The 56,243-nt window shown below is 46.1% G+C and carries 75 protein-coding genes (2 of these 75 running past the window's edge); 69 read left to right on the top strand and 6 right to left on the bottom strand.

Features of this window, described 5'->3' with window-relative positions:
• A protein-coding gene (locus tag ACOJUR_RS12385) for a sigma factor-like helix-turn-helix DNA-binding protein (RefSeq protein ID WP_420950171.1) crosses the window boundary here: on the top strand, positions 1–233 show its 3' portion. It extends 136 nt beyond the left edge of the window; the window shows 233 of its 369 coding nt (coding positions 137–369); its start codon lies beyond the left edge, outside the window; its stop codon occupies positions 231–233.
• On the opposite strand, the gene ACOJUR_RS12380 is transcribed toward ACOJUR_RS12385, so the two are convergent.
• On the bottom strand, positions 230–412 hold the full coding sequence (locus ACOJUR_RS12380; RefSeq protein ID WP_420950170.1) for a ribbon-helix-helix protein, CopG family: 183 nt from the start codon (positions 410–412) through the stop codon (positions 230–232). The two genes, ACOJUR_RS12385 and ACOJUR_RS12380, sit on opposite strands and share 4 nt — an antisense overlap.
• 158 nt (positions 413–570) lie before the next feature.
• On the opposite strand from ACOJUR_RS12380, the gene ACOJUR_RS12375 reads away from it, so the two are divergent.
• From ACOJUR_RS12375 to ACOJUR_RS12290, 18 genes are all read left to right on the top strand, one after another.
• A complete protein-coding gene (locus tag ACOJUR_RS12375) occupies positions 571–813 on the top strand; it encodes an AbrB/MazE/SpoVT family DNA-binding domain-containing protein (protein WP_420950169.1) in 243 nt (80 codons plus the stop codon).
• 2 nt (positions 814–815) lie between these two features.
• Positions 816–1,343, top strand: a complete 528-nt coding sequence (locus ACOJUR_RS12370; protein ID WP_420950551.1) for a sigma-70 family RNA polymerase sigma factor — start codon at positions 816–818, stop codon at positions 1,341–1,343.
• 171 nt (positions 1,344–1,514) lie between these two features.
• Positions 1,515–1,697, top strand: coding sequence for a hypothetical protein (locus ACOJUR_RS12365; RefSeq protein WP_420950168.1), 183 nt, complete (start codon positions 1,515–1,517; stop codon positions 1,695–1,697).
• Complete coding sequence (locus ACOJUR_RS12360; protein ID WP_420950167.1) at positions 1,675–2,328, top strand: hypothetical protein; 654 nt, start codon at positions 1,675–1,677, stop codon at positions 2,326–2,328. The genes ACOJUR_RS12365 and ACOJUR_RS12360 overlap by 23 nt, the downstream gene beginning before the upstream one ends.
• 380 nt (positions 2,329–2,708) lie before the next feature.
• A complete protein-coding gene (locus ACOJUR_RS12355; protein ID WP_420950166.1) occupies positions 2,709–3,053 on the top strand; it encodes a DUF4406 domain-containing protein in 345 nt (114 codons plus the stop codon).
• Positions 3,013–3,636 carry a hypothetical protein gene (locus ACOJUR_RS12350; RefSeq protein ID WP_420950165.1) on the top strand — a complete coding sequence of 208 codons (624 nt, stop codon included), beginning with the start codon at positions 3,013–3,015 and terminating at the stop codon, positions 3,634–3,636. Before ACOJUR_RS12355 ends, ACOJUR_RS12350 begins: the two co-directional genes overlap by 41 nt.
• A 28-nt stretch (positions 3,637–3,664) precedes the next feature.
• On the top strand, positions 3,665–3,859 hold the full coding sequence (locus ACOJUR_RS12345; RefSeq protein ID WP_420950164.1) for a hypothetical protein: 195 nt from the start codon (positions 3,665–3,667) through the stop codon (positions 3,857–3,859).
• Positions 3,859–4,668, top strand: a complete 810-nt coding sequence (locus tag ACOJUR_RS12340) for a hypothetical protein (protein ID WP_420950163.1) — start codon at positions 3,859–3,861, stop codon at positions 4,666–4,668. The genes ACOJUR_RS12345 and ACOJUR_RS12340 overlap by 1 nt, the downstream gene beginning before the upstream one ends.
• 92 nt (positions 4,669–4,760) lie before the next feature.
• Complete coding sequence (locus tag ACOJUR_RS12335) at positions 4,761–5,153, top strand: DUF1653 domain-containing protein (RefSeq protein WP_420950162.1); 393 nt, start codon at positions 4,761–4,763, stop codon at positions 5,151–5,153.
• Positions 5,129–5,569 (top strand): DUF2493 domain-containing protein, encoded by a 441-nt coding sequence (locus ACOJUR_RS12330; protein WP_420950161.1) that lies wholly within the window; start codon positions 5,129–5,131, stop codon positions 5,567–5,569. Before ACOJUR_RS12335 ends, ACOJUR_RS12330 begins: the two co-directional genes overlap by 25 nt.
• A 106-nt stretch (positions 5,570–5,675) precedes the next feature.
• Positions 5,676–6,317: a nucleoside triphosphate pyrophosphohydrolase family protein gene (locus ACOJUR_RS12325; protein WP_420950160.1), complete on the top strand. Its 642-nt coding sequence runs from the start codon at positions 5,676–5,678 to the stop codon at positions 6,315–6,317.
• A 185-nt stretch (positions 6,318–6,502) separates the two neighbouring features.
• Complete coding sequence (locus ACOJUR_RS12320; RefSeq protein WP_420950550.1) at positions 6,503–7,426, top strand: DNA-methyltransferase; 924 nt, start codon at positions 6,503–6,505, stop codon at positions 7,424–7,426.
• Positions 7,427–7,441: 15 nt separating this feature from the next.
• Entirely contained in the window at positions 7,442–7,576 is a 135-nt protein-coding gene (locus tag ACOJUR_RS12315) for a DUF5651 domain-containing protein (protein ID WP_420950159.1), read from the top strand.
• Positions 7,577–7,603: 27 nt separating this feature from the next.
• Entirely contained in the window at positions 7,604–8,230 is a 627-nt protein-coding gene (locus ACOJUR_RS12310; RefSeq protein ID WP_420950158.1) for a Holliday junction resolvase RecU, read from the top strand.
• Between the two features lie 135 nt (positions 8,231–8,365).
• Positions 8,366–9,175 carry a hypothetical protein gene (locus tag ACOJUR_RS12305; RefSeq protein ID WP_420950157.1) on the top strand — a complete coding sequence of 270 codons (810 nt, stop codon included), beginning with the start codon at positions 8,366–8,368 and terminating at the stop codon, positions 9,173–9,175.
• 186 nt (positions 9,176–9,361) lie between these two features.
• Complete coding sequence (locus ACOJUR_RS12300; protein ID WP_420950156.1) at positions 9,362–9,721, top strand: hypothetical protein; 360 nt, start codon at positions 9,362–9,364, stop codon at positions 9,719–9,721.
• Between the two features lie 183 nt (positions 9,722–9,904).
• Positions 9,905–10,144, top strand: coding sequence for a hypothetical protein (locus ACOJUR_RS12295; RefSeq protein WP_420950155.1), 240 nt, complete (start codon positions 9,905–9,907; stop codon positions 10,142–10,144).
• Between the two features lie 187 nt (positions 10,145–10,331).
• Entirely contained in the window at positions 10,332–11,471 is a 1,140-nt protein-coding gene (locus ACOJUR_RS12290) for an RNA-guided endonuclease InsQ/TnpB family protein (protein WP_420950154.1), read from the top strand.
• A 124-nt stretch (positions 11,472–11,595) separates the two neighbouring features.
• Here ACOJUR_RS12290 and ACOJUR_RS12285 read toward each other — a convergent pair whose 3' ends face one another.
• From ACOJUR_RS12285 to ACOJUR_RS12275, 3 genes are all read right to left on the bottom strand, one after another.
• Positions 11,596–11,973, bottom strand: a complete 378-nt coding sequence (locus ACOJUR_RS12285) for a hypothetical protein (protein WP_420950153.1) — start codon at positions 11,971–11,973, stop codon at positions 11,596–11,598.
• 52 nt (positions 11,974–12,025) lie between these two features.
• On the bottom strand, positions 12,026–12,460 hold the full coding sequence (locus ACOJUR_RS12280; protein WP_420950152.1) for a hypothetical protein: 435 nt from the start codon (positions 12,458–12,460) through the stop codon (positions 12,026–12,028).
• 116 nt (positions 12,461–12,576) lie between these two features.
• Positions 12,577–13,131 (bottom strand): hypothetical protein, encoded by a 555-nt coding sequence (locus tag ACOJUR_RS12275; RefSeq protein WP_420950151.1) that lies wholly within the window; start codon positions 13,129–13,131, stop codon positions 12,577–12,579.
• A gap of 261 nt (positions 13,132–13,392) precedes the next feature.
• Here ACOJUR_RS12275 and ACOJUR_RS12270 point away from each other — a divergent pair, with 261 nt between their 5' ends.
• The 38 genes from ACOJUR_RS12270 (at position 13,393) to ACOJUR_RS12085 (ending at position 43,393) form a co-directional block, all read left to right on the top strand.
• Positions 13,393–14,736, top strand: a complete 1,344-nt coding sequence (locus ACOJUR_RS12270; protein WP_420950150.1) for a site-specific DNA-methyltransferase — start codon at positions 13,393–13,395, stop codon at positions 14,734–14,736.
• A gap of 26 nt (positions 14,737–14,762) precedes the next feature.
• Positions 14,763–15,137: an IS630 transposase-related protein gene (locus tag ACOJUR_RS12265; RefSeq protein ID WP_420950149.1), complete on the top strand. Its 375-nt coding sequence runs from the start codon at positions 14,763–14,765 to the stop codon at positions 15,135–15,137.
• Positions 15,100–16,632 (top strand): PBSX family phage terminase large subunit, encoded by a 1,533-nt coding sequence (locus ACOJUR_RS12260; RefSeq protein WP_420950148.1) that lies wholly within the window; start codon positions 15,100–15,102, stop codon positions 16,630–16,632. The genes ACOJUR_RS12265 and ACOJUR_RS12260 overlap by 38 nt, the downstream gene beginning before the upstream one ends.
• Before the next feature lie 258 nt (positions 16,633–16,890).
• Positions 16,891–17,508: a hypothetical protein gene (locus tag ACOJUR_RS12255; protein WP_420950147.1), complete on the top strand. Its 618-nt coding sequence runs from the start codon at positions 16,891–16,893 to the stop codon at positions 17,506–17,508.
• 6 nt (positions 17,509–17,514) lie between these two features.
• Positions 17,515–18,150, top strand: a complete 636-nt coding sequence (locus ACOJUR_RS12250; RefSeq protein WP_420950146.1) for a hypothetical protein — start codon at positions 17,515–17,517, stop codon at positions 18,148–18,150.
• Between the two features lie 43 nt (positions 18,151–18,193).
• On the top strand, positions 18,194–18,934 hold the full coding sequence (locus tag ACOJUR_RS12245; protein ID WP_420950145.1) for a hypothetical protein: 741 nt from the start codon (positions 18,194–18,196) through the stop codon (positions 18,932–18,934).
• Positions 18,928–19,407: a hypothetical protein gene (locus ACOJUR_RS12240; protein WP_420950144.1), complete on the top strand. Its 480-nt coding sequence runs from the start codon at positions 18,928–18,930 to the stop codon at positions 19,405–19,407. The genes ACOJUR_RS12245 and ACOJUR_RS12240 overlap by 7 nt, the downstream gene beginning before the upstream one ends.
• Positions 19,407–19,610, top strand: a complete 204-nt coding sequence (locus ACOJUR_RS12235; RefSeq protein WP_420950143.1) for a hypothetical protein — start codon at positions 19,407–19,409, stop codon at positions 19,608–19,610. Before ACOJUR_RS12240 ends, ACOJUR_RS12235 begins: the two co-directional genes overlap by 1 nt.
• Positions 19,611–19,678: 68 nt before the next feature.
• On the top strand, positions 19,679–20,230 hold the full coding sequence (locus ACOJUR_RS12230; protein ID WP_420950142.1) for a hypothetical protein: 552 nt from the start codon (positions 19,679–19,681) through the stop codon (positions 20,228–20,230).
• A gap of 97 nt (positions 20,231–20,327) precedes the next feature.
• Positions 20,328–20,561, top strand: coding sequence for a hypothetical protein (locus ACOJUR_RS12225; protein ID WP_420950141.1), 234 nt, complete (start codon positions 20,328–20,330; stop codon positions 20,559–20,561).
• 3 nt (positions 20,562–20,564) lie between these two features.
• On the top strand, positions 20,565–20,846 hold the full coding sequence (locus ACOJUR_RS12220) for a stage V sporulation protein S (protein WP_420950140.1): 282 nt from the start codon (positions 20,565–20,567) through the stop codon (positions 20,844–20,846).
• Positions 20,839–21,075 carry a hypothetical protein gene (locus ACOJUR_RS12215; protein ID WP_420950139.1) on the top strand — a complete coding sequence of 79 codons (237 nt, stop codon included), beginning with the start codon at positions 20,839–20,841 and terminating at the stop codon, positions 21,073–21,075. Before ACOJUR_RS12220 ends, ACOJUR_RS12215 begins: the two co-directional genes overlap by 8 nt.
• 38 nt (positions 21,076–21,113) lie before the next feature.
• Positions 21,114–22,589: a phage portal protein gene (locus tag ACOJUR_RS12210; protein WP_420950138.1), complete on the top strand. Its 1,476-nt coding sequence runs from the start codon at positions 21,114–21,116 to the stop codon at positions 22,587–22,589.
• The gene (locus tag ACOJUR_RS12205; RefSeq protein ID WP_420950137.1) at positions 22,582–23,484 is read left to right on the top strand and encodes a hypothetical protein; all 903 of its coding nucleotides are present in this window, start codon (positions 22,582–22,584) and stop codon (positions 23,482–23,484) included. Before ACOJUR_RS12210 ends, ACOJUR_RS12205 begins: the two co-directional genes overlap by 8 nt.
• A 3-nt stretch (positions 23,485–23,487) precedes the next feature.
• Positions 23,488–24,036: a class I SAM-dependent methyltransferase gene (locus ACOJUR_RS12200; RefSeq protein WP_420950136.1), complete on the top strand. Its 549-nt coding sequence runs from the start codon at positions 23,488–23,490 to the stop codon at positions 24,034–24,036.
• A gap of 1 nt (position 24,037) precedes the next feature.
• Positions 24,038–25,231, top strand: a complete 1,194-nt coding sequence (locus ACOJUR_RS12195; RefSeq protein ID WP_420950135.1) for a glycosyltransferase — start codon at positions 24,038–24,040, stop codon at positions 25,229–25,231.
• Positions 25,191–25,790 carry a hypothetical protein gene (locus tag ACOJUR_RS12190; RefSeq protein ID WP_420950134.1) on the top strand — a complete coding sequence of 200 codons (600 nt, stop codon included), beginning with the start codon at positions 25,191–25,193 and terminating at the stop codon, positions 25,788–25,790. The genes ACOJUR_RS12195 and ACOJUR_RS12190 overlap by 41 nt, the downstream gene beginning before the upstream one ends.
• Positions 25,791–25,801: 11 nt before the next feature.
• A complete protein-coding gene (locus ACOJUR_RS12185) occupies positions 25,802–26,026 on the top strand; it encodes a hypothetical protein (protein ID WP_420950133.1) in 225 nt (74 codons plus the stop codon).
• 288 nt (positions 26,027–26,314) lie between these two features.
• Entirely contained in the window at positions 26,315–28,585 is a 2,271-nt protein-coding gene (locus tag ACOJUR_RS12180; RefSeq protein ID WP_420950132.1) for an SNF2-related protein, read from the top strand.
• Between the two features lie 12 nt (positions 28,586–28,597).
• Positions 28,598–28,861, top strand: coding sequence for a hypothetical protein (locus tag ACOJUR_RS12175; RefSeq protein ID WP_420950131.1), 264 nt, complete (start codon positions 28,598–28,600; stop codon positions 28,859–28,861).
• A 95-nt stretch (positions 28,862–28,956) separates the two neighbouring features.
• Positions 28,957–29,898, top strand: coding sequence for a hypothetical protein (locus tag ACOJUR_RS12170; RefSeq protein WP_420950130.1), 942 nt, complete (start codon positions 28,957–28,959; stop codon positions 29,896–29,898).
• Between the two features lie 12 nt (positions 29,899–29,910).
• Positions 29,911–31,113 (top strand): hypothetical protein, encoded by a 1,203-nt coding sequence (locus tag ACOJUR_RS12165; RefSeq protein ID WP_420950129.1) that lies wholly within the window; start codon positions 29,911–29,913, stop codon positions 31,111–31,113.
• A gap of 84 nt (positions 31,114–31,197) precedes the next feature.
• Positions 31,198–32,727, top strand: coding sequence for a fibronectin type III domain-containing protein (locus ACOJUR_RS12160; protein WP_420950128.1), 1,530 nt, complete (start codon positions 31,198–31,200; stop codon positions 32,725–32,727).
• Between the two features lie 14 nt (positions 32,728–32,741).
• Entirely contained in the window at positions 32,742–33,251 is a 510-nt protein-coding gene (locus ACOJUR_RS12155; RefSeq protein ID WP_420950127.1) for a hypothetical protein, read from the top strand.
• A 13-nt stretch (positions 33,252–33,264) separates the two neighbouring features.
• Positions 33,265–33,561 carry a hypothetical protein gene (locus tag ACOJUR_RS12150; RefSeq protein ID WP_420950126.1) on the top strand — a complete coding sequence of 99 codons (297 nt, stop codon included), beginning with the start codon at positions 33,265–33,267 and terminating at the stop codon, positions 33,559–33,561.
• Between the two features lie 2 nt (positions 33,562–33,563).
• Positions 33,564–33,905 (top strand): hypothetical protein, encoded by a 342-nt coding sequence (locus ACOJUR_RS12145; protein ID WP_420950125.1) that lies wholly within the window; start codon positions 33,564–33,566, stop codon positions 33,903–33,905.
• Between the two features lie 4 nt (positions 33,906–33,909).
• The gene (locus tag ACOJUR_RS12140) at positions 33,910–34,401 is read left to right on the top strand and encodes a hypothetical protein (protein WP_420950124.1); all 492 of its coding nucleotides are present in this window, start codon (positions 33,910–33,912) and stop codon (positions 34,399–34,401) included.
• A gap of 12 nt (positions 34,402–34,413) precedes the next feature.
• A complete protein-coding gene (locus tag ACOJUR_RS12135; protein WP_420950123.1) occupies positions 34,414–34,782 on the top strand; it encodes a hypothetical protein in 369 nt (122 codons plus the stop codon).
• A 17-nt stretch (positions 34,783–34,799) separates the two neighbouring features.
• Positions 34,800–35,726 carry a hypothetical protein gene (locus ACOJUR_RS12130; protein WP_420950122.1) on the top strand — a complete coding sequence of 309 codons (927 nt, stop codon included), beginning with the start codon at positions 34,800–34,802 and terminating at the stop codon, positions 35,724–35,726.
• Positions 35,727–35,730: 4 nt separating this feature from the next.
• Positions 35,731–36,432 carry a hypothetical protein gene (locus ACOJUR_RS12125; RefSeq protein ID WP_420950121.1) on the top strand — a complete coding sequence of 234 codons (702 nt, stop codon included), beginning with the start codon at positions 35,731–35,733 and terminating at the stop codon, positions 36,430–36,432.
• Between the two features lie 6 nt (positions 36,433–36,438).
• Positions 36,439–37,194, top strand: coding sequence for a hypothetical protein (locus ACOJUR_RS12120; protein ID WP_420950120.1), 756 nt, complete (start codon positions 36,439–36,441; stop codon positions 37,192–37,194).
• Positions 37,191–37,799 (top strand): hypothetical protein, encoded by a 609-nt coding sequence (locus ACOJUR_RS12115; protein ID WP_420950119.1) that lies wholly within the window; start codon positions 37,191–37,193, stop codon positions 37,797–37,799. The genes ACOJUR_RS12120 and ACOJUR_RS12115 overlap by 4 nt, the downstream gene beginning before the upstream one ends.
• A gap of 11 nt (positions 37,800–37,810) precedes the next feature.
• Positions 37,811–38,032, top strand: a complete 222-nt coding sequence (locus tag ACOJUR_RS12110) for a hypothetical protein (RefSeq protein ID WP_420950118.1) — start codon at positions 37,811–37,813, stop codon at positions 38,030–38,032.
• A 21-nt stretch (positions 38,033–38,053) separates the two neighbouring features.
• Positions 38,054–39,763: a hypothetical protein gene (locus ACOJUR_RS12105; protein WP_420950117.1), complete on the top strand. Its 1,710-nt coding sequence runs from the start codon at positions 38,054–38,056 to the stop codon at positions 39,761–39,763.
• Positions 39,764–39,778: 15 nt separating this feature from the next.
• On the top strand, positions 39,779–40,216 hold the full coding sequence (locus tag ACOJUR_RS12100; RefSeq protein WP_420950116.1) for a hypothetical protein: 438 nt from the start codon (positions 39,779–39,781) through the stop codon (positions 40,214–40,216).
• A gap of 40 nt (positions 40,217–40,256) precedes the next feature.
• The gene (locus ACOJUR_RS12095) at positions 40,257–40,583 is read left to right on the top strand and encodes a hypothetical protein (protein ID WP_420950115.1); all 327 of its coding nucleotides are present in this window, start codon (positions 40,257–40,259) and stop codon (positions 40,581–40,583) included.
• Positions 40,584–40,644: 61 nt separating this feature from the next.
• Complete coding sequence (locus ACOJUR_RS12090; protein ID WP_420950114.1) at positions 40,645–40,842, top strand: hypothetical protein; 198 nt, start codon at positions 40,645–40,647, stop codon at positions 40,840–40,842.
• Complete coding sequence (locus tag ACOJUR_RS12085; RefSeq protein ID WP_420950113.1) at positions 40,829–43,393, top strand: phage tail tip lysozyme; 2,565 nt, start codon at positions 40,829–40,831, stop codon at positions 43,391–43,393. Before ACOJUR_RS12090 ends, ACOJUR_RS12085 begins: the two co-directional genes overlap by 14 nt.
• 5 nt (positions 43,394–43,398) lie before the next feature.
• Here ACOJUR_RS12085 and ACOJUR_RS12080 read toward each other — a convergent pair whose 3' ends face one another.
• Positions 43,399–44,193 carry a hypothetical protein gene (locus ACOJUR_RS12080; RefSeq protein WP_420950112.1) on the bottom strand — a complete coding sequence of 265 codons (795 nt, stop codon included), beginning with the start codon at positions 44,191–44,193 and terminating at the stop codon, positions 43,399–43,401.
• A gap of 123 nt (positions 44,194–44,316) precedes the next feature.
• Positions 44,317–45,000 (bottom strand): hypothetical protein, encoded by a 684-nt coding sequence (locus tag ACOJUR_RS12075; RefSeq protein WP_420950111.1) that lies wholly within the window; start codon positions 44,998–45,000, stop codon positions 44,317–44,319.
• A 67-nt stretch (positions 45,001–45,067) separates the two neighbouring features.
• Between ACOJUR_RS12075 and ACOJUR_RS12070 the strand changes: the two genes are divergently transcribed.
• The 12 genes from ACOJUR_RS12070 to ACOJUR_RS12015 form a co-directional block, all read left to right on the top strand.
• Entirely contained in the window at positions 45,068–46,393 is a 1,326-nt protein-coding gene (locus ACOJUR_RS12070) for a hypothetical protein (protein WP_420950110.1), read from the top strand.
• Entirely contained in the window at positions 46,390–47,136 is a 747-nt protein-coding gene (locus ACOJUR_RS12065; protein ID WP_420950109.1) for a hypothetical protein, read from the top strand. The genes ACOJUR_RS12070 and ACOJUR_RS12065 overlap by 4 nt, the downstream gene beginning before the upstream one ends.
• Positions 47,137–47,148: 12 nt before the next feature.
• On the top strand, positions 47,149–47,931 hold the full coding sequence (locus ACOJUR_RS12060) for a LysM peptidoglycan-binding domain-containing protein (RefSeq protein ID WP_420950108.1): 783 nt from the start codon (positions 47,149–47,151) through the stop codon (positions 47,929–47,931).
• Positions 47,932–47,946: 15 nt separating this feature from the next.
• The gene (locus tag ACOJUR_RS12055; RefSeq protein WP_420950107.1) at positions 47,947–48,402 is read left to right on the top strand and encodes a hypothetical protein; all 456 of its coding nucleotides are present in this window, start codon (positions 47,947–47,949) and stop codon (positions 48,400–48,402) included.
• Positions 48,399–49,253, top strand: coding sequence for a hypothetical protein (locus tag ACOJUR_RS12050; RefSeq protein WP_420950106.1), 855 nt, complete (start codon positions 48,399–48,401; stop codon positions 49,251–49,253). Before ACOJUR_RS12055 ends, ACOJUR_RS12050 begins: the two co-directional genes overlap by 4 nt.
• 14 nt (positions 49,254–49,267) lie before the next feature.
• Positions 49,268–50,725: a baseplate J/gp47 family protein gene (locus ACOJUR_RS12045; RefSeq protein WP_420950105.1), complete on the top strand. Its 1,458-nt coding sequence runs from the start codon at positions 49,268–49,270 to the stop codon at positions 50,723–50,725.
• Positions 50,726–50,739: 14 nt separating this feature from the next.
• A complete protein-coding gene (locus ACOJUR_RS12040; protein ID WP_420950104.1) occupies positions 50,740–51,561 on the top strand; it encodes a hypothetical protein in 822 nt (273 codons plus the stop codon).
• A gap of 51 nt (positions 51,562–51,612) precedes the next feature.
• Positions 51,613–52,053: a hypothetical protein gene (locus ACOJUR_RS12035; protein WP_420950103.1), complete on the top strand. Its 441-nt coding sequence runs from the start codon at positions 51,613–51,615 to the stop codon at positions 52,051–52,053.
• Between the two features lie 18 nt (positions 52,054–52,071).
• Positions 52,072–54,480 carry a hypothetical protein gene (locus tag ACOJUR_RS12030; protein ID WP_420950102.1) on the top strand — a complete coding sequence of 803 codons (2,409 nt, stop codon included), beginning with the start codon at positions 52,072–52,074 and terminating at the stop codon, positions 54,478–54,480.
• 70 nt (positions 54,481–54,550) lie between these two features.
• Positions 54,551–55,399, top strand: a complete 849-nt coding sequence (locus ACOJUR_RS12025; RefSeq protein ID WP_420950101.1) for a hypothetical protein — start codon at positions 54,551–54,553, stop codon at positions 55,397–55,399.
• Positions 55,400–55,518: 119 nt separating this feature from the next.
• A complete protein-coding gene (locus tag ACOJUR_RS12020; protein WP_420950100.1) occupies positions 55,519–56,010 on the top strand; it encodes a Panacea domain-containing protein in 492 nt (163 codons plus the stop codon).
• Between the two features lie 26 nt (positions 56,011–56,036).
• A protein-coding gene (locus ACOJUR_RS12015; RefSeq protein ID WP_420950099.1) for a hypothetical protein crosses the window boundary here: on the top strand, positions 56,037–56,243 show its 5' portion. 108 nt of this gene lie beyond the right edge of the window; the window shows 207 of its 315 coding nt (coding positions 1–207); it begins with the start codon at positions 56,037–56,039; its stop codon lies off the right edge, out of view.

Below are 56,243 nucleotides of genomic sequence, written 5' to 3'. Positions count from 1 at the left end.
TAAAGCCAGCACAAGCCGAGGCGTTGTACTTGCATGCGGTGGAAATGCAGACCTACCAGGAAATCTCAAGTTTTGTGGGGTGCGACTACACCACAGTGCTCTATCACTACAACCAAGCGATCAAGAGACTTCGTGACTTCTACCTGGATCGATTGCAACAAGAGTACGGTGAGGATTGGATATACGTGTTGTGCAGTCCGTGCTCAGAGAGGAAAGTTGTCGAAGAAATCTAGTCCTCATCCTCCGGCAAAAGGTTCCGACGCTCCAGATAGTCCATCAATGCCTTGTGAATGTACCACGAAACGCTGCGATCTTCTTTTTTGGACAGTTCGTCTAAGATTTTCCACACCACAGGGTCAATGGTGATGGACGTTCGTTTTCGATTCTCTTTCCCTAATCGTCGATTCGCCATAAATGAACACCTCGATCAGCATCGTAACACGTTTGTAAAGTATATGAAAAGATAATATTTTATATGATTCTATATTCAAAAGTATTACCTTTCATGCTAAACTATAGGTATGAAACACAAAATTAGAAACGGAGGAAATGTTGATGAGAGCTACTGGGATGGTCAGGAAAATTGACGATTTGGGACGCATTGTTGTTCCGAAGGAGATTCGTGAAAACCTTGGATGGGAGATGAGCGATTCGATTGAGATATTTGTAGGCGAGGATGCTGTATTGCTCAAAAAGTATCGAAAAGGCTGCTTCATCTGCGGAAATGTCACCGACGACAGCGTGAATATCAAACACATCAATCTTTGTGATGCGTGCATCCGAAAACTCAAAGAATCGAACGGTGGTGCTTGAAAATGGTTGTTCAAAATGCTGCGTTAGGGGACGCAGAGTTGTTTTTAGATGAGCAACGCAGGCTTGTGTACTATATGGCGAATCGATATCGAGCGTCTTTTGAAAGGTACAACTGTGATTTTTCTGAGATCGTCTCTATCGGGAATGTGGGGCTGGTCAAGGCTTACCAACATTTTGATGGATCGAAGGGCGTCAAGTGGAGCACGTATGCTGCCAAATGCATTGAAATGGAATTGTTAGGGGCGCTACGGAGTTTAGGACGCAAAAAGTGGAATTACACGCTGGAACTTGACATTGCGACCGATGAAGACGGAAAGAAACTGCGTTTGTTGGACGTTTTGCAGTCAGAAGACTCTACATGGTCAGTGGATTGGTCAGACGCCATCGAAAGATTAGGCAAGCGTGACCGATGGATTGTCCAGATGCGCATCTCCGGCTACTCACAAAAAGAGATCGCCAAAAGATTAGAGATGTCGCAAACTCAAATCTCAAGAATCATCCGTAGGTTCAAAGAGAGTGTTGTGAGTTGACTGAATACAAAGTGGCGTTTCCTTCGCATCATTTCACAGGCTACGCATTGGCAGCTTGTCTGCGTAGCCTCGCCAATCAAGCGGAAAAAGAAAGAGACCAGAGGGTAAGCGGTGTAAAGATCGATAAAGCAACGAGGTCGCTGGTGATCACGTTCGGAAAGGATGATTCGGATGCTGGAACTGATGCAGGCGAAAAAGGAACTGGAAGTGGCTGAGAACGCCTTTGATTGGGCCGATGAAAAGCATGTAGATGTGGCCATTTATCGGCTGAAAGCAGCCGAATTGGTCTACTCCACAGCTCTGAAAAAAGAAAAGGAGATGATATATCGCTATGGAAAATCCGTGGAAAAATGAGCCAGATCGTTTGGAGTGGGAACACAAAGGGTTCAAATGTTTGATCGTTCGTCATGGGACGATGAAGCATTTGTGTGGATATGTAGCCATTCCACAAGATCATCCTTGGTACGGATTGAGTAGTTTTGTAATCAATGCAGATGTTCATGGGGGATTAACTTTTAGCCGATTCGGTCATGCGAAAGAATGCGAAAATCATCCTGACTACAAGCCTGCCACAGATGAAAAAGGGAGGAAATTGTGGTGGGTTGGGTTTGATACAGCACACGCTGGCGACTTGATTCCTTTTGAGATGGAACAAGGACGCTGGATTGATCCAACGGTCGAATATCGCAACTTCGATTACGTCAAGGAGCAGGTGCAAAAACTTGCCGAGCAAGCCGAGGAAGCACTTCGACAACCTTCGCAAGAATTTCGTAGAGTTCTACTTCGTGCTAGCAATCCTTGGAAGTATTTGAAGATTGGTAGTGAATATTTGCTCAAAAGAAAGGGATGGACAGGGTATATCAAGGCTTTACAGAGTGGTCGAATCGTTTGGATGAACGAGGATGGAACCTACGAATCGTGGATACCGTACATTCAAGACATGATGGCATTTGACTGGGAAGTGTGGGAGAAGATAACAAATTAGAACAGGAGATGGATTTCATTTGAAAACGTGTTTAGTAACTTTGGACGAAAAAGTTTCTTTTTCGAGGCATGTCGTCATTAAAATCCCTGACGAGAAAAATGTAGAAGAATTCAAAGAAGAATTAAGGAAAGTGGAAAATAAAATGGAGGAAAGTCCTTCCCTATCCTTTCTATGTTCAGAAGTGTCAAAGTTAGGATACAAAATTTTGAATTCGCTTGATACGAGCTTCGAATATCCTGACTCTCTAAAAATCAATGTTAGGTCTGTCGTAGATATAGATGAAATTAAAGAAGTCATGAGCGACAACACACGACGACCATTGGCTACCACTCCAAAAATATATCCAATAGACAGTGAAATATTAGAAAAATTGAAAAGAGGTGAAACTTTTGACCACATACACCAGCCTCCCACAACCGATCTATATTTCCGGTCCGATGACAAACTATCCCAATTTCAATCGCGACTTGTTCAACCACGTTGCGTCAGAACTGAGAACACAAGGTTGTACAGTGCTCAACCCTGCCGAGATACAGGGACATGACGACTGGGATTGGTCAGACTGGATGCGAGAAGCGATCAAAATGTTGTTGTTCGCCAAGTCTGTTGTTCTGTTGCCAGAATGGAACCTGTCTCGTGGTGCGTCATTGGAGTACGAGATTGCTTTTAACTTGGGATTGGAGATTGAAAAATGGGAGAGTGAAGAAGGTGGAACGAAAATATGAGTTTACTGGAGAAACAAAGGAGTTTGCTGGAAGAACGCTTCATCGTATTGTGGCGGTTCGGGATTTTGGAAGCGTCAAAAAAGGAACTTTAGGTGGATGGATTGAGAAAGAGGAGAATTTATGCCACGAAGCCGACTGTTGGGTGGCTGATGAAGCATGCGCATTTTCCGATGCATATATAAGAGATCAGGCTTGTATAGATGGGAAGGCTTGTATAGATGGGGAGGCTTGTATAGGAGGGAAGGCTTATATAGGAGGGGAGGCTTGTGTAGGAGGGGAGGCTTATGTGGGGGAATATGCTTATATAACAGGAGGGGTTCATATAGCGGGAAACGTTTATATAGAGGGACGTGCTGTCGTGGAAAGTCCAAACGATTATCTGTACGTTTCACCTATCGATGCTCATGACAGTGTTTTTACAGCGTACAAAAGTGAATTAGGGATCGAGTGGAATATAGGTTGTTTTCGCGGAACTTTAGAAGAGCTTGAAAAAGCAGTAGAGGGAAATGAGGGGAATCATGGATTTGGCAAAGAGTATCGAATTTTAATCGAGCTAATTAAAGAAAAGTTTAAGAAAAACTGAAGATAGGCTGGTGAAGAAGGTGAAATGGTTGAAAGAAATTGAAGAAAATATAGACAATCTAACACATGATCAAGTTTTAAAACTCATCCGAGCAGTAAAGTTTTCCAGAGATAATTTTTATCGCATCGAGGAGCAGGCGTATTACGACAACTATGAGGATTTTTACGAAGTCCATGCCGATGCCTTCTATGCTTTGAAATCATTGGAAAAGGAAGGTTTTTAATGGCTGAAAAAAATGTAGAACTCGATCTCTCGCAGATTCTTCCAAAGAAAATTATTGTGAGGCTTAAAGAGAATCAGTTTTTGTGTGAAACCTGTCAAGGTCTGAGTTTAATTTTGAGCAAAAATTCAACTCAAGGTGATGGTTTTAACACATGCCACCTGTGTGCGGGCAGAGGTTATTTTGAAAAATGTAATTTTTGCGGAGAATTGAAAGATTGGCGAACGTTTCACAACTGCCAAGGTGTACAAGAAAATCTCAAAAATAATCGCAATCAGAAAACAGAAGAAAAATGGGACAAAGCCAAAAAAATCACTTACGCCGAGGCGTGCAAAAGTTTGGAAATGGTGAATATAGACGACGAATTTCTTCCTGTGTCTGAAACCTTAGATTTCATTGCCTTGCTATGGGCACACCGAGGAGAAAAAGTGATCCCGAAAGTATGGGGCGTTAAAAAGGTTTCTATCTCCTTGTGTGCAGAAGACATCATTGAATTAGAGTTGGAAGATTTGTGTGAAGATGTGTTCGTTCAGCCAAAGGACATTGAAGATTTGCAGGCGTTTTTGGACGAGTGGTGTAACCGTCCATCCGTTCGAGATTCGACAACCTGTTACTTTCGTGATGAAAAACTGGGGATCGTCATTACCGAGGAAGAAGTCGAAAAAAGGTTCAACGAGTTGGCTGTAGAGCAAGCACAGTTTGATATTAAACAAGGGGATGGTTTCGATGCCGACTCCATATGTTGCGAAAAAACAAACATACCTAACATTGGACGAGGAGCATACTCGTACTGTGTATCATCCAGCGATTAAACGAGACGGAGAAAGAGTGTTCAGCTATTTTCTTGACGAAAATACAGAAAGCGGTTTGATCGAGTATGACAATGCCGAAGAGGCTCTACGCCATGCCGTTGAACTTTTTCAACATTATACCGACAGAAGTAGGGTGGGGAAAAGTGACGACAAATTGGAAAAACATTAAAAACGGGAAAAAATACACAATGTTGCATGAAGAAGTTAGGCATTCGGAGACTTTAGAAGATTTGGTGGTTTATCGTGCGCCAGATGGCTCTGTTTGGGCGAGACCGAAAGAATTGTTTTTCCAAAAGTTTGTTCCTGCAAACGATGTTGAAGACTCGACATTGAATTCTACATGTAAAAAAGAATTGGTTGATGAATTACATGCGGAAACAGAGAAGTCATTTTGGCAAGAAAAAGAGATAGAACGATTAAAAGAAGAGATAAGAGAATTGAAGAGATCAGAAGAAGAAATATGGCAGTTAGAAAAAGAAATATAGGGCATGTAGAAAAAGAAATAAGGGATTCGAGGTTGGGTGAAGCCTTGAAAATAGCAATTGTAGGTTCAAGAAACTTTCCTCATCGAGAAAAGATTGAGGACTATATCAAAAATTTGGATAAAGATATCATCATTGTTTCGGGTGGTGCAAGAGGTGTTGATGCTATCGCCGAGCAGACGGCGCGGCAACTGGGTTTGAAAACGGAAATCTATCCTGCGGACTGGAAAAAATACGGTAAATCCGCAGGATATAGAAGAAACATACAAATTGCGGAAGCGTTAGATCGCATTGTCGCGTTTTGGGACGGAAAAAGCAAAGGAACCTTTCACACGATAGAAATTGCCAAGAAACAAGGAAAACCAGTAGAAATCGTAGGGGGCGAAGATCAAGGTGGACTTTCTGAGCAAAAAAACTGACGAGCACAAAAACGAAAGACGTGTTGTCCCGTTCTATTGCAATAGGTGCGGGCATGCTTTACAAAATCTTGAAGATGGAATCGCTATAGACAAAGAGTTTATTGAGGTGGGTTTCGAATGCGTCTGCCCGTCTTGTGACCGAGTATACGAGCACGCCGATTTTAACTTCACACTTTCGACGTACCGCAAAGAAATGGAACGTCTGAAAGAACGCAACAGTAATTTGGCGTCTGTCGTTGGTATCTTCCGAGCGCAAAACAAGATTATGCGGGAAGCGTTGGAAGTGATATCGAGGGGCGCGGCAGACGCCAACGGACAGCATCATCCCATGACTATGGAAGCACGGGACGCGCTTGAACACATCGACAAAACGATGGAATCTTTCGACAATTCCATTCAACCTTCACAAGACCAACTTGTCACAGAAAAAAATGTCCCGCCAAAGACGCTGATTTGGGAAGCTATCATCACCGAACGCCAGCGACAAAACAGGCTTCATCCGTCATGGCATGGCAACGATCATGGACTGGTTGTACTTGCTGAGGAATTTGGGGAAGTCGCCAAGGCGTTGTATGAATTGAAGAAAACGGGGAGTGCTGAATACTACAACGCCTGTGACAAGACCGAATGGGGAGAGGAAATCGACTTTCGCCTGCGTGAGTTAAAGGACGAATTGATACAAGTGGCAGCGGTTTGTGTGCGGTGGTTGGAAAATATCGAGGACGCAGCCGTGCTTGTGTATGAGTGAATGGTGATCTCATACCTCAACAGTTTTATCTTGGCGCAGGATATCGCCGGTAAGCTGCAGTACACCCTTCGTGAGGGGTTAACTAAAGTGAAGTGAGGTGGTGGGGAATGATTATTCAAGAAGTACTACGGGGGGATAGGAAGTGGGGAGTGGTATGTGGCGACAATCTTGACGTACTCCAATCGATGCCGGACGAGTGCGTTCAATGCGTAATAACGTCGCCACCATACTGGGGTCTCAGAGATTACGGTGTGGATGGACAGATCGGACTTGAAGAAAATCCAGAGAAATATATTAGCCGTCTCGTAGATGTGTTTCGTGAGGTGCGAAGGGTGTTGAGGGGCGACGGAACCCTTTGGCTGAACTTGGGCGATAGTTACTGGGCAAATCGTTCAAAAAAATGGTCGTTCGTGGGAAAAACAGGAAAGCCCGAACTTCATATGCTAAGAAGCGACGGAATCAGTCATCCATTTCTAAAACCCAAAGATTTAATCGGCATTCCGTGGCGCGTGGCGTTTGCACTACAGGCAGATGGATGGTACTTGCGTAGTGACATTGTATGGGCCAAACCGAATGCGATGCCGGAGAGTGCGACCGATAGACCAACTCGAAGTCATGAATACATCTTTCTACTCTCTAAGTCGCGAGAGTATTACTACAATGGGGAAGCTATAAAGGAAGAGGCAGTGAGTGGGGACCCGAATAGCCCGCGTGGTTCCGTTGGTGTGTTGGGTAAAACCATGAATAGTGGACGTAGGAAGCAAGATGAAGTAGGTAAACGCCAATATACCGGTTTTAATGATCGTTACAAACCTTTAGAGAAGCGCAACAAGCGCGATGTATGGACTATTCCCACATCGCCATATCCAGGGGCACATTTTGCTACTTTCCCTCCTGCTCTTGTAGAACCCTGTATCGTAGCTGGCGCTCCCGAGTGGGGTGTCGTACTGGACCCATTCAACGGTGCAGGTACGTCTGGTCTCGTCGCGACTAGGTGTGGACGGCGGTACATCGGCATCGAACTTAATCCCGACTATGTGGAGATTTCCAAGAGACGAATTATTGCGGACGCACCCTTGATCAACGGAGTTGACACTCCACACGGCTAAAGCCGTGGGATTGTCATGATGGATGCCAAATGCAAGTCCTGTAATGGATCGTGTAGGGATACCTGTGCACTCTTGGAATTCTACACACACTTTGAAGTGCCTGCGTTTGATGAAACGCATCCGAATTGCCCGTATGCCATGATTCGCTAATTTTTCGATAGGAGCGTGGTAGGCGAAATGCAAAATCTTCGACAGCATCGAAGGCGAGTAGCCAAGATTATCAACCAAGCAACTGCGGAGGATTTCCACTCGCAAAGTGGCAAAAGAGGAATGAGTTTTGAATCGCTGATCAACGCAAGCAATGCTCTGTACCGCCAGAAAGGATGGGCTGTGGTGGATAAAGTTGCTACGCCGTTCCGGCAAGTCGGCATCCATAAAGGTGGTGTGTTTTTGGCAGTGCGCGATCAAGCGTCCACTGTCGACTATTACGGGTGTTTCCAAGGTCGAGCTTTAGTTTTTGAAGCCAAGTCCACGCGAGAAACTACACGCTTGCCTCACGATAATTTTCATCCGCATCAAATCGAGTATCTTCGAGATGCCTTGCAACAAGGGGCGATTGCCTTTTCGCTCATCGAATTTGCCAAACTGGATGAGACTTATCTCTTGCCTGCCCAATATCTTGTGGATTCGTGGGAGAAGGGATTGGTGGGAGGTCGCAAGAGCATCCCTATCGAGCATATGCGCATGTTCGGAACCGAAGTCCATCCTGGGCGAGGTATTCCGCTAGACTATCTGGCAGTGGTTCAGCAATTGTGGAAGCGTGTGGATGCGACAAAAGAAAAAAACAACGAATTCGACGCGTAGGACACAAACGCCAAAATTCCACACATTCTCGCGCTCAAATGTATACAAAAATCAAATATAGAAATGGTATAATATTCTATATACGAATATTTTTATCCACAATCTGTGGATAAACCTTGTGGATAAAGGTGGGTGGTGGGGGAAGTGGAAGCTCTTGAACAGCGTAAAGTCAGGTACGTCACGGCACCTCTTGACTTGGGTTTGCCTTCGAAGAAAGACGTAGAGGACAAGGCGATCTCTGTGTTGGCGGAGTACCGCACGCTTGGCTCAGATTTGAAGCTGGCCCGCTTACAAGCGTCTGGCGATCACTTGCCCGTGGAGCCTCGTGTCACCGCTGCGCTGGCTTTGGAAGAGGATGATCCGGAAATTCTGTGGAAACTCCAGACCGAACCACTGACCGACTTGCAATCACAAATGGCTCAAATTCTTTCAAAATATATCAGCAAGGATAAATATACTTACGCAACGAGAAAACGCGTCTACAGTCAAGCTAGAGGCATTTCCTGCGAAACCACCACCGAACAAGAATGGCTGGACAGTTTTATACACATGCTCAAAGAACGCCTGGATGCGGAAGAGGAATATCTGCCTTGGACAAGCACGGAGAAGATTGCGCTTCGGAGAGAGCCGTGGATTGAGCGTGCGAAGGCCGAAGTCCAAAGGCTTGAACAGATCGACGCTGCTGTCACTCCCGTCCTGGAGCACATGAAGCAGGAGTATGCGGATGCCTACTATCTGCTGTGGTATCAATACGTGCAAGGGTTGAGCGTGATGCAAGTGCGGGACATATTAGGACGAATCAAGTTTGGTGTCGACAATCCCATGACGGAACGGGAACACCGAACCTTGCGTGACAAAAGTATGAGAAAGTTTTGCGATCTTTGCCCGCGTCTGATGAGTTTGCAAACGAGAGAGCGGAGGTCTAAACGTGGCCCGCGTGGGTGAATGTGCTGATCTCGTGTTCTTTCGTTGACTAACGGTCTTTGTAGCGAGTGTACCCAAAACCCAACGTCAGTTTTCTGACAGATTATCGAGCTTTTTTCGCAGTAAAATCACAGTATCAAACCCGTACAAGCTCTTGTTTCAACCCGCATGGATTCATGCGGGTTTTTTGTATGCGGAAAGGGGTGGATGAATTTGGAGATTGCTATAGAAGCCACGCAAGACAAACACCCGTGTGAAGAAGGGCACAGGTGTTTGTATGGGAATTTTTCGGGGAAAACGTATGTATGCCCGTTTGCGAATTGTGTCCTGACCAAGTTTGAGGATGAAGCTGATGGCACACAATTGCTCGATACATTGACGGGCCTTTGGAGCGCGTTCAAGCCACAGCCAGTGCCTGTAGAAAAGCCCGATCCGGTGGATGAGTGGTACGATCGGTGGCTCAAAGAGCAAGGTTTCGGATTCTATGCAAGACTGATGTCTAGCCACGACACCTACACCACGAAAACAGGCGGAAAGATTGTGCAGAAAAGAAGAGAGAAATCGTGAGAGGCGGGGATTGGGTGAAAAAGACCGAAAGTGAGTACGCAAATCAATTGAGACGTTTCAGAATTTTGTTCAATATTTGTTGGGCATTTGTAGTTTTGATATGGGTGTTAGGTGTGACCTATGCGGTGTACATCGTACACAAAGAACAACAACTTAATACGCATGGAAACGAGGCGGGCGTGCATGAGAATTTCTAAAAAACACAGCACAGTGCAGATCGCAAGAAAAATTTTGTCCGCTTTGGAAACTAATCCTGCCTTTGAGATGCATGCGATAGGCAAGGATGCGCTGCTGGTGGCTACGCTCGCTCTCGAAAAAGCGCAAGAGTGGCAGCACACCACGTTTCCTGTCGTACACAGTCGCTACGTGACAGAGACAAAGAAAGGCGAACAAGAAGTGCATGTGTTGGTTGTGTATCGCTAGTTGGAGATAGTTCCTTTAGGTGTGTGGAGTGGTCATGCGACAAGATGCCCCCGCTGTTGATTCAACCCAGTAAGGCAGGATTCCCCTACTTCTAAGCAATAGCATAAGTGGGGGAGGAATGCCGTTTTCTTTGTTTGTTCAGTAAAACTAATGGTAGAATATACTCACTGAAAGGTGGTGAGTAAGCATGGAATTGGTTCGTACAATACGATTGAAACTTCTGGTATCCCCAGAACAGAAGCAAGCATTAGATACGACTTTGACAGCCAATCGAAATGCCCTCAATTTCACCAGCAAAGTTGCCTTTCAGAATGGTGGGTTGTCCGCTTTTAAGAAACTACAACAACTGGTGTATAGACAGTTACGAGAAGACTTCGGACTCAAGTCGCAAATGGCTTGTAATGTGTGTTCGGCTGTTGCAAGTACCTACGCCAGTGCAAAGAGTAATAAGAGGATGAAATTGTCCTCGTTCTCTCACAGCAAATTGGTGTATTCATACAATCGAGACTATACGGTAGAAACAGACAAGCATAGCGTCTCCATTGGTACACTTGACAAACGTATCAAGGTTCCGTTCCTTGTGGGGGAAAACTATCTGCCCTATCTGCTGAGTCCAGATTGGCTGTTTGGCTCTGCGGAATTGGTTCCGACCCACAAAGGTTACTCTCTGCATGTAACGGTCAAACGTGCCATAGATGAACCGAATCTGACAGAGTGCGATGCCATGATCGGCGTAGACCGTGGCATGAACTTCTTGGCTGTTGCAACCAATCAGGATAACAAAACGATGTTCTTCAAGGGACGCTCGATCAAGGAAAAGAAAGCCAAGCTCGTTCGTCAACGCAAAGACTTACAGCGCAAAGGCACTCGTTCTGCAAAGCGGAAACTCAAGAAACTTGCAGGGCGAGAAAACCGTTTTATGACGGACATCAACCATCAAGTCGCAAACGAAGTCATTAAGTTTGCCAAAGCATCAGGCAGTAGACCTTGCATCGTTTTGGAAGACCTGACCAACATCAACATGCGAACCACGGTTCGGTTACGAGATCGGTATTGGAGGTTTTCTTGGGCATTCGGACAACTGGAATCCATCATTCGGTATAAAGCCGTAGCAGAAGGGATTCCTGTACTGTCGGTGTCTCCAAAGTATACCAGCCAAAAGTGTCCAAAGTGTGGTCATACCGAAAAGGAAAATCGAGACAAGAAAAAGCATTGGTTCGAGTGCCGCAAATGCCATTACAAACTGAATGATGATTTGGTCGGTGCAAGAAACATTCGTGACCGTGGTAGAGAGTGTCGCCATGAGATCGAGATTACAAGTGCATGACACTTGTAATCGGGCTGTGTGTCAGCCAGCCTATGGTAGCGATTGTGTGCGACTTCGGTTGCCGTGACGTGGGAGGCGAAAGCCATTTACCACTAGATCAGTTACAAGCTCCCGCCTCTAAGCGTTAGCGTAGGCGGTGAGTAGTTGACGAAGAAGTGCAATCTTCCCTGCGCAAGGGAGAATGCGTAATTTGATACCAAGTTTCAGAATCGAGCGAAGAGAAAAAACCATAACTAATTTGCGAAGCAAACTTTTTAAGCGCAGGCACATCTTGCTCTGCAATAAATATCCGCGAACCCTTGCGCAAGTCCCGACGATAAGGAGGGAATGGGATGGGAATTTTTCGTCGTACTTCATCGGTTGTTTTTTCCCAGAAAGCCACCCAACGTTCCATAGCAGCACGCGAGACATTTAATTCCGTTTCTATTTGTCCCAGAGACAAATATCTCACACCGTCCACGGTGACGGACATATCCCGCTTGCTTTTTTTAGCTTTAGACATATAGATATCACCACTTTTAGAACATTTTTGTAAAGAAATGTCGAACAACCTGCTATTTCTCAGGCTTTAAGCCTTTTAGCTCAGCTTGCAGTTCAAAAGGATCGTGCTCAGGGCGAACATCTTCTGGCAGATCGAGATCGGTATAGTAGATACCGAATTCTGAGCACCGCCCGCCTTCCATCCCCACTTCATCGCTAGAGCACACTGTGCCGTCCTCGCAAACCCACGTGCTGTAGAAAGAGTGTTCGGACAACACGTCAAGGTCTGTATATTCGTCAAAGTGTTCTGTAAGTTCGTTGGTAATTTCACCACGCATTGATTTGGGGCATCCCAAAGAAGCGAGCGCGTCCCTCAATCGTTCTTTAGCGTCCTGCCGATCTGGAAAAAGGATACCCGTTGTCGGGCAATAGGCAGTTTGACCATCATTGACGGCTGCGATTTTGTCGCCACGTTCTCTCGCGATCTGAATTAGGCGTTCTAGGCTCATGATTTTACCTCCCATGGATGTTGGCTTTGAGAAACCCCGCTAGATGCGGGGAAAATCAAACGTTTCCTCTCAGTTTGTCGAGCTCGCTTTCAACTTTCATATTAGGTCGTCCCCTTTCATTCCTTTACAAGGGCAATTTGCTCTGAAATGTATTCAATCGCTTCGTCCAGATCAAAAGTCAGTGCAACATCGCCATCGATCAACTCCATGCACTCTTTGACGTATGCTTCTAGGTCGCCCTTTTCTTCGTGTTCGATGAAAGGATCGATCCAATTCGTTGATCCGTCATTAAAAAAGTCAGCAGGTGTGTCGTAGACATCTATATCTCCACCGCAATTTTCGGCAAAAAAGCTGTTCAGTTTGTCTTGGGTAGACTTAGCCGCCACATGCTCGTTGTGTAAAAATTGCAAGTCGCGCATGGCTCCGATGACCGCCCTATAAATCATCTCTCCCGAGCAGTTCGGAGCAATCGGAAAGCGGATGGTACGACCATGATAGACCGATTCCGGCACTCCATTTCCGATCTCGGTGCTGTAGTCAGCCGAAACGTTCCCGTATTCATCCAGTGCGATAAAAGCAGGCTGAACGTCGTACTGACCTTGGTAGTGCATGTATACGGGGATTTTTTCGTACCGAATGGCCTCGATGCGTGAAATGTTGATTTCTGTCATGATTATCGTCTCCCTTTTTAATGGTTTTTGTCGTCTCTTGGTGTTGCTTTTATTATAACACATGTTGCGTTTAATATGCAACCATCAGATTCAGAAAAGATTTTTTATTTTTTATCAATGAAGCCTAGGTTCTCTCTCTTTAGTCCATTTTGTGACCGTCATTTAATTGTCGGTTTATTTCTGATGTAGAGCGATAAAATCCAAGTATCCGCATAAATGTTCATCTTAAAAATTCTGATTTTTTAATACGGGGGCAAGCCTATGGAAATTATGAAATTGAAAATTTCTGACATAAAAAACGCAGAGTACAATCCACGGAAAGATTTGAAGCCTGGAGATAAAGAGTACGAGAAGCTCAAAAAGTCCATATTGGAATTTGGATATGTCGATCCTCTGGTTTGGAATAAAGAAACCGGAAATATTGTTGGAGGCCATCAGAGGATTAAGATACTCAAAGAAATGGGCTATGAGGAAGTTGAGTGCTCTGTTGTGAGTTTATCGAAAGAAAAAGAGGCAGCGCTCAACATTGCTCTAAATAAAATTTCCGGGGAATGGGATTTACCGAAGCTCAAAGATTTATTGGTAGAGTTGGATACAGGGGAATTCGATATTGAGATAACTGGATTCGACGAGACTGAATTGGCTGTTTTGTTATCTGACGTTGGTGATGATGAAGTGAAAGAAGATGATTTCAACGAGAAAGAAGCAGTCGAAAAAGCCCTTGACACAACAATAACTTCGGGGGACGTTTATATTTTGGGGCAACATCGGTTAATTTGCGGAGATTCCACGGACTCTTTTTTTGTTAAGAAGCTTATGGATGGATATTCCGCTGATATGTGTTTTACAGATCCTCCTTACAACGTGGATTACACTGGGAAAACAAAAGATTCATTGAAGATCAAAAACGATAAAATGAGTGATGATCAGTTTAGAGGTTTTTTGGAGGATGCTTTTTCAAGAGCATATGAGGTGATGAAACCTGGCGCTCCAATTTACATTTGTCATGCGGATTCCGAGGGGATCAATTTCAGAAGCGCTATGGTTGCTTCTGGTTTCGAACTAAAGCAATGCATCATATGGGTTAAAGATGTTTTAGTGATGGGCAGGCAAGACCATCATTGGAAGCATGAACCTATATTGTATGGATGGAAAAAGGGCGGCAGCCACAAGTGGTATGGCGGACGAAAACAAACGACTGTGATCGATCATAAGACGGGGATTGCTGTAGAAGAAAAGGAAGACGGTTTTGTGTTGAATTTCAATGTTGAAAACGGAAAATCAGCGGCTATAAAAGTGAAGCAATTTGAGGTGATTCACCCAGGAGAAGATGAACAAACCACCATCTGGCGCGTTCCCAAGCCTGCCAGAAATGGTCAGCATCCTACAATGAAACCAATATCGCTGGTGGCAAGAGCTTTAAAGAACTCATCTCGAGAAGGAGATGTCGTTTTAGATTTGTTCGGCGGATCAGGAAGCACATTGATGGCTTGCGAGGAAATGAAGCGCCATGCAAGAGTGGTTGAGTTTGACCCTGTATACTGTCAAGTCATTATTGATAGATGGGAAAAATTTACAGGTAAGAAAGCGGTGAAAATAGGTTGAATACTCCAAAAGGACGACCATTAAAATTGACCGATGATCTCCAGAGGAAAATCGTGGAAGCCATACGCGCGGGTAATTACATTGAGACCGCTGCTGCCTATGCGGGTGTCAACAAATCGACCATCTACGATTGGCTGAAGCGCGGGGCGCGTGGTGATGGTGCGGAATTTGTTTCTTTTTCCAACGCTGTAGAAAAGGCGTTGGCTGAAGCGGAAATGCGCGACGTTTTAATTATCGGGAACGCAGCAAAAGAAAACTGGCAGGCTGCGGCGTGGAGGTTAGAGAGAAAGTTCCCTGAGCGCTGGGGCAGGAAAGATCGGATGAACATTCAAGCGGACGTAAATGCCAAGGTGGTGTTCGTGGATGACCTTGGAGATGAGTCAGAAGAAGATCAGTCTTAAGGAGGTTGTAGGATCGGGGTACGAGACGTTTTGGAGATTTCGTGGACGCTATCGAGTGGTGAAAGGCGGTCGCGCATCCAAGAAGTCCACAACATCTGCCTTATGGCACATTTACCACATGATGAAGCACGCAGACGCGAATACTCTGGTAGTGCGCAAGACCTACAACTCCCACAAGGATTCCACGTATGCCCAGCTGAAGTGGGCGATTCATCGTTTAGGTGTCTCCCACTTGTGGCAAGCCAAACTCAGCCCACTCGAAATCGTGTACCTTCCTACTGGGCAGAAAATCCTTTTTCGCGGTCTGGACGATCCCATGTCCATCACATCCATTACTGTGGACAAGGGATACCTGTCGTGGGTTTGGATCGAAGAAGCATATCAGATAAGCAACGAGGAAGATTTCAACAAACTTGACTTGTCCATTCGCGGCGAGACGGGTGATTTACCGAAAATATTTACCTTGACGTTCAACCCGTGGAACGACAAGCATTGGCTCAAAAAACGTTTTTTTGATGTGGAGGGCGACGATAATATCCTTGCTCTTACCACCAATTATATGTGCAATGAGTTTTTGGGCGAGGATGACCGCAATCTTTTTGAATGGATGAAAGAGCGTAGTCCCAGGCGTTATCGCATTGAAGGCTTAGGGGACTGGGGTATAGCGGAAGGTGCGATCTATGAGAATTGGCAGGAGTGCGAGTTTGACTGGCGCGAGATAGCCCAACGAGAAACAGCCCAGGCTTGTTACGGATTGGATTTCGGATATGCCACGGACCCGACAGCTTACATCGCCGCCATCGTCGATCCTCCCGCGCGAGAGTTGTACATCTTCGATGAACATTATCAACGGGCGATGACCAACGATAAGATCGCCGACATGTTGAAATATAAAGGTGTCGAAAAGGAACGCATCATTGCCGATTCCGCCGAACCTAAGAGTATTGATGAAATCCGACGGATGGGCGTTCGTCGGATTCAACCAGCTGACAAAGGGCGAGACAGCGTCCTAAACGGTATCCAATACATCCAACAGTACAAGATTAATGTGCATCCTCGATGTGTCAACACGATCATGGAGTTGGGGAATTATGTTTGGGATACCAAGGATGGTCAGGCAGTCAACAAACCGATTGATGAATACAATCATCTCATGGACGCGCTACGATACAGTCTAGAGCGTGTGCAACGTAGGAGGGATAGCGTGCTAATCAAGCCGCAGGACAAGTCACAACAGCCAGTTATATCGCCCGTCGAGAGTCTAGTCTCATCCGATGTCGCGACCACCATTCCTGCACCGATGGCGGTGGCGATTAAAAAAGGAGCTATGCTACCGGAACCGCCGGAGAAAAAGCAGTCGAAGAAGTCTAAGCGACCCGTTTGTCCCCACTGCGAGAAGTCTTATACACGCCAGCGTGGCAATAGCTTTTATTGCGAGACGCACGGTTGGCAAGGGAGTGTAGGGATCCCGGATGAGTTTGTTGTGAAAAAATGACCGTCAGTTTCTTGTCGGTTTATAGGGTTGGAAACGTGCTAAGATGGCAAGGTGTGAAAGTGTGGATACGGATGAAAGTGCGCCGCTTGCTGTAAAGTAGGTGGTTTTTTTTATGCTCACTTTCGATGCGATATTGCGTTGTTAGAGCAAAAACAAAATACAAGATAAAGAATATACACGCGCATCGAAATGCCGTTTTCTCCTTATGTCACAAGGGATTTCGGTTTTTTGGACCATGGGGGAAAAAGCACATGGTGCATGGGGGAAAAAGCACATGGTTTTGGGGGTGAAAAGGTGAAAGTTGGAAACGTTCGTAAGCGGCATGTCATCGAGAGTGTTGAGCGTGCAGGAAATAGCGAGTTTCACACTTTGCGCGATGCCGATACGGACGAAGTGATAGATCAGTTTTGGATGCGCCGTCAAAGCAAACCATCGGGACGGCCTGCGCCAAGACAAAAGAATTCATTCAAAAAGGTTTACGATGCAAATTTTGATTACCTTGTGGACAAAGGGATACTGAGCAATGCGGAATTCGGTGTGTTTATGAAATTGATGCGTTTTTTAGATTGGGAGTCGAATTATCTTATACATCCGATTAACGGTTCTAATATGACAGGCAGCCAGATTGCCAAATGGATCAATATGGATACCCATGACCTGTTGGAGTATATGAACCGCTTGAATGCTAAGGGTTTAATCATGATTGTGAAACGTGGGGGCAATGGTTACGCAAATCACTATATTTACAATGTGGATATTGCGTTCCGTGGCAATAAGATCAAGGACATTCGTCAGGTGGATCATTTTCGTGGCGAGTGTCCTTTCCATTCTCCCAAAAAGGTGAAGTACAAACCGAGGATTGATGATGAGGAGTGAGTATTGATGTGTGAACCGTTGGATTTTTATGGACTTGAAAATCTTGAAGGCGAACCGGAAGAACCGATTGTGGGAATGGTCAAGCAAATAAAGAAATTTTGGGATTTTGAAGTTAAGTTCACAAACGAGGGAGAATTCCACACAGTATGCCATTGTGGGAAACCTGTTCGAATCACTAAACGCGGAGAAACATTCACATGCGATTGTGGTTGTTGGTGGTCGTTGAAAACAGATGGGAATCTTAGGTTTTGGTATGGAAGTGAATGTTTGATCAATCTGTATCTTCAATCAAAAGGTTTAACATCAAAAAAGCCCAAGTTACACTTCCGAATCCATGGGGTTTTGGAAACGGAGTCTAGTAAAACGGGATGGCTAGATGATTTCGTGGATTGGTTGGAATCGCGCGAAGAAGTGTTTGGTGGTTACATATCGGATGATGAAGATGTGCCTGATGACGAGAACAAGGAAACCTGGGCAATTATCAAAACGCTCAAGATTGAAGATGGCGAGGATGAGGTTTTTGGATACGAAACTGTCGTGACAGGTATAAGCCCTACGCAAGCAGGGCGTTTGATAGATCATTTGTGCAATCTTGATCCGCAACATCATTATCAGTTGTTGAGATGCTACGAAAAGCTCTGACGGAAGATCCGGGTTGAATTGAGTCTGAAGGGGTTGTGGATGGATGGAGAAAAGCGATTTGGAATTGTCGGACGATACGTTTGAAATGGTTAAAAAGCTGGTGGATTTATATCCATTGTGGGACTATCACGGCATCGTCGGTTTGGATGGTGCATTTCGTGTGGGGTGCCATTGTGGAGAACGCATCGAATTAAAACAAGGCAGCAAGCACGTCTGTGTATGTGGTTGTCAATGGCTTTTCGAACATCCTGGATTTATGAGGTTCTGGTATGGAGAAGATTGTTACAAGATGCTGTGTTCTAAATTGGGTGATGAGAATGTTGACCTGTCCGATGTTCTGGAAAATCAGGGACATTGTTATTGTGTGCGCGGGAAAAAATCTGATACCGATGATGGATTGTTCAGTTTGGGTGGAAATGTGTACGGTTGGGTGCAGGCTAAGGTTGGAGATATAGTGCAATCGTTAAAACATCCTTTTGTGCAAGTAGAAGTCAACGAATTGGATGAACATTTTTATATAGGGCGCGTCCTTGAGGATGCTGGCGCTTACGAAAAAGATCAGTCTATTTATATTTCCAAAAAACCAGTTGGGATTTTTAGAAAAGCCGAGGTATCCGAATTGGTATGTAATCCCGATATGGGGATAGGTGCATTGGTTGTTTGTAAAACGACGGACGATAGGATTGAAGTGCGACCTGCCGAAAAACAGGATGCGGAAAGTAAGATTTTTTTAATGCATGGCGAGTATATCGTCTATGCCACTCAGGTGAAAAAGCCATGCTGAAATCGGTCTACTTCAACCTGTTTGCGTTGCTAATTTGTTCTGCGTTGTTGGTGTTCAACGTCCTCACTCGCGAATGGTATCTTTTCGCTTTGGATATTGTCGTTTGGCTTGCTTGGCTCCACCTGACGATGTGCGGATACAGCGCGTATCGGTTCAGGCAAGATAGCGTCATTTTTGATCCCGAAAACATCCTGAGTGAATCAGAACAGGAAGCCGTTCTGAAAGCGCCCGAATTGGCAGAAGCTGCTGAAACGGTAGCAAGTATCCGGCAGGTTCTATTCGGACTGCGCTTTGGTGGTTTTTCTGCTTTGTCTATCGAGTACGACGCGTCGGCTCGGATGTATCGGATTCGAATGTTGCGAGACGGCAGTATTCTGCGTTTTTTCCGAAAGAAGATGATGGAGGACGCTGTGTTTGATAGCTTGGAAGAAGCGGGGATATCGATTTGGAATGTGGCTGTGATGGTGTACTAATGCGGGATGGAGTGGGACGATTGAGTGAATCAGGACAAAATGTTTCGAGACTGCGAAAGGAATCTCTGGAAGAAGAAAGTCAGCGCAGGATTCGTATTGGGGATCGACTGATTGATGCGCCAAAGTACGGTGAAGTCATTTTGACTTACCACGACGGTCAGTTGCGATACGTGGAGAAGCGAACAAAAGAGAAGGTGGATTGATGATACTAAAGGGTAAAATCGATCTAACGGGCGTAGCGTATTTTTGTTCCGATCCTTGCCTCCTAACAATGGATGGGGAAGTGATCGGTTTGTGCAAAGTAGAAAGGGACGGCACGGTGTTGATAGAAATTCCTGATAGCTATTTCCCCTTGTTAGCACAAAAGGTGGAAATACCAATAGGGAACCTTTTAGAGAATTCAGCCGAAGAATTTTCCGATCTTGCGAATTTTATAAAGGAAAATCAATCCGATAAAAAAATAGACCCGCACGGCGCACCGATTCTAACAGAAGAAGAAGTACGAAGAATCTTTCGATTGAACAAATTTGGAATTATGCTTAACAAACTAAAAGAACAAATTGACATCCCTGATGATTGTGTTTCCTTCTGGATTGAATGGAAAATTCGGCCAAGTAATAAACAGTACTGTGTTGGAGAATGGACGAATGAAACGGGAACGTCTCGATTCGAAATATCAGAAAAATACAAATCAGACGAGCTTTACAATTCGCTGAATCGGGATTTTGTGATGCCTGAACGCGCAGAATGTGTATTTTTGCGTGCCGTTAAAGATGAATCAATCACGTTTGAAAGTCAAGGTCAAATTTGGCCTAGATATTAAAACCTACCTTACACAAGGCGGTCACTTAGTCTCCTAGGAATGTTTCTAGGTGCTGAGTGGCCGCCTTTTTTGTGTTAAGACTTTGAGGTGTTGCAAATTGAGGGACATACAACCTTTGCACGTAACGCTTACGTGGCAGGATTACCAAGCCTTGATTCAACGAAAGATAGATGCAGATACGATAGCTCAGTTTGCGCTTGTAAAATTGCTCCAATCACAAAATGGGAATTTTCGTGTAGTGAAGCCGGATTTGGATGAAGTGAATCGGTTTGAAGTGGAGTACATCGAAACTGCGGAAGCTATCGAATTTCAGATTAGAGAGGCTGGATGAGGATTGACAACAACATACACAGCAACGATTCAGGTTGCTAGCCGTGATAAAGTATCAAAAGTTGCACAGGACTTAGCGCGTGCGCTGAGGCTCACATCTGTCGTTGTAGTTTCATGCGCGGGCAAGGATTCGATAAGCACAGCAGTAAAGGCCATTGCGGCTTTAGAGCATTTTGCTCCTGGCGTCATTGCGAAAATATGTTTTTCCAAGCGTCCTTTTGGCGATATAGAGAACTTTACATTTGTAGATTTCACCGTTGAAAAGGTGGCGACAAATCTTGAGTGAAAAGGTGGTCAAGTTTCGTAGAAAAGAAGAAGAGTTGCAAGAGGCTTTTGTGACATTGGCCAATCAAGTACAAGCTCTCCAAGATACAGTTTTATTGCTGAATCTGAATCTGACTGCCGTGGTTCAAATTTTAGAGGAAGGTCGACCGATTACCAAGAGTGGTGTCGAAAAACGGGCACAGACGTTGTTGCGTCAATTGCAAGAAGAGTGGTCAAAATTGGATGAATAATATCGATTCACGTCAGGGGGGTAAGGCGGTGAAAAAGTATGCCATCTATTGATATTCGGAGGAGATCGAAAGAAGATGTTCCGCAGCGCAGACGTTCTGTCATTGTATCTCCAGACTGGAAGTTTTCACCGCCTGGCTCCCGCTGGGGCGGTTTTACTCTTTCTTGGAATCAGTTACGTCAACTCGCCAGGCTTTCTCCTACAGTGCAAGCTATCATTGCTTTGCGTCAGTCACAGGTGGCTTCCTTCATGCGTGCTCCAAGGCACAAAGGAGATCGTGGCTTTGAGATCATTCGCGCGGATGGTCAGGATATGACAGAGCACGATGAGAAGATCGCTCATTATGTATTTGAGTTTTTGATGCGAACAGGCAGACAAAGAGTGTGGGATAGAAAAAGCATGCCTGGTTGGGCCAAAGAGTTAGTGAATGATGTACTGGTAATCGGAGCGTCGACGACTGAACTGGTTTATGACGAAGACGGACGGTTGTCGGAGTTTTGGGCGATAGACGCAGGGACGATAGAACTCCAGTGGGCGGAGCGATACATCCCGACCACACGCTACGGCAAAGACCTAGATCAACCTGTACGGTATGTACAAGTCGTCGATGGGCAGATCGAGACCGAGTACGCCGAAGACGAAATCATGTATCTGTATCTTAACCCATTGACCGACATCACTCGCGGCGGGTATCCGATGTCACCGACAGAGGCTGCGTCCGACTGGCTCGCAGCTGAGGTGCTTGCGCTTCAGTACAACAGTAACTATTTCGATCACGGAAGTGTACCACCTGGCATCCTCGCTATTGTGGGCAACATGAGCGAAGAAACGCTCCAAGAGTTGAACGTCATGTGGGAAACAGACGTGAAGGGTGTTGTCGGGCAACATAAGCCAGTGGCTCTTAGTCTTGAGCCGTCACAAAACGGCGGTTCATCGATCCAGTGGCTTCCGATGAAAAATTCAAACCGAGATATGGAAATGGGCGATTTCTTAGACAAGCTCACCACTAAGATTGCTTCCATTTTCCTTGTTGATCCGGTGGAGTTAGGTCAGCGTTCGGCGGCCAACAGCGGAGGTATCAGCGCTTCGGACAATACCGATAGCAAGATCGATCTATCTCGAGATAAGGGCCTTATTCCTTTCCTGGACATGATTGAGCAAGGCATCAATGAGTTTTTAATGACTAAAATTGCGCCAGGTTATGTTTTTCGCTTCACAGGCATCAACGCTGAAGATGAAATGCAAAAAGTAAAATTTTTGAACGAGCAGATGGCAGGCGGGGCAATTACTGTAAGGGAATGGAGAAAGGCTATGGGGTTGGATGAAGCGCCGCCGGGCACTCCGAATGATGCCAAATGGTTGGACGCTCCTGCTAATCCTGCTCTATTGCAAATCTGGATGCAGGAAAACGGTATAAATGCTTCATTGGGCATGAAGCAAGAATCACAAATGGCTTCCGAAGAATCAGAGAGTGACGAATTGGCGAAGTCATGGATGGTGTATGGTCATGGCTGATACACCGCGTTTTTTGGATTGGGAGAAAAGACTGAAAGAATTAGCGAGAGATAACAGTGAAAGCATCTGGCCTGATTCTGAAATGGAGTCTCTGGAGCGCAATATTTTGAGTGAGGCATCGCGTAGTGCTTCGCGGTGGTTGTTAAGAATTTGGCTGCAGTCAAAGATGCCTTTGAAATATAGAACAGAAAAGACATTCGAGCGTTTACTAGATGAGAGTGACGACGATGCGGTTGATCTGGATGATGTTGTTAAGCAGATCGAAGAAGCACAACAGATTGGAAGAGATCAAGCGCGAGAGGATAAGAAAAAACCTGATAAAGGCCCATGGGTAGATGTTCCTCAGCGACCAAAGCGCATCCTCACAAGCAGACTAAAGGTGGATAAAACAGCTGAATGGATGGCACGCCAATCGGCAGCGTCTAAAATGCGCGAATGGGCAGAAGGTATGCGCGAAGATGTGCGTTGGCAAGTGGTGCAGGCGATTCGCGAAGGTCTAACGCCCGCTGATTTAGCGAATCGTTTGGAAGAAAGATGGGATCGTTACGGGCAAAACTTCCAAATGATCGCCGTGACGGAAATGTCGATGGCGTACAACGATGCCGTCTTAGATGCGCTGAAAGATGATTATGTGGTTATACCACCTATGAACGATGACAAGGTATGTCGATATTGCGCAAGGTTGTTGGAAGGCAAGGTGTTTTGGGTATCTCCACACCCTATTCCGAACGCCACGAAACAAGAAAACGAACAATATATGTGGGTAGGTAAGAGCAATGTGGGGCGCAAGCAAAAGGATTGGATACCTTGTGTTCCTCTCCATCCGAACTGTCGCCACATCCTCGTTCGGTATCGTGGCGGTAACCCTTACAACTACAGGCCGAAAAGAGGATGAATCATGAAAAGCCATGCCGATATATTCTTGCATGTATCCCATGCGTTTGAGGGCGATTTGGAGCGTAGGAGAAATCTTTATCGCTCGCATCTACACTACTTCACGCCAGATGATACCGTGGTCGACATAGGATGTGGCGATGGTATCTGGCTTGAATTGCTTCGTGATGCAGGTATTCGCGGCGTCGGTGTGGACCAAGACCCTGCAAAGAGATCGATTTGCAAGTCTAAAGGATTGGACGTATTGGATGCAGCGAATTTCGATATGATTGGAAATGCGTTGACGGCATTTCATTTGGTCGAACACCTAGAACCCATGCAGGTCATCGAACTGTTGAGTAATTGGCGGTGGAACAAAATCCTAATTATCACACCCAACATTGAACACCCATCCGTTCATGGAACCTTTTGGAAAGATATTAGTCACGTGAGACCTTATCCATCCTGCGTTTTGGTTGAGATACTTAAAGAAGTCGGCATGAACAGTGTGGAAGCCACTACACAAGCGGACGGTTGGGACGTGGTAGTCTACGGCGAAAGGAGCAGAAAATGACTTGAGAATCTTGGTGTGGGGCGATGCAGGAGCGAACACGGGTTTTGGCGTAGTCACGCACAACTTAGGCGTTCGTTGGTGCGCGATGGGCCACGAGGTCTCTATGCTGGCTATCAATTATCGAGGAGATCCGTGGGACGCGCCTTACAAACTCTATGCAGCCTCCAAATATAGCATGGCAGACTTGTTGGGCCTTGGTCGGTTACAAGAGGTCGTGAGTCTTGTCAAGCCAGATGTGTTGTTCGTTGTCAGTGACTTGGATGTGGTGCTCAAAGGATTGCAACAGCTTGGAACAAATCGAAAATTGCCTGTAGTAGCCTATGTGCCGATTGACGGGGATAAGATGCCTGATGAATGGTATGAAGCGATTCGCCAATGCACTTATACCGCAGTGCAAAGTCATTACGGAGCAAAGACTGTCAAACATGAAAGCGGTCTGGATACAATACCTGTTTGGCATGGTGTAGAGCACGACAAGGTATTTCCTGTTTCGGAGGATAGGCCGCTTATCATCGGTCAAGAAAACTACACAAGTCGAGGACAAATCCGCAAAGCACTTGATGTGGATGAGAAATTTGTGGTTTTGGCTGTCAACCGAAACAACATCAGAAAAAATTATCCTGACACGTTCAAAGCGTTTGCTGAGTTTCGTAAACGGCATGAGGATGCGCTGCTGTGGGTGCATGCGGTAGCTCATGATGAGGGTGGCAATCTACACACCCTAGTTGACCGATACAAACTTGGCGATAGCGTGAAAATCAGCGATCCTAGAGACACCTTCCTTGGTGCGCCTAAAGAACTCCTCACAGCCTATTACAATGCCGCAGACGTGAAAATCAGCACGAGCATGGGTGAGGGATTCGGTCTCACAGATGCCGAGGCCCTCGCATGCGGTTGTCCTGTGATTGCTCAGGACTGCTCTGCGACAACGGAAGTGGTCGGAGATGCAGGCATCTTAGTCAAGCCACAGCGCCACTTCACCACGGCGCGGATGAACGATCTGCGATTACCGGATGTCGCAGGGTTTGTGCGTGCCTTAGAGCGTATTTATCGTTCTCCTTCCTTGCGAGAAACCCTATCGAAGAAAGCGGTAAAACAATCCGAAAAGTTCCAATGGGACGATGCGGCATCGAAATTAGAGGAGTTGATGCAGAGTGCCATCCAAAAAGGTCAGGATCGCATTTCCTCTGCATAAATCCTGGGGCGATGCTGGCGTAGAACCGATTGCCAACGCTCCCCATCGCGGACAAAGAGCCAGTGAACAATTGAATGAGTGGGCCGCAGAGGACACGCAAAACAGCGGCGTAGACGTGTACACATTCTATCGACGTCTGCTTGGTCAAGATGCAAAAGAAAACTTGTCTATCGAAACGCTAGAGGCGAATCCCGAGGGGTCGGTCTACCTGGTATCGGACGGAGAGCGAACATTTAAAGTTTATGTACCGCGTGTAGGCACACCGAGACTTCTGAAAGCGTTGGTCACGACCTACACGCCAGCCGCGAACGCGGTATGGTCCATTTTACGGCTTAAAGGTGGCTATCGCGGGCGACCGAAGGATGGCGTTGCTCACATCAGGGGTTGTAAGGTGACGGTGCGCGGTCATGATGTTGTCATTGAGGGCGAGAATGCCCATGAATTATTGCGTTTTATCACATCACATCTGAAAGACATGATAACCACAGACGCATGGGTTGGCGGTCATATGCAATTGGGGCAACCCTCTATGACTGCGCCTGCACCGTTAGGTTCATAGGAGGGATTCAAGTGATCATTACAGACGCGACGATCAACGGCTCGACACTTTTCATCACCACCAAGAGCGGTAATGGGTTGGTGAGCAAGTATGCCATCCCTTGGTCCACAGCACAAAACGAAGGGATACCTGGTGTTTTGAATGCTATTCAATCCGTTGGCTCCCAATTTGACCAGACTTCCGTTCCTCAATGGGTACAGCAGTTGATTGGGCAGTACGTGCCAGGCACGAATTGACGAAATTGTTTCGGTGAAGGTGGTGATCATATGCGGGTGGCATTTCCGCTTTTGTTGAAGTCGGAAGGAGAACGTTGGATAACGATTCATCCGCACGGAAAAGGGGCAGTTGGGAAGTACGGCGACAAGGACTATCGCCGCATTAAGATCGATGCGTCAGGAACGATTGTTGGTGGATCGGTCCCGAAAGAGCTTCAGGGCCAGAATATTAGAGAAGCGTGGCGCAAGGCGAAATCTCCACATCCTCATTTATCTCGTCATTTGACTGAGAGGAATGTTGCTCATGATATGAAGCTCATTCCAGAGACCGGTCATCACGAATACACAATTGGCGAAGGTGTACAACACACCAAAGATAAATTCGGACGACCTACGGCAGATGTAGGGACTGTAAGATTCCAAAGTCCAAAGAAAATGCACTTCGATGGTGGAGAGCAAGATTGGGTACACGTTTATAGTAACTTCGAAGACAAGGATAAGCTCAAGCGCATGGGCGCACGTTTCGATGGGAATAGCAAGGGATGGTATATACCTGTTAAAGATATTCCTAATGTAGCGAACGCCTTTGCTCACGCAACAATCACATCTCAAGCAGCCAAAGCCTATGAAGAAGCACTTGCTCATTCGCCGGAAATGCCAGCTAAGCAACAGACGACTATTGTGTCCAAAGACACTACGGGGCCAGTTACTTTTGATTCTAAATATGATCCTGCATGGAATGGTGAAATGCCACAGGACATGAAACACGTGAATCTATACGAGCATCAGAAGGCAGGCGTTGAGTTTCTCCTGCACAACAAAAAAGCAGTATTGGGTTATGCTGTCGGTCTTGGTAAAACGCCGACCGCGATTACAGCGGCGAACATTGCTATAGACGAAGGAAAAGTAAAACGATTCGCCGTTGTTGCGCCGTCCTCTGTAAAATATCAGTGGAAGTCCGAAGTGGAAAAATTCAGTGGACGTAAGGCGGTTGTCTTGGACAACTCGACGCCGAAACGCCTTGCACAAGCGTTCGAAGAAGCGAAGAACGCAGATTTTGTTATTGTTAACTATGAAATGCTGAGAAATCCAGAGTATGCCGAAAAAATAAAAGAACTCGCTGGAGATGCAGTCATTGCGGATGAGGGGCACAAGATAAAAAATGAAACTCAACAAACCAAGGCATGGAAAGAAACTTTTTCAGACGCTAAATATCGCTGGCTTTTGACGGCCACACCATTCCCGAATGGTCAGCCAAAAGAAACACACACGATGTTATCTCATGTCGCAGCAGATAAAGTGGGTTCTTGGAGTAAATTCGCAAAAGAGCATGCTGTAATGCAAACCTTGAATACTCCACGCGGGAAAATTATGAAACCCGTTGCCTTGAAAAACCAAGCGGAACTTAGAGAAAAGATGAAAGATGCAGTCATGTTGCGCCATCACAACAGTCCAGATGTCAACAGTAGTCTTCCATCCGCGAGACATGTGACGCACGCGCTGGATATGACAAAAGAGCAAGCGAAAATTTATAACGCCATGTCTTCTGACTTGATGAACGAGTTGGAAGGGATGGATGATATGCAGTACCGAGAAAATGCCGCGAACATTTTGGCTAAAATGAAACGTCTCGAGCAGATTGCTGTTGATCCTGATCAACTCGATCCCGAACATGCGGACATGAAAAAGCTATACCCAAAAGAACAGTGGGCGGTAGATGCTACTATAGATCATTTGGAGAACCCAGATAACCGAGGGATGGTTATTTTCTCTGATACGAAACTTCCTCTCGAAAAAGTAAAGCATGGTTTGATATCTGAAGGTCTGACACAATCTCAAATTGGTGTAATAAGCGGGGATGTCTCTCCGGAAAAGAGAACACAAATAGCGCGTTTGTTCGGCGAAGGAAAAATCAAAGTAGTGTTAGCCACGTCCGCAGGAGAAGAAGGTGTGAATCTTCAACACGGCGGCCATACCATGATTCATTTAGACACTCCATGGGTTCCAAAGTCCATTACGCAACGCGAAGGTCGGATTCTGCGTACAGGTCAACCGTCTTCACACACCACGTTCTATTCACCGACGACCAGAGGGACTGTAGAAGAAACCAAGCGCGGAAAGTTAGCTTCTAAAGTAAACGATATCGAGAAACTCCTAGGTGAAGGGGCAGCTGGGTCGGTAGCCGATAACGTGGCCGCCAGCGCAAAAGCATGGAGCAAAGAAGATTTGTTAGAGATGTTGGGGGCATTGCCAAAGGGAAGAGTGGTTAAATCCTTGCGTGATAAAAAACAATGGAGCGAAGTTAAACGAGAAAAGAAGGACAAGTACAGTTCTAAAGAGATTTTTGCCGATCCAAAGCATGACTCTTACCCTCTCACGAAATACGGCAAACCATCCCGTGAACGAACGTTAGCTGCATGGCGATATATCAACACAAGACGCGATGGTGACGAGTATAGCAAGGCAGAACGCAACCGCATCAAACTAAGAATTCGCAAGTTTGCCAAGCGGCATTTCAATCTTGACCTGAAAGATGCAGACATGAACAAGTCATTGTGCGTGTTGTTCAAAATCGGTTAAGGGAATGATGATATGAAAATACAGGAGATTAAACGTTACCGTTTTGAGTGTTCCGAGGAAGAGGTCAAATCTATTGTTATGATGCTCCAATTTTACGAAGTAAACGCGGATGAAGATGACTCCATAAGCGCTGCGGTGCGCAGGCAATTCGGAGTCCAACAGTCACCGATGGGTAAAACGGAAATTGAAGAAGAGCAGCGAGAAGGCACATTGGTTGAAAAAGCGCTCAGTCAAGCACAAGGCAAACGAAAAGGCAGAATTCGAGCAGACCAATAATCAGCGCCAAGGCGAGTGAGCCAAGGCGCTTTATTTATGCCCGTTGAAGGAGGTGAACACACACGGAGACTAAGTTCCAATTCGGCGCAACCATCATGAAAGCCGAACAAAATCAAGACGGCGATTGGATCTTCGAGGGTATCGCTTCTCTGCCAGGCAAGGATCTTCAAGGCGAGGAAGTGCTACCAGAAGGACTAGAGATTGATTATTTACTTGGCAAAGGACTTCCTCCAGGCGCTGGGGGCTATATCAATTACGATCATCAGCCAGAAACCATTGTTGGAGTTCCGTTGGATGGAAAGATTGACAGAAACGGATTCTGGATCAAGTGGAAAGCTCTAAAAACACCCTTGATGCAGAAGATCGTGGAGCAGATGAAGGCCATGAAAGAGGCTGGGTGGCCTAGGCGCTACGGAATGTCCATCGAGGGAGTTGTCAAAGAGTACGATAAAAACGATCCTTCACGGATCAAACGGGCATTCATACGAAATGTAGCGCTGACTCCAACGCCCGTCCATCCTGGCACGTTTGTGGACTTTGCAAAATCCCTTTCATCCGGAGCGCAAGTATCCTACCAGCCAATGGACGAACGGCGTAGAGCTATTCTCGGTTGGAGCCAAGATGTTGCAGATATTCGCTTGAGAAGAGTGTTGCTCAAGTCGAATAATCCATACTTTCATCGAGACGGAACCTTCCGGAAGGATCGAGAATTGGACTACTTTATGGATGTTCACGGTTTACCTGAGGCGCAGGCAGCATGGTGTGCCTGGTATGCATCCAAGCGTGAACAAACGGTGAGTAAATCTATTCAAAAACTTGCTGAGAGTTTGCGAGGCAGGCCGAGAGGCCATCCTTTGGAAATTGTGCACAGACATCTTAAAGAGTTCAAAAACAAACATCCTGACTGTCCTCATCTCACAGAGGATGGTCGCATCAAAGGTGGGTTGCGAGAAGCAGCGCACCATTTTTATAACTGCGAGAAACGCAATGGTTCGGAAGTAAACGCGATCTTAGAGATCATTCGTAACAATCGATAAGGAGGAACAAGCATGGCAAAAAACACACAGCGTACCCTGTCAGACTTTGATCGCTTGGTCGAAAGCCAATTGAAAAAGTCTGTCGTGGTTGCGCCGAAAGACCCTAACGGTGGTGCAAAACTTCCGAGGCGTCAATCGGATGCGGCGGTAAGGAAAGTGAATGGGAAAGTCCAATATCCAGCCATTTTCGACCGCGAAGCGCAACGTTCTAACGATCAGCTAGAAGATTGGGAAGAGGCAACACAAATCACCACGCAGTCTCCCGAGGATTTCGTGAACGACGACGACGATGCTCCCGAAGACTACGATGCACAGCAGTGGGAGGACAACCGCGAAGGCGAAGATGGAGTGCCTGGGGTGTATGATCCGTACACCGATGACGACGATCTGGATGACGAAGACTTAGAGTCTTTGAACCTTCCAGACGATGACGATGAGTATATCACGGTCAAGAAACATAAACGCCGCAAGGTGAGAAAATCCAATTCTGATGCACGCGGTGACATGGATGAGGATTACGTCGACTTGTCTGATGACGACGATGAAGACGGAGAATTTGATGAAGAAGATGATGAAAGTAAAAAGAAACGCAAGATGAAAAAGTCTCGCAGAGTTCGCAAATCACGCTCTGACGACGAGCCGGAATATGACGATGCGGACGATGAAGACGACGATGAGGAAGATTTAGAAAAGGTTGAAAAAAGCATTCGTCGTCGCCGACAAGTCAGAAAAGCATTGGGAGCTGATGCTATGAAGTATGTTGATGGAAACGAGTTTATCAAGTCTCTCACAGATGCGGTTTTTGACATGCAGGATCACTTGATTGCCGAAGTCCGTAGCCTCCGTTTAGAGAATCAAAAACTCCGCAAATTGGTTCAACGTGAAAACCGCCAAATGGCAAAAGCTTTGGTTTCTTCGCAGATGCAGATCGCTGGCGTGACTCCTTTAGATGCAAATTTGGCAACACCACAACAAACTTCCCAAGCTGTGCGTAAATCTGTGACAGCTTACGGTCAAGCTCCGCGCACTACCCAAGTCGCGCCTCGAAATATGGACTTGACCAAGGCTTTTGATGTTCTCGAAGAAGCTTATGTCAACGGCGGCGACCCTGTACTCTCCCGCGACATGACCATGCTCGAAAACGACGGTCTCAACGCTATTGGATTTTTGAGCAATACAGCGAGAGAGGTTTTAGCAAAGGCTAACCTTATCTAACTATCTCGCTTAATTTCATAGGCCATTTTTTCAATAACCGCCAAAATGGGCGGTTTTTTCATTCTAACGAAGGTGGTGTTTTCCTTGGCAGTAAGGGAACAAGAAGTTCAACAACTCAGCAAATCCTTGCAAATGGATAGTGGTGGTCTGTTAACAGGCACATATATGGGGGGCACTTTGAGCAATACCACGTATGAACGCTTGCAAAAAGCCTTAGTGGCTTCTCCTTCCACACCTGGCGGACCTGGAGATGGTAGTTCGCTCATTCCACAATCTTTGGCACGCACACTCAAAAACGTGTCGTTTAAGATGCAAAACATTAAATTGTGGAGAAATATTGCTAAACAAGAAGCATATGCAATGACGGAAGAATTCGATCAATTGCTCGACTATGGCACGCAAGGCGGTATTTTCACAGGGGCAATGAGTACGCCAGCAGGCAATGACTCCACCTTCAATCGTGTGCAAGTGCCCATGAAGTTTGCAGCCGTTGCATACGCAACCGACATCGCCATTATGTCGACGGAAGTCATTGGCGGTTCGGCAGAGGCTCTCCAGATCAACAACGCAACCCGTTACTTGCTCAGAGGTGTAGAACGAAATTTATTCTATGGAGACTCTTCTCTTCTTCCAAGTGCATTCGATGGTGTGAAAAAGATCGTCGAAAGCTTTGCTCAAACTTACGGTTTCAGCAATATCGTAATTGATGCTGGAGCACAGCCTATCAGCCCTGATTTACTTGAAAATGCGGCACAGGCTATCCAGGACAACGCTGGCGAAATATCCGCAGGTCGCCACAGTGTCTACATGGCTCCGATTGTACAGTCCTATTTCTCTAAAGTTTATGCTCCCGCTCAGCGCTACGGCATTGACCAACAGGCACTCATGCGTGAAGGTTCACTCAATATTGGCGTTCCGGTAGGCGGTTATAATTCCACTTATGGTTTCCTGCCTTTCGTGAACGACATCTTTTTGAACCTAGAACGTCCTGTCACGGTAACCATCCAAAATGCTCCTGCTATTCCGACAGGATTAACCGCCACGCTGAATACCAACAGTACAGAAGACCCGAATATCGCAACATCTCGCTGGCAAACACCGAGCAGCGCAACACAATATGGCGTAGGCTACAATGGCGGCCCTGTAACTTATCAGATCGCAGCCGTGAACACCTACGGGCCATCCCAAAATTCTGTTTCCACCACCACCGTAACGGTCGGGGCGGGAGAATCGGTGACACTGACTTGGAATCGAGTCACTGGATCCAACGGAGCGAATTACTACCAGATTTACCGCAGCATGAATGGAGGGGAATACTTGCCTGTTGCGCGTGTAGCGGACTCTGGAACAGGAACTACCCAATCATGGACAGACGAGAACACCCGCGTTGCAGGTGCGTTTGATGTGTTCGTGCTCAACCACGATCCAGAGGAGGGTGTTGTGTTCAAACAACTACTTCCTTTCTTCAAATGGCCTTTGCCAATTCCGGCTCTGGCTCGTTACTTCGCTGTTGCCTTAATTGGCGCGCCGATGGTGTACGTACCCTCGCGTTGTGTAATTATTGAGAACGTTCAAATCCCGAATGGCATTATTGCTCCGGTTGAGTTGACCTAATAGGGGGGAGTCCAATGAGTTGGACGATCCTCAACACGTCAACGGCTAGCATCAATGTTACGGATATCCCCATCCCGCAAGAACTTTTGCCGAATACTTCTGCCATGTTCCATCCTACGGATGTACTAACGAGCCGTATCTTGGGCGAAAACCTAGGGAACGGCTCTTTGTGCATCACGAATTTTGGAACGTTCGGTGCATCGAATGGAGCGTACTATCCTGTAACCTATCCGCTGGTCGGGATGACCACGATTAGCACGAATGGTGCGTCGAATCCGGTCACGGTAGGTGTGTTTCGTCAAGGAACCCTCATGGTCAATGTGGAGAGCCTGTCAAGTGGCGGCTCTCTCACGTTGTCGTGGGAAGACTTTGATGGGGAAACCTATTATCCGGTCGGCACGATAGGAGAAGTGACAGAGGCGGGAGCCTATGTTTTCTCTTTGCAGGAGTACGGAATTGCAGGCAGGGTTTCTTGGCAGGTGTCAGGGAGCGTGGAATGTTCGATGGCGTTGCAAATGAGATGAGGAGCGATAGGTGATGCTGAAAGTTCATGCGCCGAATATGGCTAAACTTCACAAATTACAGTTGCATGAACATGAATTGGTGTTTGATTCGCTAGGCTGGGCAAATGCCGATCATTTGAATGCAAATGAGTTAGAAAGGTTGCGGAAGTTCCATTTTGTAATCGAACAACTTCCTGACCCACAAGAAGAAACGATCTCACTGCTGGAAGATTCCATTCACGATACGGAAGAAGCATTGGAATCTTCCGAGGATGTCGAACAACCTAAAACCAATAGACGCAACCTCAACAATAAAAAGCGAGGTGAATAAGGTTGCCACTTTATCAAGAACCATCGTATAAAGACCGTTTCAGTTCTTTGTATCCAATGACCAAACCTGGCGTTCAGGGCGACTTGGTGATGGATATGTCTCTGCCTGTTGGAAGTGTCCAATTCCAGAACCTTTTGAATAATACAGGCTCTGGTACGACAAGTCCTACAGTCGGGGATGTCGTGGCGATTCCACACGGTTTGGGGTTTAAACCTAATTTTGTGACACTTACATCCACCAGTAACGGCACGGTTTATCTACAGTCCAGCAATCCTTTTGATGCAACCAATATTTATGTCCTGGGATCGGCTGCATCCTTGACATTTCTCTGGAAAGCGGAGTGATCCTATGGGGCAGTCTTTTACCTATCCCGTAGATGAGCCGTCTAAAAGACAGTGGGATTGGGTTCCTAGAGAACAAGATGCCAATGGCGGCGGACAGCAAGGAGGCAGGCTCGTCATGTTTACTTATGGCGAGTCTGTTCTCTTTAACAATCTAGCCATCACCGATACAGCGAATCATCTATCCAATCCACCTAGTGGTATCAATCCATCAGGAACGCCTTATGACCAAGTATATGCTGTTTATAAAACAGCGCTTGTGGTTTCAACACTGAACGAATCGGTGAGTTTGCAACCTATGTGGAGTCGAGATCGGGTGAATTGGTATCCCTTTGGTACGGCCACGACCGTTGCAGCATCGAGTGGTGGCGCGGTTGAAACGGCAGTGATTTCTCTCTCCACACCCAATCAATATATTCCTTATGTCGGTCTCCAGGCATCATGTGCAACCGCTCCAACAAACGGCACGATCAACGCTTGGCTAGAACGCTTAGGTTAAGGAGGTTTATGTATGCCAGAAGTAGTTTTACAACAATTTGGCGGTGATTCGACGGTAGGCTCTGTTTCTACATCCTATCCTTTTCAAAACAACTCCCTCGCAGCCTTGGCAGATTTTCTGCCGAACCAAACCTTTGCCGTAGGATCAGGAAGCATATCCGTTGCGGCGACAGGAGCACAAACGGCAACTGTAACTTTCGCGAATCCATTTTCGACTTCGGTTGATCTTGTGATTCCGTCCATCGGCAATCTCGGTGGCGCAGTGCTCAGTGGCACGGTTTCATCCTCGAACGCAACAGTTTCGGGATTTACCGTGAACATTGACGTTGCTACAGCAGGTACGGGTGACGCAACGTTCTATTATTTGGCACTCGGCCACTAATAAAGGTGGTGTGATGTATGCCCAACGAAGGCATGCGCACCTTTTCTTCGTTTCAACCTGCCTATCGGGGTGACCAACAGTTTGTCAATGGCAACCCGATTGCAGAACGCCTTACGCCTGAGTTTGTTATCACGCACTATCTCGCAGGGCTGCCACTCATCGGTACGGCAGTCCCTGCGCAGTTAGAGACCATTGTGCAACAGCGCATTGACGCCTCTGTTGGCGAGTTTGAGACAAAACTGGACAGTTTCGTAGTTCCGCGCGTCATCATCGCGTGCGTAATCAACCAAACACCGCAAATTATCACTTCTATGAATACGGATGAAAATCCGTTTGGCTATGTACAGGGTCGACCTGCGATTGCAGGGCAGGACTATGATATGCTCGAAGTTCCTTATGACTATACGGCGCGGCGTTTTGAAAAGTGGTCAACGCTCAAAGCAAGACACAAGCCGATCATTAGCATCTCAAATATTCTCTATGCTTTGCCGCCGAACTTTGGAATCTTGGCCGTTCCTCCACCGTGGATTACCGCCGATCCCAACAGTGGTATTGTGCGTATTGTACCAGTTGAAGGGGCCATGGCAGTCATGAGTCCTGGTGCTGGCATGTGGCTTCCTTTCTTTACAATGGGACAGATGAACCATGTGCCGCAATTCACTCAGATGACCTATACAGCAGGCATTAGTCCGGTTCCCGATGACATGCTGGATGCAATCGCGCAATTAGCGGCAGCGAAGGTGCTTGAAACGTACAGTCTAGCGTATTACCCAGGCATACAGAGTTTCACCAACTCGGCAGATGGTTTCAACCAGTCTGTGAATTTGCGGAATGGCGGACCTTTTGCAGATGTGATCGCGATGTATCGTGGAAATGCAGAAAGTTATATCAAGGCATGGCGGTCGTCACATAACGGCCTTGGCATGGCACAGTTAGGGCGGTGATGGAGTGTCTTTTCAGTCGATATCACCGCAACCTGTCCCTTGGCTTTATCGTCAGTTATGGGATGCTCAATCGTCGGGGAATTTTGGCTATCAGGCGAAGGTTTATAAATCGGTATTATGCCCGTGCGGAAGCGAACCAGGAAAGCCCAACAACATCAATTGTGCGGCATGCGGTGGGTACGGAATACTTTATCCCGAACCTCCGCTGGAGACGACGGTTTTGATTCCGAGCATCGATCAGAACTTGGAACTGATGCAATATGGCCTGATGGAAGCAGGAGATATGGTGGTTTCTCCGATGCCTGGAACACTTCATTTCGACGATTTTGATCTAGTCATTCTTCCGTTTATCCCTGGCATTCCTACGTTCAGTGAAACGTTCCAGCGTGGAGAAGGAGCAACGGATGAATCAACCTATCGCATGGTCAATGTCGAAGGCGCATGGACGGTGGACGTGGTAACAGGCGCGAGCACGCAGTATATACCCAACCAAGACTTCACCTATGCAGGCAAAACACTTACTTGGATAGGGAATCAACCCGCGCCAGGCCAACTCTACAGCATCCGATACGGTGCACTCTTTGAATGGGTTTCGTTTAATCCGGCAAGTCCGCGTTATGCGTTTGGTCAGGATTTAGGGCAAAAAGCAGTCCTTCGTAAACGCCATATTGTACTACCGAATGCACCAAGTCTGATCGAGGGGTGAAGGGGAATGCTGGAGATTCGCGTTCAAGTCATTCCTCCGCTCTCCACTCTCGATTTTAAGAAGGTAGGTCAGGCCGTTCACGAAGCGGGAGTCATGGTGGAAGAAGTTCTGAAGGCTTCTTTAAATGGTACGGTTATTCCGGGGATGACGAGCGCTGTGAAAAGGTCCGATCTGGCTGGTTCTGTGCAACGCAGCGACTTAGGGCTTTTCGAGTTTTCTGTAGAGGCTCCGTCGGATATTGTGAGTATTGAAAATGGTAAACCTCCCTATGATATGAAACCTGGAATGATCAATGGTCCTCGATCAAGACCACTTAATGACGGAACAGGACGCTACAACATCATCCCATTCAAACACAATTTGGATGATTTGCCCGATGCGGTTGCGGAAATGGCATCCACGCTTACGTTATCGAAGATCATAGGCCAATTTATGGACGAGGAAAATAAATTGCGCAATATCTATTCATGGGGAACTGATACAGGGGATACATCAAAGTGGATGCCTGTAGAGACGAAGCCGCAAATCGGAGGCATGACTGGACCCTACATGCATAAAGCAAGCAAAGGTTCGAACATGTATCGCTTCAAGGACAACAATTTCATTACGTTTCGAACGGTGTCGTCTCATTCGTCGCCTGACTCTTGGTGGCATCCTGGCACGCCAAGTAATCCAGTGATGCAGAGTGTGGAAGATTATGTGAGACCGCATGTAGAGGCGCATATTGTATCGGCTTGGATAGAGGAGTTGGGTAGCTGGTGATCAGCCTTGGAGATAAAGCCATCGTGAATGTGCTCAACGAAGCCATATCCTTGTTTCGACAAAATATAAGCACCTTGGTTCCGAATATTTACGCTTTGGAAACATCAACAAATCAAGAAGAAATCTTGACTTGGTGGAGCAATCCAAAAAATCAAGTTATTGCTCAGATCGGATTTTCGCGCAGTCCGGTTACAGGATTGCAGTATGCCGTGACGACAGGTCAGGAATCACAGATTGCCAGCCGCAGATATGTGGGCAACTTTATATCTCAAACTTCAACACAACAAACCTACTCAACCACATTTGAGACCACCTATATCATTGGCGTGCTTGGCCCCAACCAGAATTGGCTCTTGTGGTCGCAAATGCTCTGTAAATGGGCACTCCTCTACTACACCAAGACGCTTGAAACTGATTACGGCCTATTTAATCAGAGAGTCGGTCTTGGACCATTGCAACCGTATCCTGACAGCATGGGAGATTCTGTTTTTCCTTTTTATCGGACAGTCACGTTTACAGCCCAACATGAGGATACGTGGGACGCGCTCCCTGTCCAGAGTGTGAGTTCAGCGTCTGTCCAAACCAACAACACAACATCCTCGTAGGGGGAGAAGAAATGCCGAAACTTAATAGTGAAAATGCACTGGCAGAGGAGAAATCAACCTCTGCTCTTTTTATGAATTTGGATGACTACTTGAATCAAAAAGAACGAAAACATGCACCCATTGAATCTCTGTCTGCTTTTGGAAGGTACTGCTATCAAAACGGCATTTGGCGAAATACAGGGGCAGATTGGGAAAAAGTTTATCAAAACTTCTTAAATTCAATTCCAGAGTAAATCGAATAGGAGGTGGTCTTTTTGCCTTTTGTGAACGGAGTCAACATGATTGCACCTGGTTCTAGCGTCAATATCAATGATCAAAACTTTCAAGCGCCTCCTTCGACTGGTGGCTACGGCATGTTGTTGATCGGGCCTGCCACAGACGGACAGCCGAACACTCCGATATCCATTACCCCAAATTCGGCAAAGTCCATTCTGAAGGGTGGAGACTTGCTGAATGGTGTAATGAATGCTTTTCGTGGTGCACAGAAAGTAGGAGGCAGTCTAAATCTTACAGTGATTGATCCAACGCCTCGCACGCAAGCCACGAGCACGATCAACAACTCTAGTGGCGCGGCATCAATCCAGTTGACCACCACGTCCTACGGCGCATTGGCTAATGACGCTAAATGGATGGTACAGGCAGGTGCGACTTCTGGATATACAGTCAGCCAAGGTTTTGATTTTGTTGGACCTGGCGGCCAGACCTACCCAACGAACACCCAAGATAACATCTCGCTCTCTGCGCTAAGCCTCTACTATACAGGTACAGCGACAGATGTTACCGCAACCGTGACAGACACCGCTTTTCAAGTTACATCGAGTGGTGGCGTATCCATAGCCAACATTGCTCTAGCCAGTGGTATGACCGTTCAATCCCTGGTGAATCAACTCAATTCCATCTCTGACTTAGTTTCATCGGTTTTAGATCCCAATCCACAGGATGCAGTAGCTTCTTTCTTTGACAATGTGACAGATGTCCCCTTATCGACATCCTCTGGATCTCCTACAGTATTTACAGCAAACGTCACAGCTGTGGTTCGCTATTTCAACAACCAAAATCTATATTTCACCGCTTCACGGGTCTCTGGCGCAACAAATTTGGCAACGTCCAACACGTGGGTATATGCTAGCGGCGGAACAACGCCTACCGCGACCAACGCAAACTGGCAAAGCGCTTATACCATAGCTCAAACCGTGCCGCAGATTACATTTGTTGCGCCTGTATCACCCTCGTATACCTTGTGGGCAATGAACGATGCACATTGCCACTACATGGCTTCCATCGGCCAGCCAAGGCGCGGTTATTTAGGAGATGCGTCAGGGCAGACTTTGTCCACCGAACTGCAACAGGTAGCGCTTCTCAATTCCAATCGTTCTACGGTCGTATGGCCCGAACAAGCAGGAGTAGACTACAACGGCAATACAACGATGTTCGCTCCATACCTGGAAGCTTGTGCTGTTATGGGTGAACGGGCGGCGACGATTCCTTATAACGCCTTGACACAGAAACCTGTGCCGTCTAACGGTATGGGCCAGACCGTCACACCTAGTATGATCGCTCAGGCGCTTGCTGGCGGTTTGGCGATTATCGCTCCGAACAATCAAGGTATTCCGGTGCTTCAACAAGATCGAACCACTTGGCTCCAGAACACCGCTTACGATAAGGTGGAAAACTCCACAGGACTGGTGGCAGACATCGTGTCCGCGGACTTGAACGATACACTCAGTCAGTTTGTTGGGCAGCCAGTGACACCTGTTACAGTAGGACAGGCACAATCGGCGATCTTTGCCCGATTGACTTATTGGTATTCGCAAGGTTTCTTGTCTACCGCTCCGAAACTCTCGGATATCTCGCTCACAGGCAGTGGAGACACGATAACGGGAACCGCAAACGCAGCCTTTGATGTTCCGGCGAACTATATCGTCTTGCAACTTTATCCCACGGCCTATGGCCAGTCTGCTTGAGGGGTGGTGGTTTAGGTGTCGATCAATAATCCGTTTCAAACGGTTTATACAGGCAACAACGTTCAAATCAACATTAACGGTCAACCTGTGGGTCTGGTTAACACGCTTACCATTACTCGCGGCGTGAACCGGAGGGCTGTATATGCAGTGGGTAGCCCTTTATTTGTGGATGCGCCTGTGACACAAGCAAGCGTCACGGTCACGGCAACGGCTATGGTTCCCTTTAACGCAGACAACAGTTACACGTCGGAGGGCATCAATCCTTCGAGATCACTGACAGAGCAGTTGAACCAAGCAGCCTACTCCATCGATGTGATCAATTCAACAACCGGCGAAATTGAGTACAGCGTTGTCAATGCTTACTACAATCAAGACAGTGTGCAAGTGCCTGACACAGATGTGCTGACGCTGAACTTGAGTTGGATTGCGCAGGATACTGCGGCTTGGAGTTAATGAAAGGAATCTCTGATACGAACAGAACGGGGAGATGGATTTGAGTAACAACGAATTCCAAAAATCTTTTGAGGTGCGCGGAGAGACTTATACTTTCCGCGTCCCTTCAGCTTTAGACATCATTGAAATTGAACGAGAAACAAAAAAGTTGGCAGATGGTGTTCTAGAGAGTCCGTTGGCAGTGATGTTTGCCAACTCGATTGCTATGTTGACGAGGCTATGCCTGTTTCCGAAGGATGCAGACTTTCAGAAACTCCCTGACTTTGTTGTGAGTCAGTTAAGTTCGGAGGTAGCCAATTGGCTGAACTCCTTTCGTGAAAACTTGGGAACAGAAAAAAGCTCAACTGGCGAGGGACAGAGCGCATAATTGGGAATGTCTATATCGTTTTCTTTATCGCATTCCTGCACACGATCCTCGACTGGAAGGTATGAGCGATTTTGAGTTTGAGTTAGAAGTCCTGTCTTATCAGGAGATCACCAAAGTTTTCACCGCAGGAAAGGCATCAGGTCCTCCTTCCGAATTCCTGGATATGGCGAAAAATTTCAAGCCGATTGCCAATCCTGTCAAACGCAAGATGCCCAATATTCAGCCCATAAAAGGTGGTGATAGCGTTGCCGGAAATTAAATTCACCACTTCCGCCGATCTCAGAGGCTTAGAGGAAATGGAGAAGTATTTCAATCGCATGGAAGAGCACGCCAAGCGTATTTCAGACATGATGGCGAGAGCAGGAGTTTCTTCTTATGCGTCCCAAGGTTCTCAGGTATCCGGCGGTGGAGTGAGTTACGCCCCAAGCCCTAAAGGTGGTCATACACCACCAGTCAGTACTATGTACACGCCTCCATCTCCCGCTTCTCAGGCTCACCGAGCGGCTCACCAAGGTCAATATAATCTCATGACTCCATCCGGATTGGAAATGTACTACCAAAATGTCATGGAACAGGCTGCACCTGTACTGGCGATGTTCCAACAACAGACTAAGCAGATGACTAGCGGCGTGAGAACCAAATCCTCGCAGAGTAGATTTCACTCAGGAGTGAGCCAGCAAGAGATCGAGAAATGGTTTACAAGCCTGTCGAACAAGAACATGCCTCAGCATGTCCGCTCTCGATACAGTGCGGCTATGGGAGAGTTTGTTGGAACGGGTGACATCTCAGCCATTCAGACCTTTATGCAGGATTTTGGCTCAGAATATGGAGCGCCAACGGCCACTTATTCTGCTCCGTCCGGTGTGTCTCGTCTGTACCATCATTTTAGGTCGAGTGCAAATGGCAGAAGCTTTCGCAGCGTAGTTTCCAGCGGGTTAAAGGGTGTAGCTTCTGGTGTGATTGGTGATTCGGTGGCATCGGGAGCCATGGGTGAAGGCGCTGGTATTGTGCTTGGCGATTTGTTGGGAGGCCCTTTAGCGGGAGTAGCAGCAGGTATTACAGGCGCCGCTTTGGGATATCTCAAGCACGGCTTTAACCAGTGGATGGAAACCGCCGTTCCAGTATCCCAATTAGCTCATTCGTTGGGCGATGCTGCACAAGGTGTGGAATCTTTCCGGAATGCGATTGTCCGCGCCGGAGCAGACGCTGGCATGACGGGAACGCAATCAACCCAAATCGCTACTCTTTTGGCGGGAAGCTTTAACGGCAATACGCGCAACAGTCTGACGAATCTCGTTCACTTGTCGGGCGCTTATGGTCTGAATTTTGGCATGAGCGGGCAACAAATTGCACAGATTTTATCGGCATCTGCTTTGGCTGGGGTCACCAATGGTGGGGGTTCTCAATATACACCCAGCAGTTATTTGGGGATGCTCGGTAATATGGTGATCGCCACAGGTATGCAAGGACGACAAGGCCAACTCTTTACAGGTTTAGCTGATGTATATAGTACGCTTAGTGGCATCAATCCTGTGATCGCAAATCAGCCTGGCGTAGCGGCACAATACACAGCACTCAATAAAACGGGCATTCAAGGATTGCAGGGACAAAACGGAGCCGCACTTATATCTTCGATGGATAAAGCTTTTGCAAGTCCGTCAGGAATACAGCAAGCTATTGCAATGACAGCCATTTTGAGGGCGTCTGGCGGGAAAATCACAGACCCATTCCAAATGATGAGCATTATGGAACAGGGGACGGCGGCCAAGGTGGGCAACACGACTTTGGGTGCAGCCTATCAGAATGTGGTGAAAGGAATCACCAATAATCCATATTTGCAAGGGGCACTCATGCCTGGTTTAGATATCAACCAAGGAATGGCAATGATTAGAAGCGGCGCAATGCTCGCCACAAAGGCGCCATCCTCTAATTATTCCGTTTCCACCACAAGAACTTCAGCAGACAAAATACAAGAGGCTATGGCCAACTTTAATGCCCAATCGGCTCATTTGGCAAGCGGAGGAGCCAAAATGCTTGCGAATTTGAGCGTATCTCTTGGCTATGCGAATAATACCATCAGCATGACCAACAGCTACTTGTCGCAACTGGCACAAGAAGCTCAACAGGCAGAAGAACAACAGAAAAAGGAACTTGAAAATCTCAGAAAAAACGATCCATATGCCAATGGCCGTTTTGGTCCTTATACAGCGGGTAGTTCGCCGTATGGAGTGGGTGTGCCTACACCAGGTAGTGTAATTTCAAATTTCTTTTCTTCCGTTAGTTCGGGTATCAGTAACTGGTGGAGCGATTTAACAGGGAACAATAGACAACAACAAATTTTTAATTTCTTGAAGAGCAAGGGTTTGAGTTCTGCCGCCGTTGCAGGAATCATGGGTAATTTAGAGCAGGAATCTTCTTTGAATCCTACCGCCACCAATACTGCAAGCGGAGCGTATGGCATCGCCCAGTGGCTAGGATCACGTAAAAATGGTTTGTTTCAATACGCCGCTGCTCATCATTCGTCGGCAAGCTCTTTGAATACACAGCTGAATTACCTGTGGCACGAATTGAAATCAGGTCAGGAAGGCAGTATAGCTGTCTTAAACAGCATGTCTGACGCAGGGGCGGCTGCCCAGTATTTTGAGTCGAGTTATGAGAGAGCAGGGGTTGGCGCTAATATCGCAAATCGCATCAATTACGCCAACCAGTTTTATAACGAGTTTACTGTTAACATATCCGCACAAAGTACAGCTAATTTAGGTAGAGCCGTCGCGTTGGGAATTCATAACGTAGGAGGGCCGATAGGTTAATGGATTTAACCTAGACTAGAGAAATTTTGCATATAAAATAAATCCATTGCATCTCGACTTACAGGATACAAATGATTTCCATTTGGATGAATCAAGTAAGTTAAAACGATTTTATTGCCGACGGCAAATCTTCCTGAACTGTTTTGTGCCATTTGTCCGCCTTGCTGCATGGTTAAATACCAAGTTAAATAATAATCGTTATTAGATTTATGAAGTTCAAAAAAACCAGGTATATAATTTGAACCTTCAAAATTTGTGTATCCAAAATTAAATTCTGCTGATTGATATAAAGGAATTGAGTTGGTGTTGTTCGAGCTTTCTCCGTAAATTGGACTGGGCGTATCTTCGGCTACAGTGTTTAATGACATTTGAATCGCACTCGGAAGTTCATTCATTGTGAAAGTTCCATCTTTAGGAATGATAAAGATGGAGTTTCCTTCTATCTCGACATCCGAAGATGGTAGACCTCTCGAATCAACGCTTTTGGTTAAATCAGAGGAATTTCTATTGCTTGTGGATTCATTAGCATTTTGCGATGAGTTTGTATTTTGGCTTGAAGATTCGATTCTTGAAGAAAGTGCTGTTTCTAGCTTATCCGCCATTTTGTTTTCTATGTTCAATTGTTTAGCAAGAATATCCATTTTCTTGTTTTCTTCATCAATATAGTTATTGATTTTGTTGTTAGAAGATGCGTAACCGGATTGGTAACCTATATAATCTCCTCCGACAAAAACAATAATTGCACCCAAAAAAGAACCTAGTATGATAGTTGTTTTCAATTTCCATGTCATTTTATCCATGTAGATACCTCATTTCTACTCAAATATAAATAGAATTTACTGTTTTTTTGCAAAGCATAGCAGTCACGGGCAGAACCATTGCGATAGGAATAAGTAATGCAGGATGACCTGTATGGTGATAACCTAGTTTCCTGAATTTGTGTTTGAATTGAAATTTATGACGAATTTAGAGAAGAAATTTTCTGGAGTCAGGAAAGAGCCGTCTTGTGAAATGTTGAAATCAAAGCGGATCGTATTCCCTGGACCTAGCATTTGACTGTCCTTTTTGAATTGTTCTTTGGATAATTTTCCAGAAAGATTGAAATTCTCTCCCATATCCGCCGTCTCTATGGCCATCTCTGCGATGGAAGGTGTTGAGGTTATAATGCCAGATGGCTTAGTGGTAAGAGTCCATTGAACATTCGTTGATCCATGAGGCCCTGGTGTCGTGGTAAATGTACCTGGGACGCTGTAGCTGCCTTCCCAAGAACTATACCCAAAGTCCTGCTCGACCATATCGATCACGTCAGCAGAATCTCCTTGCGGTTGAAATTGAAGGACGTTTTGTACCGTTTGAGGTAATGAACTGATGTTTTGGTTTCCGGTATTAGTCGAATTAGACGTGGCAGGTGTTTGAATTGGGGTGGATGAGTTCGATGAATTATCCATACTAGAATTGTTGGGAGATGTGGAGAGCGCGGGTTGATTATATGAATATTGACTCTCTTGCAAACCGTTCTTGTATCCGATATAAATGCCAGAAACAAAAATCAGAACGCCTCCAATAAAAGAACCGGATGAAACCAGCAGAATCTTACCTATACCCATAGAACACCCTCGTTTCGATTTGGATTTTTCTTCGAGGATTCCAGAATTAATTTGAGGAGGAATATCTTTGAATCCTCTTTTTTATCATGATTATCATCCAAGAACAACCGTGATTGCAAGGACTTGGCGAGGAGAAATGTATGATTTAACACCCTATCTGTATTCGTGGCAAAGAATCAAATCGCTAAGTCAATCGCAGCCTGGGACATTCACTTTATCGCTTTTTGGAGCCAAGGATAAAAACGGAAAGACTTTAGCGGATTTGCTGATGCCGATGGACTACATTGAAATTCGGGCGAGTAAAACAGGGAAGAAAGTCGACGGTGAATATCCAATCATTATGCGCGGGTTCGTCGATACTTGTACTGATTCGCTTACGTTTGGTCAATCTGGCGGTCCGAGCGAACCACGAATCAACATTTCGGGGCGAGATTACACGAAACTTCTGATCGAGTGGCAAGTCCTCTACCTTTGGACACAAAACACACTATCAGGCAAAGGAAATCTGGCATCCATCGAAGCGCAAGCATATGGTCTTGGGTTGTATTACAATTTCCATCTACCAATCACGCCGGAGTCTATTACTAATTTTTTCGAATCCGTCATGCACAACATGGTCAACCCGATTATCGGAGGTTTGCGAAAACATAATTACGGTTTCGAATTGCCTGGTATCAATTACAATTTTGTTTTTCCTGACTTCCCTATGTCTAGTCTGAATATCTTGTCCTACACAGGTTCTTACTGGAATCTCATGCAGTATATCGCTTCTCCGCCATTCGGCGAGCTTTTCATTTGGGATGATGTCGATACACCCGTGTTAACATCGAGGCTGACGCCTTACAAGACAGTGGAAGGCGACAACCCGTATCCTTCAACGCTCGATCTGCAACCAGAAGGAACTTTTGAAGATGTTGTATCCTACAGTGTCAGCCGGACAGACACCAATTTGGATACTTACTTCCTCACCTATGGTTCGACAACACAGATGGTCGGTCTGACGATGCCGACTTTCGTTGATTCGAGTAACGGCGTCCTAACACAGTGGGCTTCCTTGTATGGGACAAGACCGAACCTTTTAGATACGTCATGGATCGCTGAATACGATCCATCTAATCCTGGTCAGCCGAATACCAGCGCATGGGGGATCGGTGATATTCTGAACCAATGGGCGCTTGCAACGATGGGTGAGAATCAATATTTCTGGAACGGGACGATACAGTGCCACGGAAGTGAGGATTATCGGATAGGTACGTATTGGATTTTGAAAGAGAGAGAAGAAATGTACTACCTAGCAGGGATTGAGGACACCTATTTGTGCGGTTCGACAGGTTCTGAGAGTGACAGTTGGACAGCAACCTTGACCGTGGAGAGGGGAAGACCTGTGGCATGAAACGTCCGTATTTAGGTAACAGCGCATTACATAATCGATATTCAATGGAGAAAGCTCCATATTTGAACACACATACACTTTTCCTCGCAAAAGTGGTGGCTGTGCACCCCGAAACAGGAACTGTGGATGTTGCCTTGGATGCCAGTTATCAAGGGGGTTTTTATACGAATGTGCCCGTCGTCAGTTGGTCATATGGCACACAAACCGGAGAAACGTATCTACCGAAAGTTGATTTAACTGCACCTATACCATCCTCCGAGGGAACTTACGATCAGCCGATAGGAAGTGGTGGAGAAGATGTGTGGGCGGTTTGTGGACATTTAGCAGGGAGAGCAAATAGAGCGGTTTGTCTTGGCTTCATGAGTCCGATACAAGCGCAGATACATACGAAAACACCAGGCATGGCAGTTAATCTACATGAGAGCGGAGTTTATCAAGTTATCACTTCTGATGGCAACTTGAACATCGGCTTGCCCGATGGGTCAAGTATCGTCATCGGCATTGCGACCGAATTACACGACATGCAAAGTGAGAATCCGAGTTGGTCGCCGAAAACAACCTCCACACCTTACAACATCACCATCAAAGTCAAAGGGAACGTCAACCTGACCGCGTCGTCTATTGTCCTGAACAATGGCACTGAGGGTGTAGCTAGAGTAGGCGATGCGGTGTCGGTCGAAGTGGGTGGCACGAATTACACGGGCACTATTACGAGTGGTTCAAGCACTGTCTTTTCGGGTTAGGAGGTGTTTCGCTTGTCTTCAGTAAACATCGGCGGAGTGGTGGACATTGAAGTCAATACCGCTGATTACAGCAATCCTCGCGTCTTGGTATTTCCAGCGAATCCTGATCAGCAATCGTCTCGTAATATTCGCGTAACCGTGATGCAGACAGCGGACAGCATTTACACGGACGACTTTGGTATGGGGATTCAGACGTTAACTTTGTCGGGGACAACCGCATGGAGAAGTGCACAAGGAAAGTGGAATGGACAACCCATAGACGGAGAAACGGCTGCCAGACATCTGCAATACGACATCATCGACTGGTATTTTAGCATGGAGCAGGCAGGTCCTTCTCCGCAAGGCATGGTCATGGCTATCTACGATCATGCCTTTGGTCGGGCTTGGACGGTGAAACCGATAGGCAATGTCCAATTTGCCATTACGTCTCAAAGTCCGGTTACGCGGAATTTTTCTGTGCAATTCCTGGTGCTCTCTGATTTGGCAAACGGTGTTTCCGTAACCCCTGTTATCGATCCGGTTGTTCAAGTGTTACAAAATCCAAAACAAGTTCAAAAGTATACGCACAGCAATGTCAAAGCTGTGCAGAAAAAGTCGGTAGCACAATCACAGAAGAAACCCTTTATCTACACCGTTCAATCAGGTGATACACTATGGAATATTGCGAAACGATTTCTTAGCATTCAAGCCACGAATACACAGATTTCATCCTTTATTCGCCGGATAGCGGATACCAATCATATCGCCAATCCCAATCTCATCTTTGTTGGTCAACGACTGACCATTCCACGTTAGAAAGGAGTGAGGAGAATGCTGAAATATCCCAAGTCTGTACCCACTCAGCAAATCGTTCTCGCCCCACTCCAAGCACTAATTAGCCAGGTTCCGGCGTGCGAATTGTTCCGAACCTTTATCACTCAAGTGGAAGAAAATTGGTCGAATTGGTCGGCTGGAGCTTTGGAGAGCATCTTGCAAATCAGTAGAGTGATGGCGAACGTTTTTGACGAATTGCACAACAGCGGCACGCAAAGTATCTATAGTTCGCAGTATCTCTTGTCTTTAGCTATCAACGCAAGAAGATTGGCTGTGAATGCAGGACTAGCGGCCACGGTTACAACTGGAACCGATTCGCTCAGTATCTCACAATCGGCACAGACAGCTTTATCTACCTTGATCGCATGGGACCCTGTGCAGGGATATCAAACACCCAGCAATTATGCACAACTGGCGACAGTTTTGATGAATGGTGTGGTGGTGGCGTTGTGATCGGAAAACCGCATATTTTATCGGTTAATGACGTGCAGCGGGGCATCCAAGCCTTAGCTGCTTTTTTATTAGGGGATGCTTCCAAGTGGACAGAGTTGGTCAGCGTAAATCAGTTATCTCCACCTTATATGACAACCAATCCTGGTGCGGTCTATGGCCCTCCAGTTGCAACATTGGCTTTAAACAGTGAACTGCCAGCAGGTTCAACATCTCTTAGTTTGCCGAACCAACCCCAAGGCATCAATGTAATCTACCTATCCGCAGCAGGGAACGCTCAACTGGTAGCTGAGAGCGTCAATGTGGAGAGCTACAACGGTCAAACATTGACGTTGTCGACACCTACTCAAAATGCTTATCCATCAGGCGCTCGGTTGCAACTGTTTGATGCCTACAACGAGGGGAGCATTCGAGTACTGTTGCCTGGCGATACCATCTTGATTCCTGTGGAGAGCAATGGTTCGCTTACGTTCGGAGGCAGTGGCCAATTGATCGATACATTCGGATCGGATATGGCAGCCTATCCTCCCTCTTTTGCAAATGGAGACTTCGCGACAGTACAAGGTCTCGATACACTTCAACAACGGATGAGAGCGGTCATACAGACGTCTGTTCGATCTTTGCCTCTGTATCCGACTTGGGGTAGTCGCTTGCCAAGTTCGGTAGGAGAACCGACAAATTCTGTCCGGTGGGTCGCTTATCTTCGGCAAGCACTCTTGTTGCTTCCAGAAGTCTCGGATGTACAAAACACTAGCATTGCGGTGACGGGTAGCCAGGTTTCTGTCAGTGCAACTGTGTATACACATGCTTCCAATGACGCTATACAACTGTATAACGAAAACTTCATTATCTGAGGTGGTGATCAAAGTTGGCACAAACAACCACGCAAATTGCATCAGATGCGATTGCCACGATTAGTACTGAGACGAGTCAGGTCACGAACTTCAATGTAGGTTCTTTGGTGCGATCTTTAGTAGACGCTTTTTCGTCAGAATCTGCTTTGATGGAGAAAGAGATCGAAGAACAGATCGCTGCAGGAGTATTGAATGCTGGCTATCAGTTGTTAGGTGTATCTCCTGCAGGTGCGGTTGGCTCTGTGTATCTTTTAACCTTTTCACTCTCATCAACCGCCACGTCGAGTGTAACATTAGCGAGCGGGACAGCCGTCACGATCCCGAACGGAACACTTCAATGGGAAATCGGACAAACTGTAACGATTGACCCTGGTCAAACCGTGAATGTGACCGCAACTTGTACTTCAACCGGAACGATCACCAATGTGCCTGCCGACTCCATCACCCAACTTGTTGTGCCTGTAGCTGGGTTGACTGTCACAAACAATTCCTCGCAGCCTGTGATCCAAGGTCGGGACGCGCAGTCGCAATCCGAACTTCAAGCCGAACTCAGCCAATCCATCAATCAGTTGCATCGCGGAGATTATCTTGCTGTCGAGGCGGGTGCTCTCACAAGCCAACTGCTCGATGCGTCAGGCAACCCCACAGAACAAGTCGTTAAGGCTCTCGAAGTGGATTTTGTGCCGACGAGTGCTTGGCAGGTCAATGGGTTTGTCTACGTGTACAACGGTGTAGGCTCCATGTCGTCTGCACTTCTTCAGCAAACGCAAAACATTATTAATGGGTATACCGACACGAACGGCGTCAAGCATACGGGTTATAAAGCAGCTGGCTCCATCTTACAAGTGGTAGACGCTCCTGAGAGTGTAGTTAATCTTTCGCTGGCCGTGTTGCCGAAGTACGGATATTCTTTGTCGACGGTTCAAACGAATGTCGAAGATGCGGTTAATCAATACTTCTCCAACCTCGATATCGGAGATGCTTTTTCTTTGACGCAGTTGGCCTATGCAATACTCGCATCTCCTGGTGTGGCGGATGTTCAAATCTTGGAACCTTCCACATCTTTACCAGCGGTTCCATATGTGGAAAATCCCACAACGATTCCCGCCTTGTCCGCAGTATCGGGAAGTACAGCCCTTGCGTCCGGTACATATACACTTGCATACTCGTATAACAATCCATTCGGACAAACATTGGCTACAGCATCGGGTACAGTCTCTATATCTAGCGGGCAGGCAATCGATGTAGGTAGCATACCGCTTGCGACAGGCGCGACAGGGATCGACTACTACCTGTCCATAAGTGCAGGGTCTACCACATTAGGGTATGTTGCATCTTCAAGCGGACAGGCAATCAGCATAACTTCATTGCCTTCTTCTGGTGCAAGCTTACCTCCAAGTTCCAACACAGCGCAAATACCAGGAAATATTTACACGCTCGGCACGCTGAATATTACGCAAGCGACAAGTTAGGTGGTGATACCATCGTGAATGCTTATGTACAGAGGCTTTTCGCGCACATCCCTCCTGGTTACGACTTGTCCACGTATGAGGTTCCTAGTTTATCTGTTACGGGAACAGGGACCTTGGTTATCGAAGGAGATACACTTTATGCAACCTCTGGAGCAAATGCAGTGAGCATCGATCTGCATGGATCGTCTGTGGAAAGTATTGTGAATCAGTTACCAAATGGGATGAGCGGGCAAGTCCTGCAAAACGGGATTTCTGAGTTGCTCCAATTCCCTGATGGTCAATCTATCGCCAATGTCCCTGTAATATTGACCATCCCACAAAATCCTATATGGTTTATTGTGGGTATGATGGCTCGGATGTTAGAAAGTAGAAAGCGTTCTCGGGAATCGCAGGTCGCACAGTTGAATTTGAAAGCTTCGACAGGGCGTATCCTCGATTGGTGGGGGGCATCTGTTGGTGTGGAACGTTACGAAGATGAGCCGGACATCCTTTATGCACAAAGAATTTCGGAGTTCAAGTTTCATCCAAACGTGAACAACGTGGCGATTGAAAAGGTTTTAGCTACCTTAGGTTATTCAACGTCTGTTACAGATACTGGTCCAAATCAATTTTCGGTACAAGTGGAGTTACCAACTTCCTCACCCCAAGGTTTCACGTATTCGACCGCACAAATTCAGGATGCCGTGAATTTGCTCAAAGCAGCAGGAACGATAGCAACGATTGTTCTGCAAGGCAAGCTAGAGGACTTGATGAATTTATCCGACAACTTGTCCGCTGTGACAAATAGTTCCGTTTGGACATGGGGGAATATGGTTTGGGGCCAATTCTCATGGTAAAGGTGGTGTTTTTGATTGATAGAAAAAGTGCCAATCCAAGGGAGGGTTCGGGTGTTTTTGACCGACATCCACACAGGAAAGTCGCGTTCCTTTGAGACAAAGAATATAGCCTGTAACGGACAATTAAGCGCTATTTCTCAATGGGTTGCAGGTGCAGCGAGTAATATAGGATACAATGCGGTTTCGCCGCCCACACAAATCGAATACGGAAATGGTTCGGGCACTCCGGCAATCACAGATACGGGGTGTTTTTCTTTGATTAGTGGTAGTTTGACCAACCTCAGTTATGCGCAAGCCAACACTCCGCAACTCGGCACAACCACGCTTGTCTTTCAAACGGCAGCTGGTGTCATCAATACGCAAATTACAGAAGCCTTTTTACGCGACACAGGCAATAATCCCTGGGCGCACACTCTGTTCGGTTCGCCCTTTACACCATCCTCGTCCGAAACCATAACAACAGAGTGGCAATTAACTTATGCAGCCTCTTAAGAAAGGAGTGGCGAATGAATGCCGCTATACGACGTATCCGGTGGAACCACAGGGAGTCCCACAGACTTAGATCAATTGGTGGATGCATTATCGGGAAACAATGACATAGGAACATGGAAAACTTTTGTGCAACTATCACCGCCTTCCGCTCCGACCGTAACCGTCAATACAGCTTCGGGGAATCTGACAGGCAATTACCAGTATGCTTTGGCGTGGGAAACAGGATATTGGCAAGGCCCGACCGGATCAGGAACTCTACATATCCAAGGCAATACAGGTGGCGGTCAACCTTCTGCTACAATCAGCCCCAATGCTCAACAAGCGACTATAGACATACCGGAAGCACCGACTGGCGTAGTGAATGTTTTGATATATCGAACGAAAGCAGGGGGGAGTGAGTTTTTCTACCTGACCACCGTTCAAGCGAATACCGTCACCAGTTACAACGACAACATTCCCGATACTGACCTTGGCTCTGCCATGCCAACCACAAATACGACAGGAACCGTCGCTGATTTTTGGCAAGCAAACATTGGAAACCTTAACATCAAGAACGATTCCAACGGGATCGTATTCCCTAACTTGTCTTCCTTCCCTGCGGTCGGACCAACAGGAGCCATGTGCATTGTCGACTCGATGCCGTATGTTTCCGACGGCACAGCTTGGGTCGATCCTATGATCAACCTCATGCAGTTATCTACAGCGCACGGCGGTACAGCCGATTTCTACGGCCCCACCACTGTTCACGGTGGCAACAGCCTGACCGTCAATCAACTTCCTGCGCCAACAGGACTGACAGCAACAAACGCTACATCAGGTACAGTAGGCTCTTATATCGCTGCATCCACAACCTACACCTATGAAATTACGGCGGTTTCCTATAGTGGCACAGAAACCAATCCATCAGCATCTGTTTCTGTTACAACAGGTACAACGGCATATCCTATCAACTTGTCGTGGACAGCAGGAACAGCCGATGTTCAATACTACAATGTGTATAAAAATGGCAATTTCCTTGTTCAATTATCTGGAACAGCGACTTCCTATCAAGATACAGGAAATACGGCGACAACAAGCCAAACACCACCTGCTACGAATCAGACTGGCATAGTGACCGCATCCCAATTCAACGGATCGGCAACCGAATTAGGCGGTCAACCTGCATCTAATTATCTAAGAACTGATAGTGGCGCACCGAATCCGCAGACGGTTGAAAATGCTGTAACGTTTAATAGTCCTATTTATCAAGGTTTTGGTGGTCAATATCTTCACAATCTAAATGTGGTTTATCCAACGCCAACATCAGGGTATTCTTGGCATGTAAGGTCGGGAAGTGATGATGTTTTAGTAGTCTATGCAGACGGTTCCAATAAAACTTCTACATTCAATAACACCCTTGATGATGGTTCGGGGAACATGAATGTAAAAGGCTCTATAACTGCCAATGGGGGTATTATCCGTACAGCGTATAGCACAAACGCTAATTTGTTATTCAATAGCACTGCTAATTTTGGTCTCACAGGCTGGACAGTTAGTAATCCCGCTGCTTCTGGAGATTGGGGAACAGGAAGTAATTTTGGCGTTCAAGATAGTCCATATTTTCACTGCAACGGCAATTCAGGACAAGCCTCACAATTATATAGTCAACCTATATACCAAATAAATCCAGGTAATTCTATAACTCTCTCTGGATGGGTGTTAAATTTAACCTCTAATAACATTTCTGGATTTAATATCCAATTTTACAATGGCAGTACGTATATAAGCGAGGAAGGATTTAATATTCAACCTGGAACATGGTGGACTTTTGGTTCTGTTACAGCAGTTGCGCCTAGTGGAACAACAAATGTAGTCGTTGCCTTATCTACAGCCAATACACAAACTAATGCAAACATATCTTTCACACGACTGAAATTAGAAGTTGGGTCTAGTCCTTCTTTATATTCTAATGAAGGAGACTTTAATCAAGGGTTATATGGAAACTTGGTTTTAAGCGGTCTTAATGGAGGGACATATCCTTCATCTGCTGCATCAGGTATATGGTCCCCTGCTTCTGGAACCTTTAATGTATCGGCAGGAACGGTCATCAACGTTGCATCTGTACCGAACGGAGCAAAGATGTTTTTTGTTGAAGCTGTGAGTGGCACAAGTTCAAGTGAGAATTCGACGTGGGGTATAACCACCTCATCAGGCAGTGCGTGGGTATCGTCAGGAGGCGTAAGCGAAGGCGGTTCTTATGCTTATCCAGGCAGTTCAGGAGGTATTTCCAGCACTAGTACAACAGGTTATATTAGTGGTTCTTGGTATGATGGTTCATACTACGCTAATGGTTATTTTCAAATCAATAATGGATATTTACAGTTTGTAGTTGTAGGGTCTAGTGCAAGCACAGATGCAGCTAACACAATCCGATGGGCGGTGAGTTAAGATGTATTATTGGTTTACATTTAATTCCACGACAGGAACGATTGGAACACACTCCAGCACACTAAATCCGATGATCACAACGACGAAAGATGGAGAAACCACACAAGAATTTGATCCTAATTTAATCCCAACAGGATTCAATGTGGTCGGACCGTTTGAAACTTTAGATACTTTACAACAAGAAGTGTTCAATTCGCCAAATTTGTATCTCTACCAAAACAACGAATTTGTTTTACAACCCTATTTCACCCTAACCACATCCACACCATCCACGCCAAATGGAACAGTTACCATTACAGCAACTTTAAACAATCCACCATCTACACCACCGTCCGAAGTGACTTTTTCCATTGGAACTTCTACTTTAACAAGCACACTTTCCAATGGACAAGCTAGTATCACTTTACAAATCCATCCATCGGTACAGAATCAAAACATTCAAGTATCCGTATCAGCGACAGGATGTATCACTGCCTCAACCAATATAGGTGGAAATCAGTCTGGAGTATCTGTTCAAGTCGTCACACCGAGTGGAGGAATCCCAACAATCGGACCCGCTTCTAATGTCGCTGTCGAGTATCTGCAACAGTATTATGCTGTCAACCAAACAACGGTTGAAGCATTACTCACAAATACTTTTACAGCCATCAACATCCTTTTTGACACGGTTTTTAATGTGATTTTGCCAAGTTTACAGAACACGACTTACACGCCAATTTCTTTTTCAGCCAATCAACAACAATCCGTATCTGCCATAAAATCGAATGTTCTAGCCAATCTTGTGACAACCTTGTCTAACGGTTATCCGTCAGTCGCAACATCTCCTCAAATGCAGTTTGGAGCCTTTCTGCAAAACTTTGAGCGTGGTGCAGAGAATGTACAAGGTTTCATGGAAGCGTTGCAATTATTTGCAACTTGAAAAAAGTACATTTATTTTTCGCAACCAGAAGCAACCAGGAGTTGATATGAGTTTTTTGTGGTAAAATAAAAATGAAAAATCCAGATCGGTATGAATATTGTGAAAGGAGGCGGATTTATATGCGTCCTTCAATCTACGATGTAGCCAATTACTTTAGAGTGAAGCTAAGTCAATCAGAAGGTTCATCATTAACCCATCTGAAATTGCAAAAACTCGCTTATTATGCACAAGCGTGGTCGCTTGTGTTATTGGATAGCCCTTTGATAGAAGATGATTTTGAGGCTTGGGCACATGGACCAGTGAATAGAAATTTGTATGCTAGGTATGCAGATTATAAATGGGGAAATATTGAGCCAATAGATGAAGAGTCTTTATCAGCTGATATAAACGCGATTTTTAGTTCAGATCAGTTGGATGTATTAGATCAGGTTTGGGAAATTTACGGAGACTTTGATGCGAAGTATCTTGAACGGTTGACCCATCAAGAGAGACCTTGGATTGAAGCTCGTGGCGATTTACCACCAGGTGCTTATTGTAATACAGTAATTAGTCAGTCTGTTATGAAAGAATTTTATACGGAATTGATGAGAAGTGTCCAAGGGCAAACCTAAGAATCGGATACCGAGAGGTGTATAGATTGTCAGAATTACAAAAGATTATTTACACCAACGAAAAAAGCAATCAATATATGCGTCTATACGCTAATACGACAAACATCAGCGTCAATCCGGAAAATGTGATTATACTGGATTTTTTTGAAGAATATGTACCACCTAATTTTATAGTGACTCAAAATATTCATAATGGAGAGTTTCATCCAGAATATCAACATGATAGAGAGAAA

This window comes from Alicyclobacillus tolerans (genome assembly GCF_048984885.1).
Classification (GTDB): domain Bacteria; phylum Bacillota; class Bacilli; order Alicyclobacillales; family Alicyclobacillaceae; genus Alicyclobacillus_I; species Alicyclobacillus_I tolerans.
Note: the sequence above shows the minus strand (reverse complement) of the source record. Positions and strands in the feature narration are given on the sequence as shown.

Bases quoted from the DNA above. Each gene is read 5' to 3' on its own strand.
- ACOJUR_RS12380 (WP_420950170.1), bottom strand. From the start codon at position 412: ATGGCGAATCGACGATTAGGGAAAGAGAATCGAAAACGAACGTCCATC.
- ACOJUR_RS12375 (WP_420950169.1), top strand. From the start codon at position 571: ATGGTCAGGAAAATTGACGATTTGGGACGCATTGTTGTTCCGAAGGAG.
- ACOJUR_RS12370 (WP_420950551.1), top strand. From the start codon at position 816: ATGGTTGTTCAAAATGCTGCGTTAGGGGACGCAGAGTTGTTTTTAGAT.
- ACOJUR_RS12365 (WP_420950168.1), top strand. From the start codon at position 1,515: ATGCTGGAACTGATGCAGGCGAAAAAGGAACTGGAAGTGGCTGAGAAC.
- ACOJUR_RS12360 (WP_420950167.1), top strand. From the start codon at position 1,675: ATGGAAAATCCGTGGAAAAATGAGCCAGATCGTTTGGAGTGGGAACAC.
- ACOJUR_RS12340 (WP_420950163.1), top strand. From the start codon at position 3,859: ATGGCTGAAAAAAATGTAGAACTCGATCTCTCGCAGATTCTTCCAAAG.
- ACOJUR_RS12335 (WP_420950162.1), top strand. From the start codon at position 4,761: ATGCCGTTGAACTTTTTCAACATTATACCGACAGAAGTAGGGTGGGGA.
- ACOJUR_RS12330 (WP_420950161.1), top strand. From the start codon at position 5,129: ATGGCAGTTAGAAAAAGAAATATAGGGCATGTAGAAAAAGAAATAAGG.
- ACOJUR_RS12320 (WP_420950550.1), top strand. From the start codon at position 6,503: ATGCCGGACGAGTGCGTTCAATGCGTAATAACGTCGCCACCATACTGG.
- ACOJUR_RS12315 (WP_420950159.1), top strand. From the start codon at position 7,442: ATGATGGATGCCAAATGCAAGTCCTGTAATGGATCGTGTAGGGATACC.
- ACOJUR_RS12310 (WP_420950158.1), top strand. From the start codon at position 7,604: ATGCAAAATCTTCGACAGCATCGAAGGCGAGTAGCCAAGATTATCAAC.
- ACOJUR_RS12300 (WP_420950156.1), top strand. From the start codon at position 9,362: ATGAATTTGGAGATTGCTATAGAAGCCACGCAAGACAAACACCCGTGT.
- ACOJUR_RS12295 (WP_420950155.1), top strand. From the start codon at position 9,905: ATGAGAATTTCTAAAAAACACAGCACAGTGCAGATCGCAAGAAAAATT.
- ACOJUR_RS12290 (WP_420950154.1), top strand. From the start codon at position 10,332: ATGGAATTGGTTCGTACAATACGATTGAAACTTCTGGTATCCCCAGAA.
- ACOJUR_RS12285 (WP_420950153.1), bottom strand. From the start codon at position 11,973: ATGTCTAAAGCTAAAAAAAGCAAGCGGGATATGTCCGTCACCGTGGAC.
- ACOJUR_RS12280 (WP_420950152.1), bottom strand. From the start codon at position 12,460: ATGAGCCTAGAACGCCTAATTCAGATCGCGAGAGAACGTGGCGACAAA.
- ACOJUR_RS12275 (WP_420950151.1), bottom strand. From the start codon at position 13,131: ATGACAGAAATCAACATTTCACGCATCGAGGCCATTCGGTACGAAAAA.
- ACOJUR_RS12270 (WP_420950150.1), top strand. From the start codon at position 13,393: ATGGAAATTATGAAATTGAAAATTTCTGACATAAAAAACGCAGAGTAC.
- ACOJUR_RS12260 (WP_420950148.1), top strand. From the start codon at position 15,100: ATGACCTTGGAGATGAGTCAGAAGAAGATCAGTCTTAAGGAGGTTGTA.
- ACOJUR_RS12255 (WP_420950147.1), top strand. From the start codon at position 16,891: ATGGGGGAAAAAGCACATGGTTTTGGGGGTGAAAAGGTGAAAGTTGGA.
- ACOJUR_RS12250 (WP_420950146.1), top strand. From the start codon at position 17,515: ATGTGTGAACCGTTGGATTTTTATGGACTTGAAAATCTTGAAGGCGAA.
- ACOJUR_RS12245 (WP_420950145.1), top strand. From the start codon at position 18,194: ATGGAGAAAAGCGATTTGGAATTGTCGGACGATACGTTTGAAATGGTT.
- ACOJUR_RS12240 (WP_420950144.1), top strand. From the start codon at position 18,928: ATGCTGAAATCGGTCTACTTCAACCTGTTTGCGTTGCTAATTTGTTCT.
- ACOJUR_RS12235 (WP_420950143.1), top strand. From the start codon at position 19,407: ATGCGGGATGGAGTGGGACGATTGAGTGAATCAGGACAAAATGTTTCG.
- ACOJUR_RS12230 (WP_420950142.1), top strand. From the start codon at position 19,679: ATGGATGGGGAAGTGATCGGTTTGTGCAAAGTAGAAAGGGACGGCACG.
- ACOJUR_RS12210 (WP_420950138.1), top strand. From the start codon at position 21,114: ATGCCATCTATTGATATTCGGAGGAGATCGAAAGAAGATGTTCCGCAG.
- ACOJUR_RS12205 (WP_420950137.1), top strand. From the start codon at position 22,582: ATGGCTGATACACCGCGTTTTTTGGATTGGGAGAAAAGACTGAAAGAA.
- ACOJUR_RS12200 (WP_420950136.1), top strand. From the start codon at position 23,488: ATGAAAAGCCATGCCGATATATTCTTGCATGTATCCCATGCGTTTGAG.
- ACOJUR_RS12180 (WP_420950132.1), top strand. From the start codon at position 26,315: ATGAAGCTCATTCCAGAGACCGGTCATCACGAATACACAATTGGCGAA.
- ACOJUR_RS12175 (WP_420950131.1), top strand. From the start codon at position 28,598: ATGAAAATACAGGAGATTAAACGTTACCGTTTTGAGTGTTCCGAGGAA.
- ACOJUR_RS12170 (WP_420950130.1), top strand. From the start codon at position 28,957: ATGAAAGCCGAACAAAATCAAGACGGCGATTGGATCTTCGAGGGTATC.
- ACOJUR_RS12165 (WP_420950129.1), top strand. From the start codon at position 29,911: ATGGCAAAAAACACACAGCGTACCCTGTCAGACTTTGATCGCTTGGTC.
- ACOJUR_RS12155 (WP_420950127.1), top strand. From the start codon at position 32,742: ATGAGTTGGACGATCCTCAACACGTCAACGGCTAGCATCAATGTTACG.
- ACOJUR_RS12150 (WP_420950126.1), top strand. From the start codon at position 33,265: ATGCTGAAAGTTCATGCGCCGAATATGGCTAAACTTCACAAATTACAG.
- ACOJUR_RS12140 (WP_420950124.1), top strand. From the start codon at position 33,910: ATGGGGCAGTCTTTTACCTATCCCGTAGATGAGCCGTCTAAAAGACAG.
- ACOJUR_RS12135 (WP_420950123.1), top strand. From the start codon at position 34,414: ATGCCAGAAGTAGTTTTACAACAATTTGGCGGTGATTCGACGGTAGGC.
- ACOJUR_RS12130 (WP_420950122.1), top strand. From the start codon at position 34,800: ATGCCCAACGAAGGCATGCGCACCTTTTCTTCGTTTCAACCTGCCTAT.
- ACOJUR_RS12120 (WP_420950120.1), top strand. From the start codon at position 36,439: ATGCTGGAGATTCGCGTTCAAGTCATTCCTCCGCTCTCCACTCTCGAT.
- ACOJUR_RS12110 (WP_420950118.1), top strand. From the start codon at position 37,811: ATGCCGAAACTTAATAGTGAAAATGCACTGGCAGAGGAGAAATCAACC.
- ACOJUR_RS12090 (WP_420950114.1), top strand. From the start codon at position 40,645: ATGAGCGATTTTGAGTTTGAGTTAGAAGTCCTGTCTTATCAGGAGATC.
- ACOJUR_RS12080 (WP_420950112.1), bottom strand. From the start codon at position 44,193: ATGGATAAAATGACATGGAAATTGAAAACAACTATCATACTAGGTTCT.
- ACOJUR_RS12075 (WP_420950111.1), bottom strand. From the start codon at position 45,000: ATGGGTATAGGTAAGATTCTGCTGGTTTCATCCGGTTCTTTTATTGGA.
- ACOJUR_RS12065 (WP_420950109.1), top strand. From the start codon at position 46,390: ATGAAACGTCCGTATTTAGGTAACAGCGCATTACATAATCGATATTCA.
- ACOJUR_RS12055 (WP_420950107.1), top strand. From the start codon at position 47,947: ATGCTGAAATATCCCAAGTCTGTACCCACTCAGCAAATCGTTCTCGCC.
- ACOJUR_RS12030 (WP_420950102.1), top strand. From the start codon at position 52,072: ATGCCGCTATACGACGTATCCGGTGGAACCACAGGGAGTCCCACAGAC.
- ACOJUR_RS12025 (WP_420950101.1), top strand. From the start codon at position 54,551: ATGATCACAACGACGAAAGATGGAGAAACCACACAAGAATTTGATCCT.
- ACOJUR_RS12020 (WP_420950100.1), top strand. From the start codon at position 55,519: ATGCGTCCTTCAATCTACGATGTAGCCAATTACTTTAGAGTGAAGCTA.